Source organism: Anaerobacterium chartisolvens (genome assembly GCF_003337415.1).
GTDB lineage: Bacteria > Bacillota > Clostridia > Acetivibrionales > DSM-27016 > Anaerobacterium > Anaerobacterium chartisolvens.
Window position 1 is genome coordinate 1 of sequence record NZ_QPJT01000007.1, and the last position, 57,671, is coordinate 57,671.

Here is a 57,671-nt window from a genome sequence, read left to right on the forward strand (position 1 = left end):
ACCCGTGCTTTGGCAGTCCTGCATCAGCAGGCTTACAAGTTCCATTTCCTTTTCTGTGAGAATGTTTTTTGACTGTCTCATTTTCATAACCTCCGTTTGTTTTATATGGAGATTATTGTCATTTACACGGATTGATATTCAGCCTCCGATGCTCAAAAAAACCTCAACACCAAATATCCTTCTCAATTGAAATCCGGAGAAGAAAGAGTAATTGTTGATTTACTTGAATAATACACTTAACATCGTTAAAAGACGCCTGATTTTTCGTTCATCAGACGTCTTTTAAATCTATATATTCGTATTACCCTCTGCCGGTTGACATGTTTACTTCTACCATATCCTTACCGCAATACATACTTCAACCTCATTTATTTGCTCTTTATTCCTGAAATCATCACCATCTGCATTAAAACTACAAAACCTCGCAGACTGCTTAAATACTAGGATTTCAACTAATTTATCCTTTGTATTCTTACCACGCACTCCACATGCCCCGTCCACGGGAACATATCCACCGGTTGCACCTCTTCAGCCCTATACCCATTATCCGCCAAATACCTCACATCCCTCGCCAGTGTGGCCGGATTACATGACACATACACAATCCTTTTAGGCTCCATATCCACCAAGGTCTTCAGCAGCACCTCATCACAGCCCTTTCTGGGCGGATCTATCACCACAACATCAGCTCTGATGCCTTCACGGTACATGTGAGGGATCACCTTCTCCGCCTCTCCTGCTATAAACTCCACATTGTCCACTTCATTTATTTTGGCGTTTAATCTGGCATCCACTATGGCCGCTTCCACCACTTCTACACCATAGACCCTTTTAGCCCTCTGTGACAAAAACAGCGATATCGTTCCTATTCCGCAGTATAAGTCAAATACCGTCTCACTTCCCGTAAGTCCCGAATACTCCAGCGCCTTACTGTATAACACCTCTGTCTGCACAGGATTTACCTGAAAGAACGATAGTGGGGATATCTCAAACCTGAACTTGCCTATATAATCTGTTATGGTATCCTTGCCGTAAATCTTCATACTCCTGTTTCCAAAGATGATATTTGTATTCGCAGTATTTATATTTAAATATATGCTCTTCACCTGCGGCATTTCCGAGATCAGCATCTGTATCAGCTTATCACGGGCAGGCAGGCGCTCGCCGTTAATAACTATAACTGCCATCACCTCATCTGTCCTGTATCCTATCCGAGTCACTATATGCCTTATCAGCCCATTGCCGGTACCCTCATCGTATCCGCGAACACCGCTGTCAACCATAAATTTTCTTACACACTCTCTTACTCTGTCACTGTAGGGATGCTGAATACCACATAAATTACCGTCAATGATATCATGGGACCTGGAGGCATAAAAACCCATGGAAACGCCGTCTCCTGCCATTCCCACAGGATATTGGGCTTTATTCCTGTACCCCGTACCATTGTCTTGCATACCTATTGTGTCACGTACCATTATATCCTCAAGCCTACCCAGCCTTTTAAGACTCTCTTTTACAACATTTGTTTTAAATTTAAGCTGGGCTTCATAACTCATATGCTGCAAGCTGCAGCCGCCACACCTTGCAGAGTGGACGCAAAACGGCTCTATGCGTTCCGGTGATGCCGTCTGTATATTAATTAGCTTGCCTATCCCATAACTTTTATTAACCTTAATTATTTTTACCTCTGCAACCTCTCCCTGAAGGGCCCTGTCCACAAATACAGTAAAATTATCTATCCTGCCCACTCCCTGCCCCTCATGAGACATTCCCGTAATCTCCATAACATAATTTTCATTCTTTTTAATCTGCGACACCTGTTCAAAACCGCCCTTTCCCGGTACTATACAGCAATATAAATTTTATTTAAGCATTCTTATTATACCAAAAAAAATAGTCCCCCTAAAGGGACTTAAATATTTGAATCAGTATGCCATTATCAACCATTATTCCATATTTTAGTATATGTTATTCCTAAAGTCCAGTTATTTCCCGCATTTACTTTATGGATTCGGCAATTTTAATCAGCTCGCCTTTGTCATCTTCTGTCCAGGTCATCATATAAAGCACATCTCCTGACTCCCATTCAATAGTCCTGTCATTAGATATTACAGCAGCCACACCATTAATTTCCACCTGTTCAAATTCCCCACCCGTGCCATTTTCATAGGCCGTCTCTTCATCAGCAAAACGCTGCTGCATAAAAATCCTCTTTCCCGTTGCCTCATTCGTAAAATACAAGCTGACATATTTTCCGCTCACAGCACCATTCTCATCTTTATAAAGCTCTGCCTTATAGAACTTATAGCCTTCCGGCAAATAACCGGGGAGTATTACCTTAAAGCAGGTATATTCATTTAGTTCGTCAGCATTTTTTATTTCCAAAATAGATTCCTTCCGCATTTTTTCCGTTTGACCGGCTGAAACATCAGTCCCATCTTCACTAACTATCATATACATTGAATCCTCATACTCTTGTAGCAGCTTTCCGTTGTCATCCTTAAGCTCCTCCGGAATAGCGTCAGGACCTATTTTATCAGCATCAAACTGTATAACGGTTATATGCCCTAGAGAAATAGATTTTTTTATTCCTTCAAGTACATTTTGTGCAAACGTCGTCTGCATTAAAGAAATACTAACGGCAAATACCAGCGTAAATGATACCGCCACAGTGGCAACACGCCTGATTCTATTTGAATTTTTCATAACACGCTCTCCTCTGCTTCCATTTATATTTTCCTGAACCTTTCTGTATATGCCTTGCTTATTGCTGCACTTACTGAAATCCTTTCCAGCTAAAATGCCGCTCAGCTCTAAAAGCTCTCTGTCTCTTCCATATTCCGATACAGCACCTGTATCGACTTCCGTTCCATATAAAACACTTTCTTCAGTACGGAATTTTCCCATAGCTATATCTCACCTTTCATTTCATTTTTGAGCTTCCTCATAGTTCTATACAGGGTCACTCCCACATTGCTTTCGGTCATATGCAAAATATCCGCAATCTCCCTGTTCTTAAGATTTCCTCCGAATCTAAGGGCTATGATATTTCTTTCCCTTGCGCTGAGGGTATTTAAAGCCCTTGAAAGCATGTCATTGGTTTCTCCTTTTATCACCATACCCTCAGGGTCCTTCTTGCTTGAAACCAGCTCCCGAATAGACTCAAGAGAAAAAAGCCTTTGCTTTTTCTGTCCCCTGAAATGATCATTGACCACATTCCTGGCTATTGCAAATAGCCATACCTCAAAGGGCGATTTGCTTTTTTCATAAGTTGCTATTTTAAGCATAGCTTTTTCAAAGGCCTGACTCGTAAGATCCTCCGCCGTATACTGGCAATAGACACGATAATATATGTAATTGTAGACCCTCTTGTAGCAGGCTTCAAAAATACAGGAAAATTGCTCCTCCTCACTTACCTTTTGCTCAATTTCTTTTCCAAACAAAGGATTACTCAACACATGCTGCTGCATGATTTTATAACCCCTCCTTCCTTGAACCTGATTTCACTTAGCTAAGTAATTTCATATGTTAATACGGTAAGTTTTATTATTTCATTACAAAAGCAGTATAAATTAAATATAATTTTCATACAAAAACAGGGCCTCTGGAGTTATCCATAGCCCTGCCGACTCTGTGCCTGTATAGAATTAATGCCAAACTTACGGCATCGTCACCCATGATACACTTCACCCCATCACATCTTAAACTGCCCGAGGGTGCCGTTCAGTTTTTTCGATACCTCGTCGAGCTGACCCGATAACGCCTCCATTTCTGACATCAGCCTTGTGTGATGCTCAAGGCTTTCACTTATATTCCTGCCTGTAGCAGCAGTCTCTCCCGCAGACCTTGCCACACCATCAACAATTTCTGCAAGCTGCTGCGCCGACTGCCTCTGCCTTTCCGATTGCTCGGCAGTGTTTTTTACAGACTCGACTACTACCCTTATGGAGTCAATTATCTCCGAAATGCTTCCCTTTACTTTATCAATCCTTGCAGCACCCTCTCCAACACCCTGTGCTCCCTGATTGACACCCTTGACTGCACTCAGTATCCTGTTCTGTATTTCTCCTATCTGGGCCTTAATCTCTCCCGCCGCCCTGTTGCTCCCGTCCGAAAGCTTTCTTATTTCCTCGGCAAGTACCGTAAAGCCCTTTCCCTGCTGTCCCGCCCTGGCCGCTTCAATGGCGGCATTAAGAGCCAAAAGATTTGTTCTGGCCGCAATCTCTGTTATAGTATTTGTAATACTGCCTATCTTCTCTGAAGATTCCTCAAGCGCACCTATTGTAACCGCCGCTTCACTTACGGTATCAGTAGCTCCCTTTATTACAGCCTGAGCCTCCAACACCTCCTTCTCTCCCGTGAAAGCCGCCTCAATAGCCTTCCTTCCGTCATCCATTATCCTTGTAACCGCCTGTGATACACCCTCACTCCGCAGCGCCTCGGCACGGTGTCCGGTTAGGCCTTCCGAGGAAGCAGCACTGCGAGCCTCAGAGCCTGTTAAAACATTTTTCAATCCCTCTGAAATTTTAGCCGCATTGTCCCTGCCGGTGTCAAAGATCTCCCTCATCCTGTCCTTAAGAGTTCCTATCTCCCTGTTTGTAGTAATCACCTGGCCTATTATTTTCTGTTGTCCGTCCAGCACACTATTTACCTTTTGCCCAAGCTGCCCTATTTCATCGCTGCCTGTTACCTGCGCCCTTACTGTCAAATCTCCTTTTTCCGCTCTGTCCAAAAGACTCGTCATGCTCCTTATGGGGTTTATTATGCTTTTTGACAGCATAAAAGCAAATGCCATTCCGGCACAAAGCGAAAGAAAGGTAACAGCCGCAAGAGCCGCAATAATTTTAGTTTTTATATCTCTTGACTTTTCAACATCGTCCGCAAGGTATTCCGCAAATGATTTCTCCAGCCTCGCTATGCCCTCCTTGTAGCGCGCAAGTATGTCCTCCGACTGGTTGTATTGCTCCGTTATCCGCTCATAATCCAGCCTTTTTATCTCCTTCTCAATGGAACCCATGCTCTTATCCATGCTCTCAGATGCAGCGATAACGCTTTCTAAAATGCTTTTTTCCTTCCCCCCAGGCACAGTTGACAATATGCCGGCATACTGATCCGCCTTGGCGGCTGCCTCCTTATAGCCGTCAAACCCCTTTTCTGGCAATGCCACTCCCTCGCACATGCAGTAGTACTTCCTTTGAGTCCAATAAATAAGCCTGTTTATATCGGAGTAAATGTCCATTTCATTCCTTATAGATGAAATATCAATACCCTCCATAGAAAGCCTGGCTTCCTCTGATCCCTTTTTTAAGGAAGAAACCTTCTGCTCTATCAAATCAAGGCCGGACTTAATATCCTCATCCGTGCCGGTATTTCCGGCGGTCATATCCTCGGAACCGGCTTGTGCCGGATGCTGTGCAATGATAACGGCCTTCTCCTTTAGACTTGCCGCAAGGCTCATAACCTCTCCCGCCTCGGCACTGCCCGGCGTCAATGCCTTAATCGACTTTTCAACGTCAGATACGGCATTTTCTATCCGCTTGTTCAATTTGTAATTTACAGAGTCTTTAAGTTGCTGCTGGAGGTTCAACGTATTTCTGGCATTTTCGGAGGCCTCTCCAAGAATGGAGCTTAGCCGGGGGCTTGACTGCTGCTTCACAGAATCGGAAATGCCTTTGTATAGGGAATAATATTCAGCACTCAGCTTAAAGATAAGCCCTATATCCCTGTTATCCTTCTCCTTAAGCTGAGGTGCCTGACGTTTGAGCTCGTCCAGCTTATCTGCAACAGAAGCGTTCAACCGCTCCATCTCGTCTGCAGAAGAAATATCATAATTGATAATGCTTTGTGAAATAAGCTGCTGCTCTCTTAAAATTGAATCCTTTACAGAACGGATAATATCCTCCCGTGCCTTATTTTGATCGATGCTGTTTACCGCTCCTGAAATAACAGTATATCCCAACATGGAAGTTACCATGGAAATAACCGAAATAGCTATTACGGCGGTAAACGCCATAAAAATCCTTTTCTTTACCTTTATCATTCTTTTACCTCGCTTATAGGCTTCAATATTTGCTGGTATAAATAGGCTGTACCTGTTTCTGCCTGTATTGCAACACCTGAAACTGCATTAATATTCCACTTTTAATTCACAGTTAAATAATTCTATATTTTATTGCAAAATCCTTCTTTAAATAAGCCCTGCCGGCAAAAATACGCCAAATGTCCTATCTGCCAAAAACAACAGAATAAATTATTTGGTAAGCTTATTCTATATTGTAAATAATTTAAATATAATTTATTAAATATGCTTAAAAAGGATTTTTTTATGTTTTGTAGAATATCTATTTACTATAGGGTATAATACTGGAAGGGATGGATATCGGTTAATAATCCTCTCCCTTAACGAATACCCTATAAAAGCCTTAATTGCTCTTATAGGTCACGTAAAGCTATAGGCGGGTAATAATGGAAAAAGGCAAAAGCAAGAGTGAGAAAAAATACATATCGGTTGTGGTTATTCCTCATTGCTCAGACAGTATAAAAACATTAAAAATCAGCGGCCCCTATTCTAAGGCTTTAATAATGGGTTTGTTTGTTTTATTGTTTTTATCCCTTGCGTCGGCATCCTCCATAAAAGCGCTGAATGAGAATGCTCAGTTAAAAAAAGACATGCGGAAATTGCACAGCATGAACGCGGATCAGCAAAAGCTTTTGAAGCGGCAATCGGAGCAAATACAATCCTTAACCGATAAGGAAGACTATATAAACTCCAAAATAGAGGATTTTACAAACAAATATAAGGAAATGGCCGACGATTATATACAAAACCGCCCGGGTGAAATAAAAACAAACAGATCCGGCAATGCAAGCCTTCGCTCGGTATCGGGAGGCTTGGGCGAATTAAAGTCCCTGATAGAGGACCTAAACAACATAAATGCCGGAAATTCACGCCTTTTTAGGGAAATAACCGAAACTGAAAACAAGCTTAACGAATACATATACACCATCCCCACGCTGTGGCCTGCAGAAGGCAAAATCACCTCGGGCTTTGGAAATCGGTCAGACCCTTTTACACGGAGGCAGAGCTTCCATGACGGAATTGATATCGCTGCTCCATACGGAAATGCGATACTTGCCTCAGCGGCAGGAGAGGTGATACTGGCAGAAAAAATAAATATATATGGATATACGGCCATAATTGATCACGGCAATGGCATAGAAACCTTTTACGGTCACACATCCAAGCTGTTGGTAAAGAAGGGCCAGAGGGTAAAAAAGGGAGATGTAATAGCAAGAATGGGGAACAGCGGAAGGAGCACAGGCACTCACCTGCACTTTAAAGTCACTCTTGGCGGCACGCCCGTAAATCCCATTGATTATTTAGATGAAAGATAAATTATTTAAGGAGGAATTTTAATGTTCGGACACAAAAGCAGCTCTTCACACGGCAATATTGATACCTTAATAGGTGTAAGTTCCATATTTGAAGGCAATATTCAATCTCAGGGAACAGTTAGAATTGACGGAAAGGTCATAGGAGATGTAAGGGTGGACGGTGACGTATTTTTAGGCTGCAGCGGAATGATAACAGGAAATATTTATGCAACCAATGTTTATCTCTCAGGTGCTCTGGAAGGAAACATAACTGCATCCGGTTCATTAAAACTCCTTTCAACCGCAAAGCTGTACGGAGATATTCAGGTACATAGCTTCATAGCGGATGAAGGGGGAGTTTTTGAGGGTAAGTGCAGCATGGTTGATACTACGGAGGAGAATCAGGTTTTCCTGCCGGAAAATCCGTCTAAAAAATCCCTGACGGCAAAGGATTATAAAAAGAGCTCGGTGCTTGAGCAGGTATATGAGGACAGAAAAAATGAATTAACTACCGATTGAGCGGTTGGACTATTGTCCAATCCTCTTTTAGGGCTGTGGCTCCTTTTGTTGCAACACCCCATTGTGTAATAGGTATGACTGTTACAAACTCCTCGGTTTTTTCTCTGAAAAGAATTTTAAAGGTTACTTTATGTTTTACATAAATACTCATTGTATGCCTTACGGTACTGAGCCGCTGTGTTTTCAACCCCGGCTCGATTGAAGCATGAGTGTCTGTATAAATCGCTACCTTAATTATAAGCCCTTTTTGGCTATCCTTATAAAACCCCGTTCCTAAAAGACCGGCAGCAGGTATTTTTATATAGCCATTATTTTCTGAACCCATCCCGGCATTGATACCTTTTTCTACTTTATGACAAAGCTCCTGAAGCATTTTTGTATTATTTACGTCGGTAATGCCTTCTACTGCCGTCCTTGCTTGCTGTACGGCTATTTTTTCAACCTTCGGCGCATAGAAGTCTTTAAGGTATAAACCTATTCTATTTTCTGCATAAATTAATGCTGAAAGAAATATAATAGCTATGCATAATATTCTTAAATATGTATGAAAGCTTTTGCAGTTCCTTTTCTTAAAATATAGCATTCTGCGGTAAGACATACTATTATTAAGCATAATAAAACCCCTTCACCTTCATATTATGGAATAAAGAGCTTTTGTGTGCTTAACAAATTCTCAAGGTGTCATTTCCTCTCATGATAGAAATTCCGTAAAACAGGGAAAAATATGTTACAAGCATTGTAATACTTTATTAATTATGCGTCAATTATGCATTAAAAGGTTTTTATGATATAATATAACCGAAATTATGGTTTTATTAATTTTGAAATAGTGTGTCTGCCGGATAAACTCCGTTACATGACACAAAGGGATACATTGAAGGAGGCATATATGGACCCTAAAGCTAAAGCCGGCCCTTCCGGCACGTCGAAGAAAAAGAAGCAGAAGCAGCGCAAGCCTGCCGTAAGGTTTTTATTAAGAGTAATAAAAATATTTTTAATCATTTTTATAGCTGTTTCATGTGCGGCTGTGGGAATAGCGGGAGGAGCACTTGTAGGCTTTATAAAGTCGACACCTCCTCTGGATGAATCAAAGCTTAAGATACAGATTCAGAATTCAAGTGTTTATGATAGTGAAGAGAAGAAAATAGCCGAGCTGAACGGTTCTGAAAATAAAAACAGGATTCTTGCGAGCTATGATAAAATCCCCAAAAATTTAAGGAACGCCTTTATAGCAATAGAGGATGAACGCTTTGAAAGCCACAACGGAATAGACATAAAAAGAACTCTGGGAGCTGTAATAAGCTACATAACCACAAGAGGAAACTCGGCATACGGAGGAAGTACAATAACACAGCAGGTGGTCAAAAATATAACAGGAGAAACCGACAGAAGCCCTCAAAGGAAAATACAGGAGCAATGGCGCGCCATACAGCTTGAGCAAAAGCTTGAAAAGTGGCAGATACTTGAGCTGTATATGAATCTTGCATATATGGGAGAAAACTATTACGGCGTAGAATCGGCATCCAGAGCATACTTTGGAAAGAGTATAGGCGAATTGTCCCTTGCTCAGTGTGCAAGCCTCGCTGGTATTACAAATCTTCCTGGAAAATATAATCCCTTTACTGAAAATGGAAAACTAAATAATAAGTCACGTCAAAAGCTGGTACTCCAAAAAATGCTGGAGAACGGCTTCATAAGCCAGGCAGAATACGATGAAGCAATAGACGCGCCCCTTGACTTTCAGAAGCGTCCTGAAGTTGCCGATCAGACTACCAGCAGACAGACATATTTTGTAGATCAGGTAGTGAAGGATGTGGCAAGCGATCTCATGGCCAAGTATGGCTATACCGAAGAAATAGCCTATACAATGGTTTATAATTACGGTCTTAAGATATACACAACTCAGGACACCTCTGTCCAGACGGCTATGGATGAGGTTTTCAATAATGAAGAAAAATATTTCCCGGGAGCTAAAAACAGCAAGGGTGAGCTTCCACAGGCAGGCATGGCAATAGTCGATCCAAAAACGGGTAAGCTGGTAGCTGTATACGGAGGACGTGGAGAAAAAACAGCCGACCGGGTATTAAACCGCGCTACTCAAATCAAGAGACAGGCGGGTTCCAGCTTTAAGCCCCTGGCAGACTACGGGCCTGCCATAGATCAGCACCTTATCACGGCTGCCACTGCAGTTGACGACGTGCCGGTATATATGATGGGTGTAGAAAAGGGAAGGTACCCCGAAAATTTCCCTGAGAGCTACAGCGGCAAGTCTGAAAGGGTGTATAGAGGACTGGTAAGCATAAGAACCGCCATTGCAAGATCCATAAACGTGGTGGCTGCTAAAACATGGATGAGCATGGGCCCCGATATCTCGTTCAAGTATCTGGAGAAATCAGGAATAAGCATGAAGGGCGAGGACAAATATCTGTCGGTGTCATTAGGAGGACTGAAGGGCGGTGTAAATCCCCTTGATATGGCAGCGGCATATTCTCCTTTTGTAAACAGCGGTATGTATTACCAGCCCATCACCTATACCAAGGTGTTTGACAGCAGTGGAAACGAGCTTTTAAACAAGCTGAAGGATAAAGAAATAAAGCAAAAGAGCAATGTTGTATATGATGAAGGAACCGCCTTCATCATGACCGACATGATGAAGGACGTATGCCTTCCCGGAGGTACCGCATCCTATGTAAAGATCTCCAATTCCAAAAAGGAGTCCTTCCCTGTTGCCGGAAAAACAGGTACAACAAATGATGACAAGGATAGATGGTTTGTGGGCTACACCCCCTATTATGTAGGTGCGGTTTGGTATGGCTATGATTATCCCACCACAGTAAAGGTTTCGGGCAATAACCCTTCTGCCGTCATATGGCAGGCAGTAATGCAAAAAGCCCATAGCAACCTCCAAAAGTCCGACTTTTCGCCGGCACCCCCAAACGTTATAAAAAAATCCGTATGCATATACTCCGGAAAGACACCGTCCGAGCTCTGCTCCCAAGACCCAAGGGGCAATGCGGTGAGGCAGGAATATTTCCTTAAGGGAACGGAGCCAAAGGGCAGCGACGTCTGTGACATCCATGTTTCAGCAGAGGTTTGCAGCGATCCCGAGAGCAAGGACATACACGGAAGGGCGCTGCTGGCGGATAGATATTGTCCTTCCTCAGTATCAAAAGTGTTTATAAAGAGAAAGGAGCCATATACTCCGGTGCAGTCTAGCGACCCTTATCCTAAGGACTGGATTTATGAAGTACCCGTTGAATACTGCACAATACACGGCGAGGTGTCCAATGACCCAACTACCGGAGATCAGCTTCCTGATGATGAAGGACTGCTTCCTCCCGGCGGCGCTGAAGCAGGGGACCCTGCCTCTCAGCATACAGGCACAGTACAGCCTCCGAATATTCCCGAAATTGATGATGTTATAATACCCCCAAACGACGCGGAGGATAATCTTGCACCTATTGACTAGAAAATAATTAACCAAAGCAAAAAGAGGCATATCATAGTAATTACACTGTGACATGCCTCTTTTTATTTATCTTGTAAATATTACTTTATCCAATATTGCAATATCATCTACATTATTGTCGTCATTGAGATTAAAATACTCAGCCATAATGTCTCTGGCAACATCTGCGGCATAATACCCGAACACACCTCTCTGTACTGCGACAGCCACGGCAATTTTAGGATTATCGGCAGGGGCATAGCATATAAACATTCCGTTATTGGACTTGCCCTGATAAATAGACTCATTTGTTTCAGCAGTACCTGTTTTTCCAGCAACCCTTATATTATAGCTCCTGTAAAAATCCTCAAACACATTGGCGGCAGTACCCTCCGTTGAATTTGCAACAGCCTCCATGCCGTCCTTGACTGCCTGTATTGTTTCAGCCTTAACAGGCAGTTGCGTATATTCCGGCTTATCCTCTTTAACAACCGTGCCATCACTTGCAATTATCTTTTTTATGACATGAGGGGTGTGTTTTTTCCCGCCGTTGGCGATTGTGGCGGTATAGTTTGCAAGCTGCAAAGGAGTATAGTTATTATAAAGCTGACCTATTGAGGAAAGAGCGGTAAGCACCTTCCCCCATTGATTCCTGGTCTGCTTATAGTGATATTCCTGATTTGAGCGGGTACCCTTGCTCTCTCCTCCCAATTCTATTCCCGTATATTCGCCAAGTCCAAAATTCTTGCTCCATTTGTCTATGTTGTCGGAACCTAAGCTTATTCCCAGCTTGTAAAAATAAATATTGCACGAGGTAGCCAAAGCCTCTTTTAAGTCAATGGGGCCATGCCCGTGCGGCTTTGTTCCATTTCTGTATTCAAGACAGGTCAATCTTTCGCCTTCCTCAATTATAAACCCCGGATCGTCTATTTTCTGACCCTTTGTTATTACCCCTTCCTCCAGGCCCGCTACTGCAACAATGGGCTTGAAGGTGGATCCGGGAGGATAGGCGGCAGCTATAGCCCTGTTTACAAGAGGAGTATTGACATTATCCTCGTTCCACTCGGTTATTTTATTTTGCGCCTCCCTGTTCCCTGCACCTTCAAGGAAAATTGCCGGATCAAAGGTAGGATAGCTTGACATTGCAAGCACCTCCCCATTATTCACATCCAGTGCAACCACGGCCCCGGAAAAGGCATCCCCTTTATTGTTTTTGCTTGTTTTACCACCCTGCTTATTTCTTATTGAGGTTATTGTACGTTCAAGAGATTCCTCCGCAATCTTTTGGAGCTTCATGTCAATTGTCAGAATAACATTATTTCCCGGGACAGCGGGTCTGGAGTTCAGCTCCTCCGTAAACCTTCCCTCGGTGTCGACCTCTACCCTCCTCTGCCCGTCCTTGCCCCTTAAGTACTCCTCGGCAGCCAGCTCCACTCCCGATTTCCCTATAAGCTCATTCATTGCGTAGCCCTTATCCTTAAGGCGCTTGTACTCTTCGTCATTAATCCCTCTTATATACCCTAAAATATGTGCGGCATACTGAGAGTCCCTGTACACTCTTATAGGCTCGGTATCCGTTGTAACACCCGGAAACAGTCGATGCATCTCCTCCAGCTTCGCCATTGTTTCCTGAGATACATCCCTTGCAAGTGTAATAGGATTAAGAGAATTTAAACCTCTTATTTCATACCTCATGGTCATTATTTTATACGCTTCTTCATCGGTATATTTTTTATCAATTTTATATTTATTCTCTCTTATATACCTGAAAGCCTCCTCCGGTGTGTCAAGCCTGTCCGTACTTTGAGGCTTAAGCCCGAATTCGCTCTTTATCCTCTCCACAGGCTCCTTGAGGTTTTTCAAGGATGAACCGAAGCCTATGGGATTGAAGGTTATAAACTTATTAAAGCTCCTGTTATATTCGTCGTTGCAGCTTTCAAACAAATTTGCAAGCCTTAAAAGCATATCATTCAATGAATTACTGTCAAGTCCCGCATAAACAATCTGTACAGTAAAGCCTATCCTGTTTGTTGCAATGGGAATACCGTTTCTGTCCAATATATCCCCTCTTGGAGCGGCAATTTTCCTCTCGTTTAAAAGCCTGCTCTGAGATTCACTGTCGTATTTCTGTCCGTTTATAATCTGCAGGTTTGCGAGCCTCAAAATAATTATAACTCCAAGTATAAAAAAGCACGCACCCAGTATATTATACCTGTCCTTAATTTTTTCCTTCATTCTTACATTCTCCTGTAAATATTTATAAACATTTAAAAGCTGCCGGACTCCCGGATGTTTATTTACAGTATATAAAACAAAATAAGCCCCGTCAAATGTATTTGGGGTCTGAAGGGGGCGGGTGTTTTTGACGTAACATAAACTTAATGCTTTACCAACCTGTATTTAATATTTATCCATTATTCTTATATATATATATGTAGTGATAAAGATTTTACATGGAGGATATAACTTGATGTAAGCAATTATATCCTCCATGTTTGTAAAATCTTTATCGCGTCCTATATAGAATCAGTTCGTATTTTATAAACGAAAGAATTTAATTATATGGCTTATAAAAACTCATTTTCAAAAAATTTAGATAGTCTGAAGAAATTCCTTTCGGGCAGAGCCCCGGGGCAGGTGGTAATACAATACACCGATGCCTGCAACGCGAAATGTCCTCAGTGCGGAATGAATATACATGCCGATTTTAAGAGATCGAGACTTAATAAGGACTGCATAAAAAGGTCAATAGACGCAGCGGTGCAAAATGGTGTCAAATCCGTTTCCTTCACCGGCGGAGAGCCCCTTATTTATTTTGATGATGTACTGGAGCTTATACGGTATGCGGCAGAGGCAGGAATAGATCTTATAAGAACGGGTACAAACGGCTTCCTTTTTATGAATCCCGAATCGGAAGAATTTGAGCCGAAAATAGCTAAAATAGCTGAGGCGTTTTCTAAAACAAAGCTCAGAAATTTCTGGATAAGTATTGATTCCTGTGTCCCCGAGGTACATGAGCAAATGAGAGGACTTCCGGGAGTAATACGGGGCATTGAAAAGGCACTTCCCATTTTTCACCGGCATGGCATATACCCTTCCGCAAACCTTGGAATAAACCGCAATATGGGAGGCAAGGATACCCGCTCCGTCAAGCTTCACCCCCAATATCCAGAGATTTTTTACGAGACCTACAAACAGACCTTTGAAAATTTTTTAAAGCTCATTACAGGGCTTGGCTTTACAATAGTCAATATGTGCTACCCCATGAGTCTTGCTGAGAATTCATCCGATTGCGGCATGGAGGCTGTGTATGGCGCTGCTTCAACAGACTCCGTAGTTAATTTTTTACCTAAGGAAAAGGAATATATATTCAAGGCGCTGTGGAACATGATCCCGGTATATAGACCGAGAATAAGAACCTTTATGCCCCGCTGCTCGGTGCGTTCGCTTATCAGGCATTACAGCGGGCAGAACGATTACAGCTATTCATGCCGCGGCGGGATTGACTTCTTTTTCATGGATGCCCGCAACGGTGATGTATACCCTTGCGGCTACAGGGGAAATGACAACCTTGGCAAGCTGTGGGACATTGACCTTAAAAGCATTAACCGCAAGGCCTATTGCAGGCTCTGTGACTGGGAGTGCTTCAGAGACCCCTCTGAGCTTCTGGGTCCGGCTATAGATTTAGCAGTCCGCCCCGTATCAATATTAAAAAGATTCTTAAGTGACAAGGAATATGCAGGCACCTGGCTCAGTGACATAAGGTATTATATGGACTGTGATTTTTTTGACGGAAGGTTTGCCCCCGACTATAACAAATTAAGCAGGTGGAACAAACAATCAGCCGGGTGTATTTAATTTAAGTGACGAAAATGTTACCAACGAATATATTTTGTGGTAATATGAATGAAAATGCAAATTTTAACTCCCCTTCTATCTTCCCCTCACATTGAGGGGAAGAAAAAGAAGGGCGCTGGAGAAGAAAATTAGAAGAACAACGCATGCGCATGTAAAGCAGCTAGCGAAAGAAATGAGGAGACATCCTACAAAACCTACATGGACCTTCTTTTCCTTCCCCTCGAAGTGAGGGGAAGATAGATAGGGAGCTTATTAAAAATCTGGATTTGGAATAAAACGCCATAATATATTGGCTCTTTTTAACCATTTTTTTTTGGATAATTATGCTGTTATGTTAAAAAGGTGCTTCAATTGTAATCCCTATGGCGATTTTCCGAAATGCTGTGTCAGATATAATTTATGCACCCAAGCAGCCTTGCCTTTTTGACAACACAGATTTTCTTATGCTATAATGAAAATCAACTAATCTAGTGGTTTGGGGTTATAAGATGAAGAAAAGGCTCCTTGTTGCAGTTGTGACTATAATTATTTTTGAGCTTACTGCCGTAGCAGGAGTTTTTTTATATATGCTGTTTTCCTCTCAAAACACCTCCTTTAATATTAGCAATGCCGATATAAAAGCATCGGAAGACATAGACAAATTTAAGAAATCAAAATTAAACGTGAATAACTCCCACGACATTGTGGCGGATATACAGTTTTCAAAAAATATTGTCTCAATAACTCAAACAATAAACTTTGACAAAGCCTCAAAAACACTCTATGCCTATGTGAATTCAGACAACACCGCAGAGACAAGTATAAAAAAGGTCTCCTCCTCTACGGGGGATCTAAGCTTTTCAAAAAAGGGCTCGGTTTTGGAAATAAGCGGCAGTAGAGTTGAGTCCAGCATAACTGTTGAATATGACATTACCTTGGGAAGCGGCAGATCTACCCTTACCCATATGAATAACCGCTATTACCTTACAAATTTCCTTATAACCCCGGGGGTATACAAAAAGGATGTGCTTATACGCCCGTATAAAAGCACACTGGGAGACCCTTATATTTATAACAGCATGAGCTACTATATAATCATAAAGGCGGATAAGTCTTTAGATGTGTTTGCTCCGGCACAGAAGGAGGAGCACATTTTCGGGGCAAATAAAATAACCATACTTGAGGCCGCAAACATGAGGGATTTCCCCATAGTTATAGCCGAATCCTCCTCCGTATCCAAAATATCTCACGAAGGTATTGATATCTTTTATATAAATTCCTCTGAAACAGCGGGATATGTCAAAAAAGCCATTGACTTTGCTCAAAAAAACATAGGAAAATATCCATACCCATCCTTCTTTGTGGTAAAGGCACCCATTACACAAAACGGAATGGAATTTTCAGGCATGATCTTCCTGTCGGACATGTGCTTTGGGAATAAGGATTACTTAAAAACATTAACTTATCATGAGGTTTTACATCAGTGGTTTTATGGTATAATAGGAACTGATCAGATAAACGAGCCTTTTCTGGATGAAGGACTGGTAACCTACCTGTCTGAGCTTCCCGACGGCGGCCATCCCTCAAAGCCTTTGTTCAGCGGCATAAGCAGCCGGAAGTTTTTGAGCAGGGCTCTGAGCGATTATTCCTCACGTGAGGAGTATTACCGTCTGGCTTATAATGACTCTGCATTATACTTTTATAATATTCATAAAAAACTTGGCAATAATTTTTATAAGCTGCTTAATAAAATCTATGAGGATAAAAAGTTTAAAATGCTTTATTTCGAAGATTTCTTAAGCTACGCCAGTAATTACTAGGGGGAAATATACCTTGAACACCTACATATGTGAAGATAACGAAAAATACAAAAAATTTCTGCTGTCCCATCCCCTGTGCAATTTTGCACAGTCGTCGGAGTGGGCCAAAGTCAAATCGGATTGGACCAGCAAGGTAATCATGGCGGAGGATGAAGCCGGAAACATCAGGGGAGCAATGAACATCCTTATCAGAAAAATACCCGTGCTGGGCTATACCGTCATGCTGTCGTCACGTGCGCCCGTTTGCGACCCTCACGATGAGGAAGCTCTGTCGGCTCTGATGGCTTGTGCAAAGCAGCTTGCAAAGAAGCACAAATCCTATGTGCTTATGCTTGAGCCCGACGTTGATATACGTGATAAGGAGTTTAACGGCATAGTGCGCAATATGGGCTTTCATATTAAGAACGCTTCAAAAAACTTCGAGGGCATAAACCCCAGATTTGTCTATAGAAAGGACATAAAGGGCAAAACCGAGGAGGAGCTTATACAATCCTTTCATCAGAAATGGAGATATAACATAAGGCTTTCGGAGAAAAAGGGCGTAGAGGTCAAAATCGGCACCCGGAGCGATATCCCTAAGTTCCACAAGATAATGCTTGAGACTGGGGTACGTGATAATTTTGTAACCCGGAGTGTGGAATATTTTGAAAAGATGTATGACCGGATGGCGCCGGAGCATTTGAGGCTTTATCTTGCATACTATGAGGGACAGCTTATTGCAGGTACCATAACAATATTGTACGGAAAAAAGTGCTGGTATCTTTATGGTGCAAGCAGCAACGAGCACAGAAAGGTTATGGCAAGCTATCTTCTTCAGTGGGAAGCAATGAAATGGGCGCTCGAAAGCGGGTGTGACGTTTACGATTTCAGAGGCGTTTCAGGAGACATGGACGAAAGCAATCCGCTGTACGGAATTTACAGGTTTAAAAAAGGCTTCAACGGCGAATTGGTAGAGCTGATCGGAGAAATTGATTATGTGTTCAAGCCTTTTGTATATTTTATGGTAGAAAAGGGCTTCAAGCTCTTAAGGAGTATGAGATCAAAAATTTATATGCTGAAGCATAAAAATGAGGTTCATAATGAAAACACTAATAATTGAAAGAGATAAGCTTGTTGAAAATATACAGTGTATAAAGGAAAGGACAAGCTCAACTGTAATAGCAGTTCTAAAGGGTAACGGCTATGGGCTTGGAATTGTTGATTTCGCAAGGCTGCTTACGGAGAACGGAATAGACTTTTTTGCGGTTTCCGAGCTTTCTGAGGCTATGGTTTTAAGGGAAAACGGTTTTACAAACAAAATACTGCTGCTCGCTTCTACAAGCCTCCCGCAGGAGGCGGAGCTTATCGTAAGCAATAATATTATAGCCACCGTAGGATCTGTCAATTCTTCTGTAACAATAAACGAAGCGGCAAAAAAGCTCGGTGTTACGGCGGAGGTGCATCTCAAAATAGACACCGGCTTCGGAAGGTTCGGTTTTCTTCCCGGACAGATAGACAACTACTATTCTCTCTTAAAATCCTTTGACAACATGAAGATAGCGGGTACATACTCTCATTTATCCTTCTCCTTTGCAAAAAAAACAAAGCTGGTACAAAACCAGTTCGATTTGTTTATAAAGTGTGCTGAGGGCCTGAAGCAAAACGGCATAGATACGGGAATTCTGCACATATGCAACTCGTGCGCATTTCTGAAGTACGAAAGTATGCACTTAGATGCCGTAAGGGTTGGCTCGGCTTTTTTGGGACGGATACCCATAGAAAACAAGTACGGACTGTCAAGGATAGGCGTGTTAAAATCTCAAATCATCGAGTTTAAGGATTTGCCCTCCAACTCTTACATAGGTTATGCAAATACCTGCAAAACCAAAAGGAATACAAGAATAGGAATAGTTCCCGTTGGCTACAAGGACGGCTTCGGAGTCGAGAAAATAAGGGATACCTTCAGGCTCCGTGATATTTTAAGGTACGTTTACAACGACCTTAAGCAATGGAAAAAGCGTATGTACGTAAGGGTTAACGGTAAGCGTGCCCGCATACTGGGCAGAATAAGCATGTATAACATAATAATCGATCTGACTGGTATTGACGCCGAAATAGGCGACGAAGTGCTTCTGGATATAAATCCTATATTCACGGAAAGCTCGGTAAAAAGGGAAATGCTATAATTAATATAAATGATATAATTAATATATAAGAGGAAGTGCAATTGCACTCCCTCTTATATATTGAACCTTTTATTAAGACTTCTGTGCTTAAAGGTTTTTTTCTTGCTTGAGTAGTCCTCCACTATATGCCCATTCCCTATGAGAAGGTATTTATAGCTCAAAAGCCCCTCAAGCCCTACAGGTCCCCTTGCATGGAGCTTGCCGGTGCTTATCCCTACCTCCGCCCCAAAGCCGTAGCGGAAGCCGTCGCTGAACCTTGTGGAGCAGTTCCACAAAACATTTCCCGAATCCACAAGAGCCATGAAGCATGCGGCCTTTTGCCTGTCTGCAGTAATTATGCTGTCTGTATGCCCTGAGCCATAGCTGTTTATATGATCTATTGCCTCATCAATACCTCCCACCAGCTTTATCGACAGCTTATAGTCGAGATATTCCGTTGCCCAATCCTTTTCGTCCGCGGGAGCAGCAGGTATTATCGCACAGGTGCGGGGACATCCCAGCAGTTCAACATTTTTCTTGTCGAGCTTACTTTTAAGCTCCGGCAAAAACACGGGCGCAACGCCCTCATGCACCAGCAGCGTTTCAAGCGCATTGCATACCGCCACGTATTGGGTCTTTGAGTCGTTTACAATGCTGACGGCTGACGCTATGTCGGCAGCTTCGTCCACATAGCAGTGGCAAATGCCGTCGGCATGCCCCATAACCGGGATTCTTGAATTGTCCATTATGTTTCTTACAAACTCGTTAGAGCCTCTGGGTATCAGAAGATCTATATATTCGTCCATTTTTAGCATTTCATTTACATCCGCCCTGGTCTCAAGCAGCTTTATCCAATCGCCCGGAATCCCAGCCTTCACGGTAGCCTCAATGATTATTTCGGCCAAGGCCCTGTTTGTTTCCCTTGCCTCCGAGCCTCCCTTTAAAAGTACACCGTTCCCGCTTTTTAAGCATAGTGTCGATATCTGCACCAGAGCATCCGGCCTCGACTCAAAAATTATTCCTATAACACCTATAGGGCATGTGACCTTGTACAGCTCCAAGCCGTCGTCCAGCTCAGTTGAAAGCAGCGTCTTGCCTACAGGCTCTTCAAGCTCTGCAAGGCTGTTTATTCCTTCGATAACATCGTCTATCTTGGCCTCGTTAAAGGTCAGCCTTTTCATCAGAGGAGCCGGGAGGCTTTCCTTCCGGGCATTTTCAAGGTCAATCTCGTTGGCCCGTATTACTTCCTCTTTCTTGTCGGCAAGCAATGCGGCAATGCTTAAAAGAGCCTTATTTTTAGTATCGCCGTCAATTGCAGAAAGCTTTATGGAAGCCTCCTTTACCTTTTGGGCCATTTCACTTATTTTCATGAGCTCTACACTCCTTCCTTGAGACAAAAAGAGTCCCTACGTCACTTCCATTAATTATATCCATTATTATATCAGGATTTTTGCCACTGGCAATCACCATATCTATACCTGCGAAGGTAGCAATTTTTGCCGCAAAAAGCTTGGTTATCATACCGCCCGTCCCTCTTCTCGTCCCTGCCCCCCCTGCGCTTTTCTCAACCTCCTCGGTTATTTCCTCTATGACCGAAATCATTTTTGCATGGGGATTTTTTCTGGGATCTCCGTCGTAAAACCCTTCTATGTCGGACAAAACAATAAGCAAATCGGCATTAATCAGCTTTGCCACTATGGCAGACAGTGTGTCGTTATCTCCAAACCGTATTTCTTCAACAGATACAGAATCATTCTCATTGACTATTGGAATTATGCCCTTTTTAAGCAGAGTTTCAAAAGTATTGACCACATTCCTTCTTCTATGCTCGTTCTCTACTACATCCCTTGTAAGGAGAATCTGTCCTACCACATGCCCGTAATCCATGAAAAACTTGCTGTACATGTGCATAAGCTCGCACTGCCCAACAGCGGCAACCGCCTGCTTTTCCGGTATGGTTGACGGCCTTTCGGGAAGTTTCAGCCTATCCACTCCCAAGCCTATAGCACCGGATGTCACCAGAATAACCTCTCTGCCCTGATTCGATAAATCTGAGATTATCCTTGCAAGCTTGTCAATGGTGCCGAAATTGACCTTTCCCGTACCATATGTTAAGGTCGATGTACCCACCTTTATAACTATTCTGGCGGCATTGCCGAGATAGTCCCTTAAATTCACACTGTCCATTTTAATTCCTCGCATATAGTCAAAGTATTTTTTGCTTGTTTTATTATACATCAATTAAGACTTATTTTCCAGTGTGTCAGAAAAACCGTCCCATTGACACTATTGCCATTATTACTAAAATGGCTTATAATTTATTTGTTAGAGCAGTTTGAAGTGAATTTTTTGCCAAAGGCCGTATGGATGATGTATCCTTTTAATGTATCAAGTCATTTGTATATTAAAATCCCGCTTTCCAGGCCCAATCTGGTTAAGTATATTTTTCGTATAAATTCAAATCTGCTTGTTAATAATTTTAACAATAATATAGTAAAGGAAGTAAGAATGGAAAATTTAATTTTTAAAGATCTGGAGCTGTCCAGAGAAGTTCAGAAAGCAATTGCCGAAATGGGTTTTGAGGAAGCTACGCCTATACAGTCCCAGTCTATCCCGCATATACTGGAAGGAAGCGACGTAATAGGCCAGGCCCAGACAGGCACAGGCAAAACCTGTGCTTTTGGAATACCCGCAATAGAAATGATAAACCCGCAGGAGGAATCGATCCAAGCATTAGTATTATGCCCTACCAGAGAGCTCGCAATGCAGATTTCCGATGAGCTTAAAAACGTGTCCAAATATAAAAGAGGTATAAGAATACTTCCGATATATGGAGGCCAGTCAATTGACAGGCAATTGGCGGCATTAAAAAAACGTCCCCAGATAATAATAGGTACTCCGGGAAGAATTATGGATCACATGAGGCGGCATACCTTGAAGCTGTCATCCCTTAAAATGATTATACTTGACGAGGCCGACGAAATGCTGAATATGGGCTTCAGAGAAGACATTGATACTATTTTGGACAAGGTGCCGGAGGAGAGACAGACCATACTTTTCTCTGCTACCATGCCGAGGGAGATACTTGATCTTGCGTCAAAATATCAAAACAAGGCGGTACTTATAAAGGCTGTCCACAAGCAGCTCACAGTTGCAAACATAGAGCAGTTTTACCTTGAGGTCAGGGAATCGGCAAAGCTGGATGTTCTATCTAGGATAATAGACGCAAAGAACATAAAGCTCTCGCTCGTTTTCTGCAACACTAAAAAGCGCGTTGACGAGCTTGCATCAAGCCTTCAGTCAATAGGATATTCTGCCGAGGCTCTGCATGGTGACATGAGGCAGGCACAGCGCGACAAGGTAATGTCAAAGTTCCGAAAGGGTACTATAGACATTCTTATTGCCACCGACGTTGCGGCAAGGGGCATAGATGTTGACGATATAGAGGCTGTGTTTAACTACGACATTCCCAATGATGAGGAATACTATGTTCACAGGATAGGAAGAACCGGCAGAGCGGGACGGACCGGTAAAGCCTTTACCTTCGTATCGGGAAGAGAATTATATAAGCTTAAGGAAATACAGAGGTATACCAAATCCACTATTACCTTTATGAAGCCGCCCTCTCTCACCGATGTGGAGGAAAACAGAATCCATATAATACTGGATAATTTAAAGACGGTTTTGACCGAAGGCAATTTAACCAAGTATGTCGGCTATATTGAAAAAATGCTTGAGGACAACGGATTTGACCATACTCAGGACAGGTATATAACAACACTTGATGTTGCCGCCGCCTTCCTGAAAATGACCCTTAGGCAAAACGGTTCAAAGGAAAAGGAGCTTGACGCAGACGATGATGAATTTGGGGATACCGGCGCAGAAAGCGGAATGGTGCGCTTCTTCATAAATATAGGGAGCAGCAGCAAGATCCAGCCCCGCCATATTGTCGAAAGCATCGCCTCAAGCACAACCCTCCCGGGCAAGCTTATAGGAGCCATCAATATATTTGACAAATTCACCTTTGTAGAGGTGCCAAGAGAATATGCTTCGGAGGTTTTTTCCTCTATGAAGAACTATAAGATTAAAGGCAAGAAGATAAATATTGAAAAGGCAAACAGGAAATAAGCCTTTAAAATATATAAATTTTAAAACATCTATAAAGAGACGGAATTTTTATTCCGTCTCTTTTTGATCATAATTTAAGGTGTATTTTGAAATAAGTCTTTCAGCCCTATATCTCGATATGTTGAAGGACTGCCAGTCCCTGCTCTCCAAAAGCTCCTTTTCCCGGTATGACAGGTATTTTTTCATCTCCTCCGAAATGTCCTCCTTGCTGTCGTAAACCAGTCCCATAAGATAAGGCATGGCATCATATGACAGTCCTGTCAGGTACATTGTGTCTATTACACTGCTTTTTTTATATCTTTCGATATTATTCCGAGCAACAATACTGTCAACATTAATATAATTTATAATTACATATGCGGCTATTGCAGTAATAATATATGCTTTCAAAAGAGGAACACGCTCATGCCATATTTTGAATAAAGCTATTATAAGCAATACGAATATAAACACCATGAATGCATGTGTAAATATCCTGAGATATGTGTAGCCATAAGCATCTTCATAGAGCGACATCCTAAGATGCGCAGAAAGAAGCATAACAGCAGTGCACAGTATCAGCAGCGAGCTTAATATTCTGTTGGCATTGCCCATTCTTACGCCCGATTTTTTTGTGAAATTTATATTGCATAGCACAATGCTCAAATTTATCACAGTAACCAAAAGCAATTCAAAGAATCCCCTTCGGGCATATTCAGAATATGTAAAGCCCTCCGGCAGTGACGAATGTGAAAACAGATAAGAAAATTGTATGGCGGTAAAAACAAGGTATATTATATTCATTACGCACAGCACCGTTATAACCATTATAGCGTCAAGCGGCCTTGCAGGGCTGCTCGCGCCAAGCTCGCCGGAAGGCTTAAGCCCACATTCCTCAGGCTTTATGAGGCTTAGTATATAACTGAAAAGTAAAATGCAGGCTACAAGCACAACCAGCACCTGTGCGATAAAATCTCCTGCGTTTATGCCTGTGAAAAAATCAGGTATGTTTTCAACAAAGCTGTTAAAAACCTGATCCGCAGAGGCTAAAAGAGGAACCACTATCAACGCCAGAGACACCGACACCAGAAGACCCATGAGTACCTTCCCCGCATTGCGGTATTTGGTTGAATGCAATTTCGATGAAGCGGCCTTTGACAATATGGCAAATGGCTTTGCAATATTTACTAAAGGCCTTGCAAAAGCACCCAGTATTATATCCAGAATAAACCCTGAGGAGTACCATTTGTACCTGCTGTTGCTTGTAAGCAGCGTTGTCTGAATAATAACAAGCAGAGGCACTGCAAAAAAGTTAAGCACTTGAAATATCTCGTTGGAGAATATAAAATATGTAAGCGCCAACGCAAGCACCGGAAGTGTAAGCAGCCATTCAAAGCTCATTTGCGGCTTAACCAGCTTACTTTTTGCATTAAATAGGAATACCGTATAAAACGCAATAATAAACAGTGGGTATGAAACTCCCAGAGCCTTACCATAGAAAAGTATGTCAAAAGCAATCCCCAGTATAACAGATGAAGATAAAAGGATCAGATTTTCCCTGCTTAAGATATTTCCTTTTTCACTATCTTCCTTTAACTCCTTACAATCCTCATTCACAAGCATCATCCCCTATCTTAATAAAATTACCTTCTTTGGCTCTCTTCGCCGTGAGAGCTATCCCCCGCCCGGTCCATTTTCCGAATACTCCAGAATATCCCCCGGCTGGCAATCCAGCTCCTTGCATATGGCCTCTAAGGTTGAAAACCGTATTGCCCTGGCCTTTCCGTTTTTAAGTATTGAAAGATTGGCAAGGGTAATATCTATCCTTGATGCCAGCTCCGACAGGCTCATCTTTCTTTTTGCCATCATAACATCCAGATTAACTATTATAGACATATTCCCCTCCGCTACACCGTTAAATCGTTTTCTTCCTTTACCTTGACAGCCTGATGGAACACCTCGGCCAAAACCACCAGAAAAAGTCCTCCTATTACTGCCAGCATGGCAACAATAACAGTAAGAAAGGAGGGGTAGTATATAATTTTCACAACATACGCGACAGCTATAATAAAGCAGGTAACCGAAAGGTGATTTAAGCTTTTAACGTTGTCCGCCATGAACGGATTCATCCTGTTTAAGGTTTTAAATATCTTCCTTACCTCATATACGGCCCACAAACAAGGCACTCCCGTAACGTAAAGAAATACCATTAAAAATGGGTAGCTCTCGCTGCTCCTGCTGTAAATGAACTCCATGTACCATTTTAATACTATGGGAATACCGGCATATATGCCTATCCCTCCTATAAAAACAAGATCCAGCAAGCGCTTTACAATCCCCGACAGGCCTTTCTCTCCCAAAATAGCCATCAATAGCTCCTCCCGTTCAAAAAATATATCATAGCCCTTTCCAAAAGCAATTATATCCTAATTTTTTTTATTTATCAATATATTTTTATCGTTTTTCAATAAATTTTTATTTATAAAAAATATATTGCCAATTGTTTGGCAAGCTGGTATATTATAAGGGCAGTCAGAATATATTTGAGGTTAGATATGGTATATTTATATATATTTTTTTCAGTGATAATATTGCTTGCGGCATATATGCGTTTTGAGGCGGGTATGCTTTTAGTAAGGCATGTCTGGCTCACGAAGAGCACAGGCTGTCTCAAGGTAATACAGCTTTCAGATATACATACAGATATGCTTAAGGTTTCGGTAAAGGCCGTAAAGGCTGCAATAGACAAGGAAAACCCCGATGCTGTGATAATGACCGGCGACTACATAAGCAAGCCGGAACAAATACCCGCCTTTTTGCGCTTTATAAAAGCTCTTGACTTAAAATGCAGTGCATATATGTGTTTGGGAAATCACGACTACAAGGCCTTTGGATATGGAGCTGACGGCAAGTCCCCCGATATGGCCGGACTTATGAAATTTATCTCCTCGGTTGAGGACGCAGGAATTGCCGTGCTGGACAATAAGGCGGTGTGTCTGGAAAAGAGCTCAAAAAGCTATAACCTTATAGGCATAGGGGATTTGAGATACAATAACCATAATGTTGCCAAGGCTATGGGAAAATTGGACAGCAGAGCATTTGCCAATCTCTGTATTTCCCACAACCCCGACATTGTATTTGAAATACCCCGCGGTAAGATAGATTACCTGTTTTGCGGACATTTTCACGGGGGACAGATATGGGCGCCCTTTAATATAGAATTCAGCCTGATGCGCAAGGAGAAGCTGTGCAGGATGGGCATAAACAGGGGGCTTCACAGTATAAACGGAATAAACCTTTATATAAACAGGGGGCTGGGAAATGTGTGCGTGCCTTTAAGATTTCTGTCTCCCCCTGAGCTTACTGTGTTTTACCTGCCTTAGTCCAAGCAATACCATGCATAAAGCTTATACCTCACTCTCACTCATTTTTGACGCATGAACCTGTTCCAGCATCATATCCTTTATCTTCATCAGTCTTGTAAGGTTGCTGCGCTCACTTTCATCAAGCTTCATGGTAATGTATTTTATAGTGTCGGTAAGCTGAGGTATTAATACATATTCCAGAGCATTTACTCTTCTTCTGGTCTTCTCAATTTCCAGAGAAAGAAGCTGTGCAGACTTTTCAATCCGCGCAAGCTCCAGCAAATGCGGAAAAACCTCCCACAGCATGTCTATGGATATGTCAAGCTCACCTGAGGTTGATGCAAGCCCGTAAGGATATATACCGCCTTCGGCGGTATCTCCCGTATTAAAGTTAAGTACAGGCACATCCACACTCATTATATTGCTGAAGGTCACATCAAGCGATAACGTTTGCTTAGGAAACATAAGTGCTTCCTCCAAAGCCTCCGACGGCATAACAGACCTTGTGTTAAGGAGTCCCGCATAAGACTCCATAAGCATCATCTCAACCTTCTCACGCAGCTCCTTATTTTTTCTTACCAGCTCGAGAAACTTTTTCATCAGCTCGTCTCTTTTATCTTTTAGGAGCTTATGCCCCCTTCGTGCCACATTCAGCCTCTTTCTGAGGCGCGTAAGCTCCATTCGTGTGGGATTTACATTCATAATCGACATATGCATACACTCCCATTTGTATTATTTATTTCCCGTCTCCCGCTGTGGCATATAACGGTCGAGGTACTCATCCCTGATGCGCTTCAGCTCCGATCTGGGGAATATGGATAAAAGCTTCCAGCCCTTGTCTAAGGTACTCTCTATTTTTCTCTCCTCAGAAAACCCTTGAGAAACATATTCCTTTTCAAAAGCATCGGCAAATTTTGCATAGAGCTTATCTATATCTGTCAATGCCGCCTCTCCCAAAATTACCGCCAGCTCTTTTGCTTCCTTGCCTCTGGCATAGCACGCAAACAACTGATTCATTGTATCGGCATGATCCTCACGCGTCTTTCGCTTTCCTATCCCCTTATCCTTAAGCCTTGACAAAGAAGGCAGTACGTCAATAGGAGGCATTATTGCCTTTCGGTACAGCTCCCTGCTTAAAATAATCTGCCCTTCCGTTATATAGCCCGTGAGATCGGGAATAGGATGAGTCTTGTCATCCTCAGGCATTGTAAGAATGGGTATGAGGGTAATGCTTCCCTCGGCATCCTTTTTCCTGCCCGCTCTTTCGTACAATGTCGCAAGATCTGTGTATAGGTATCCGGGGTATCCTCTTCTGCCGGGGACTTCCTTTCTTGCCGCTGAAACCTCGCGAAGCGCTTCGGCGTAATTTGTTATATCGGTAATAATAACCAGCACATGCATATCCTTTTCAAAGGCCAGATACTCCGCCGCCGTCAAAGCCATTCGCGGTGTTGCGATACGCTCTATGGCAGGATCGTTTGCGAGATTTATAAACAATACCGTCCTGTCAATGGCCCCTGTTTTCTTGAAATCACTTATAAAATAATCCGATTCCTCAAAAGTAATACCTATGGCTGCAAAAACAACGGCAAACTTGCTGTCGCCGCCTATAACCCTTGCCTGACGCGCAATCTGTGCGGCAAGCTGTGAGTGAGGCAATCCCGAGCCTGAAAATATGGGAAGCTTTTGTCCCCTTACAAGAGTATTCAGGCCGTCTATTGCAGACACCCCTGTTTGAATGAACTCCGAAGGATAATTTCTGGCGGCAGGGTTCATTGGAACACCGTTGATGTCTATTCTTGTGTCCGATATTATTCCGGGTCCCCCGTCAATAGGGCTTCCCAGGCCGTCAAACACCCTTCCCAGCATATCAAGAGACACAGGAAGCTCAATTCCCCTCCCCAGAAATCTCACCTTGCTCTGTGCAACATTAATCCCGGCCGAGCTTTCAAACAACTGAACCATAGCGTTATTGCCATTGACCTCAAGGACTCTGCACCTTCTTGTCTCTCCCCCCGGCAGCTCTATCTCTCCAAGCTCTCCGTATTTTACGCCGCTCACATGCTTAACAAGCATTAACGGCCCCGCAACTTCCTCTATTGTTTTGTATTCCCTAAGCATTTATACCACCCCCTTTAGATAACAGCATCTCCAATTGAGCATTAAGTTCCGATTCAATACTGCTAAAAGCAGCGTTTACATCATCCTCAGGTATATATTTAAACCTTCCTATTCTCTCGCGTACAGGGAGCGCAAAAATCTCCGCACTGCTTATGCCTTTGTCCATAGCCTTCATCCCCTTATAATAAAAGCTCATTATAAGCTTAAGCATTTTATACTGCTTTCCAAGAGATGTATACGTGTCTATGTCATGGAACGCATTCTGGTGCAGATAATCCTCACGTATGGATCTGGAAGCTTCAAGCACCATTTTGTCTCCCGGTGAAAGCGAATCGACTCCCACAAGCCTGACTATCTCCTCCAATTCCGCCTCCTCCTGCAGCAGTCTCATTGCATCGGCCCTCAGAGTATTCCATTCGCCCGCCACATTTTCGCTAATCCACTTATCAAGCCTTTCTGAGTATAAGGAATAGCTGAGCAGCCAGTTTATCGCAGGAAAGTGCCGTCTGTATGCAAGGCTTGCATCCAGTCCCCAAAAAACCTTAACTATTCTTAAGGTCGCCTGTGTAACAGGCTCTGAAAGATCTCCTCCGGGAGGCGATACCGCTCCTATTGCGGTAAGCGCGCCTTCACGGCCGTTTGTCCCCAGACTTATAACCTTTCCCGCCCTTTCATAAAACTGTGCCAGTCTTGAACTCAAATATGCAGGGTAGCCCTCCTCTCCGGGCATTTCCTCCAGCCTTCCCGACATCTCTCTTAAAGCCTCGGCCCATCTTGATGTAGAATCAGCCATTAATGCAACACTATACCCCATATCCCTGAAATACTCCGCTATAGTAATGCCGGTATATATGGATGCTTCTCTGGCCGCAACCGGCATGTCGGAGGTGTTTGCAATTAAAACAGTCCTTTTCATAAGGGACTCACCCGTCCTCGGGTCCTTCAGCTCAGGAAACTCTATAAGCACATCGGTCATTTCGTTTCCGCGTTCTCCGCAGCCAATATATACCACAATTTCTGCATCCGCCCACTTGGCAAGCTGGTGCTGCACTACTGTTTTTCCGCTTCCGAACGGCCCCGGAACAGCGGCGACACCTCCCTTGGCAAGAGGAAACAACGTGTCTATAACCCTCTGCCCCGTTATCATAGGAGTATCGGGAGGAAGCTTTTCCCTATACGGCCTCCCCTTTCGTACAGGCCACTTTTGCATCATTGTAACATCTACCGTCTCACCGTTGTCCTTCCTCACCCTTGCAACCGTCTCGGTAACATTGAATTTCCCACCATACACTTCCTCAAGAGTGCCGTTTATTCCATACGGTATCATTATCCTATGCTCTATAATAACAGTTTCCTGTACTCTTCCGATTATATCTCCTTCTTTTACCCTCATTCCCTTTTCAACAGTGGGCTCGAACTTCCATTTTTTATCCCTGTCCAGAGAAGCCACATCAATTCCTCTGGTAATGTTGCTCCCCACCATCTCCCGCATCTTTTCGAGAGGCCTTTGAATTCCGTCAAACATTTTTTCCAGCAGTCCAGGCCCCAGCTCAACACTCAAGGGTGCTCCCGTCGATACGACAGGCTCACCGGGCCCCAATCCCGCAGTTTCCTCATAAACCTGTATAGAGGCTCTGTCTCCGTGCATTTCAATTATTTCTCCAATTAAGCGATGCTCGCTGACACGGACAACATCAAACATATTCGCATCCCTCATCCCCTCGGCAATTACCAAAGGTCCGGTAACCTTTACAATTGTTCCCTGGCTCAAAGCTCATACCCTCCCTCTTTAGATTAATTCACCTGCTCGCCCTTAAAAAGAATATCCGCCCCTACTGCCCTCTCCACTGTCCTTTTAACTCCCTGCATTCCCAATCCCAATGTCCCCTGATTTCCGGGTATAGGTATTATGACAGGCACTGTCCGGCTGTTATATCTGTCTATTACGGGTGTAATATCTTTTGCCGTCTGCTCTGTTATGTAGATAACCGCAAAATTGTTTACAACCATATTTTCCAGCGTCTTTTCAGCCTCCTCCGCGTCCTCCACGGAAAACACCTCTATCCCCAGAGCCTTGAAGCCAAGTATGCTGTCCTTATCTCCTATTACTCCAATTCTATGCATAAACGCTCCTTAGTCTTTCCCTTATAATATCATTGGGAATATTATTTATTTTTCCCACCATTATAATCCTTACATTTTTCATTTCACTTTCCTTTGCAAAAAGGTAGCCAATCAACGGCTCAGGACCAAAAGCAGTATACTTGGCCCTTTTTATATAGGACATAACAAAATTATCCGAAAGCATTTCAAGCCTTATAAGGCTTCCCGACGAGTTAAAATACTCCATCCCGTCCTCAACCAGCCTGCCGTATGCAGAAAATCTGACGGCCTCCGCAAAAAAGTCCATAGGCGCTTCTATCCCCTGTATGAACACCTTGCTGTCAATAGAGCCCCCATCAATCAATACCCTCTGCAAAAAATTCCACGATTTTTTCATTTTCCTTACGCGCATAAATATTTTAATATTAGCCAGATCTATCAATATCACTATAAGCTTTGACAGGAAGCTGTTTTGAATTTGGCCCGCCATTTCCCTCATCTGCATAAATCCGGCCTTATCTAAAATAATATCTATCATCTGAGGATCGGAGGTTCTGTTAAATACGTCAATGCACTCCTCAACTGCTTTTCTCATTATCGCAGGCATATCCCCAAGCCTTCTGTCTCCTATCATAGCCTCAAGCTTACCTACCAAAATAGCAGATGGCTCAAGCAGAAGCATACGGTAATTCTCCTGCCCTGAAAACTCCGCCTTCAATATCACTTTTATATTATGGAAATCATTCATGTATAAAAACGGCATTACCACATCCGACTTCGGCGCTATTTCCTTTAGAAGCTCATACAGCTTTTTATGCTCCTCGGCAAGCAGCCTCTCATAGTCACGGGCTGACGGGTTTTCCAAAGGTGAATAGCCGTAGTCGGCTTCCTCCAGAAGCTTCAAGACATCCTCAGGGGTTTTGGCATCTATCATTCTTCCCAGTCTTGACTCATTCAAAAGCTTTTTCTCTATTGCGCGTATTCTGGAAACCGCATAGGTATACTCCGTACCGCCGGTATTTTTCATATTGCGCCCTCCTCTCTGTTAAAAGTATACACAGAGCTTTTAAAAAAGCAGCCTGAATACCTCCGGCTCCAGCTCTCCCCTATTCATTCTCAGCAGAGTTTCAAAGGAGCTGTTAATCTCTATATTCCCGGATCTCAAGATGACTCCTCCCTTTATAGGAGCAGAATACCGGGATAACGAAAGCTGTCCCTTCATACCCCTCCTTTTCACCTCTTCATTTAATTCATTTATAAAGTCGTCACCCAGCCTTGCCTTGTCCCTCTCGGACAGGACAATCTCTTCCTCTCCGCTTTCAGTAAGATTAACAATCATATTCATAAGCACCTTGCCATATTGGCTGTCAGGCATGGAGCATAGCCCTTCCAGAGCCTTTTCAAAGGCCTGGTTAACTATTGCCTGCCTTGCCTTAAGCTTTTGTTTTCTTGCCTCAAGCTCGGCAATTGCAACAATCCTTTTTCTTGACTCCACAGCCTCTGCTCTGGCCTTTTCAATTATATTCTCCTTACTGACCCTTGCCCGACCTTCAGAGGCTTTTAAAAGCTCCTCCGCTTCACGCTCGGCACGCTCAATATTTTCCCTTGCCTGCTCACGGGCCTCCTCTAATATCCTGTCTTTTATTTTTTCAAATCCGGACATCCGAAGTCACTCCCCCTAAACAATCATTATCATACCTTTCCTATCATAAGAATAGAAACTATAAAGGCTATAATGGCAAACATTTCAACCATTAGGGCAAGAATAATAGCTCTTCCCATGCTGTCGGACCTCTTGGCTATCATATTTATTCCGGCCGCCGCAACTCTTCCCTGATAAATTCCCGACATCAGACCCACCAAGCCTACCGGAATGCCCGCAGCAAACAGGAATAAGCCCTCCTGCAGAGTGATACCCGCTCCTACATTTCCTATTATTAAGAATGCAATAACAAACCCATAAATAGCCTGAGTACTTGGAAGCGCTTCCATTACCATAACGGGCCCAAATTTTCCCGGGTCCTCCGTAAGGACTCCCGCACCGGCTTCTCCCGCTATTCCCACTCCCTTTGCAGAGCCCATTCCGGCTACAAAAAATGCCACTGCGGCCCCCAGCATTGCCCAGATACTCCCATCCAAATTCCCAAACAGGTATTCCATAATCATGCCCTCCTAATCTTTTAACTCAACATATTTTGTATCAACCCTCAAGGGCTCAAAGGATGTGCCTCCGCCCTTGTAAAACTTACCGAAAAATTCAATATACTGAAGCCTGCTCGCATGGACATACGCACCCAAAGCATTTATGGCAAAATTAAAGGTGTGCCCCACAAGCAATATCACTACAAACCCAGCCACCTTGAAAACGCTGTCAAGTCCGCCCATTGCTCCCATTTCATTAACAATTGAAGCAATAACGGAGGTTGCAAGCCCCAAAGCCAAAAGTCTGGAATAGGAAAGCACATCGCTCATAAATCCTATTAAATCATAAAGGCTTGAAAATCCGCTTACAATCTTCATGAATATGTTCTTTTGCTTTCTTCCTTGAGTCAATATGAGCAAAACCCCACCCGCGGCCAGCAGGTATTTGCCTGCTTCCACAAGTCCCGCAACCTCTTGTGCATTAACCTTTGGGGTATAGGGAAGAACAAACAATATAAAGCCTGTGAAAAATATATACCATATAACGACATCAAATATTATGTCGGCATACTTTTTGCTCCTGATAAGGTTTACGGCCCTAACCCCTATGCCCGTGTATATATGTATTACCCCAAACAGAAGCGACCACCTGAGAAGCTCCTCAGGGTCCTCGACGGGGCTGAACCAGATTGGGTGTCTGGAAAAAGCTTCAATTCCGAACCATCCTCCGAATAACGCACCCCAAAGCATTGTGGATGCTCCGCAGTACAACATTAATTTAAAAAATTTTTTTTTGCCGTCCCCCTCTTTAAGCTTCCATATCATAAACGCGGCGGCAAGCATCATTACAATCCCATACCCTGCGTCACTAAGCATCAAGCCGAAGAACAACACAAAGAAAGGCCCCATTATGGAGTTGGGATCTATCTCCTTATAATGAGGAAGCCCATACATTCCGGTAACAGACTCTACCGCACTCCCTACTCCCTTATTGCTAAGCAGTATGGGAAATTCCTCTCCCTCCTCAGGCTTTGCAATATTTATAAGGCAGTCCCATCTTTTCTCAAGGCCTGCTTTTATTTGCTCACCCATCTCCTCAGGGATCCACCCCTCCAGCATAAAGGTCTTTTCAGTTTTGACAAGCTTGCCAAGCGCCTTCTTTTTGTCTCTCTGAAGCACAAGATAATCATAAAGCACCTCAAGCTGAGGCCGTTCACTTTCAAGCGCACATATCGCCGCCTCTACCTCGCCGTATTCTTTATCTATGCTCTGGATTACTGCAGCAGCTTCTTTTATATTATCCTGGGCCGTACCCTTCAAATCCTTAAAAACCACCTTTGAAAACCCATAATTTTTCCATACCTTCATAACAGCTTCCTGAGCCTTATTATGGTATATCACTAAAAAATAGCTCTGCTCCCTGTCGGAATTCAAAAGCTCGACATGCGCCGCTTCAGCCTGACCTTCAAGATCACCTGCAAAGGCATCGCTGCTGTGTGAAAATGGGATAACCCCTATGGAGATTTTGCATGTCCGGGTGGAAGTAATCTCCAGCGGAATTTGAAGGGATTGCCAGGGTTCTAAAGAAGCTATTAAGCTTACCTTCCTGTTTTTCTCTGCTTTTAATGCCGACAGCCTCTCATTGTATATCATTACAGAATCCACAAGCTCTTCAAGCTTGCCACGCCTGTTCAATACCTCGTCAAGCTCAGTCCTTGCAACACATCTCTTAAACTCGAACATTCCTCTTTTACGGACATGATATTTTTCTATGCTGTCAAGCACCAAGCCAATCCTTTCAATATCAGCATCAAGCGAGCCGACACCTTCCATATCCCCATCTGCCGCTACCAAGCCCTCCCATTTTTCGGACGACAGCTTGTCATGTGCTCCAATGACTTCACAAACACCCATTTTCATGAGGCTGTGTATTATATTATCTTTATCCTTATTTAATCCGATTAGGGAAATTTTATTCATTTCAACTACTGCCATGAATTTTCACTATCCTCTCCATAATCATACCCACCGCACTGTGCAATTTTTCTCCTGCGTGCAGCAAAACAGCCTCGTCTTCCTCATCAATTTGCTTCATCCGGCTGTCAACCTCACGGGCAGCCCTGCTTTCGGCCTCCTTAATCACACGCGACGCTTCCTCCTCTCCCTCTTCCACAAGTCTTGTACAAAGGTGTTCTGCCTGAGCCGCTGCTTCCGAGGCAATCCTGCGGCTTTCCTCCACAGAATCCTTTATTATCTGCTCCGCCTCCGCCTCCGCCTGCTTTATGGATAAAATCACGTCAATACTCATCCCTCCACCTCCCCTCATATTATGCCTATGTAACAAGCTGTAAAACCGGACGCTTTCATTTCCCAAAATTCAACCGCGGCATACTCTATAATGACTTTATAAAGTATTAACTTTTAACGGATCTTTATGCCAAGCCTCAAAACTAACACGCCATAATAATTTCCATATGCCTTTGTCAGAGCATATGTCCCTATAACAAAAGGGCAGAAAATATTAAAACTTTCCACCCTTAAAAGTCACGTATGCCTTGAAAGCAGCTTATTGCCGCCCAACCGTTTTTATCACAATATCCAATTTATATGTCTATATTATAGTTTTAAAAATCAGTGCTGTCAACGATAACCCACCAAGGATAAGTATATTTATTCCTTAGTACTTGGAATAAATATGTAATTCACGGCATCTTACAGCCTGCTCTCCAGCTTCTTTCTTTCCTCCTCATATCCCGGCTTGCCCAGAAGCGCGAACATGTTCTTTTTATATGCTTCAACCCCCGGCTGATCAAACGGATTTACAGCCAGAAGATATCCGCTTATTCCACATGCCTTCTCAAAGAAATACACCAATTGTCCAAAGTAATAGTCATTAAGCTGCGGGATATTCAATATGAGATTGGGAACACCTCCGTCGGTATGAGCCAAAAGGGTACCCTCAAAGGCCTTTTTATTTACAAAATCCATTTCCTTGCCCGCCAGAAAGTTAAGCCCGTCCACATTATCCCTGTCCTCTTTTACCGTTATGGATTTTTTGGGCTTTTCAACACTTAAAACAGTTTCAAATATGTTTCTTAAGCCGTCCTGAATATACTGGCCCATAGAATGCAGATCGGTAGAGAAATCCACTCCTGCCGGGAAAATGCCCTTCTGATCCTTGCCCTCGCTCTCACCGAAAAGCTGCTTCCACCATTCCGTAAAGAAATGAAGAGAAGGCTCATAGTTAACCATTATCTCGGTGGTTTTGTTTTTTCTGTACAGGGCATTTCTTGCGGCAGCATACTTATAGCAATCGTTCTCGTCCAAATTGGGGTTTTTGTACAGCTCATAGGCATCGGCAGCACCCTTCATAATGTCGTCAATGCTGGCTCCGCACACCGCAATAGGAAGAAGCCCTACCGCCGTCAGAACTGAAAACCTACCTCCTACATCATCAGGTATGACAAAGCTCTCATAGCCCTCCTCGTCAGAAAGCTTCTTAAGGGCGCCTCTTGCCTTGTCGGTAGTTGCATATATCCTTTTGCGCGCCTCCTCCCTGCCGTACTTATTCTCCATATACTCCTTAAATATTCTGAAGGCAATAGCCGGCTCGGTGGTAGTTCCCGACTTGGATATAACGTTTACAGACACCTCCTTGCCCTCCAAAAGCTCAAGCAGATCTGTAAGGTATGTAGAGCTGATATTATTCCCCACAAAATAAATTTCCGGGGTATTCCTTTTATCCTTTGGAAGATTATTGTAGAATGAGTGTGAAAGCATTTCTATGGCGGCTCTCGCTCCCAGATAAGACCCTCCTATACCCACAACCACAAGGACATCCGAATCTGATTTTATTTTTTCGGCAGACGCCTTTATTCTCGCAAACTCCTCTTTGTCATAATCTACAGGCAAATTCACCCAGCCCAAAAAGTCACTTCCTGCCCCGGTCTTATTATGAAGCATTTCATGCGTCTGCAGGGCAAAGCTTTTAAAATACTTTACCTCATGCTCTTTTAAAAAATCTGATGCTTTTGAGTAATCGAACGACAACCTCTGCATTAATTCAACCTCCTGTATAATTTATGATAAATTTTTTTAAAAAATCAAGGAGTCAGAAAATCATCCCAACTCCTTGATAGTATATCATTTTAAACCTTTATTTGAAAGTTTTTTATTATAATAAACATTATAAATATTGCTTATGATTCTAATTATTTACTATAAGCTTATAATACTGGTATAAAAGTCTGTCAAGCTCACACTGTATTTTGAGTGCTTCTCCCTCTCCGGCATTCTCATCTCTCCCGATTGAACTCAGCAGTAAATTTTTTTGTTTTATTTTAATTTTTAATTCGTGAACATTGCAAGTCATAAAAACCACCTTTCTAAAAACCTCCCGGCTTGAACACTTTCTCCGGGACTTTCCAATCAAACAACCTTAAAAATACATATCGCATTTGACATTATATTGATATATACAATATTTGTCAATAAGCTGGGCTTAACTGTAACTTAATTGTAATTTATTTGTAATATTTGAATATGATCCTATTTATTCATATAAGCTCTCTCTATTTTTAATAAAATATAGATATGCTTATTATTTTTTTCTATTTGATGAATTATTTTATACACAATTAATTTTATTTTTTGTTTAAACTATAACCACGGAATTAAAATTTCTGTGATATAAAAATATTAAAATTAAAGGAAGGTGAGACGAATGTCCAGACCAAAAACCCCATTAGTACCCCAGTCAAGAGACGCGCTGACAAGATTTAAGATAGAATGCGCGCAGGAAATAGGCCACTTAAGCTATATAAAGGAAAATAACGACCATTACAAGGGCGATGTAAGCTGCAGGCAGAATGGATTAGAGGGCGGCCCCATAGGCGGTCAGATGGTTAAAAAAATGATTCAGATGGCAGAACAAAATTTGAAATAACAATATAAAGGTGATAGGGGACTAAAAAAGGTCATATCAAGCCTTAAGTCCCCTAAAACCGGCTCCAGCTTCCCAAAATGGTATCATACTCCAACGCCGTTTGAAGCAGGCGCAAAAACTCTCTCCTTGGAACATTTACCGCTCCCATTGACTCCAAATGCTTTGTATAGACCTGACTGTCTATCATTACAAAATCTCTCTCCATCAGCTTTTGAGCCAGCATAATGAGTGCCGTTTTAGAGGCGTTATCCATCAGTGAAAACATAGACTCTCCAAAAAAGCATTTCCCAAGCGAAACACCGTATAAGCCTCCTACAAGCCTTCCATCGCACCAGGTTTCCACAGAATGAGCCAGTCCCATGCTATGAAGACGACAATAGCTCTCCGTCATTTCGTCCGTTATCCATGTTTCGCCCTCTCTAAGGCTCCTGCAGTATGATATGACATCGCGGAAGCATCTATCAAAGGTAACTGTATATGCCGCCTTTTTTAATACCTTTTTCATAGACCCCGAAACCCTTATGTCATTGGGAAACAACACAAATCTGGGGTTTGGAGACCACCATAATATCGGCTGCCCTTCGGAGTACCACGGAAATATTCCGTTGCTGTATGCGAGAATAAGCCTGTCGGATTTTAAATCTCCTCCCACCGCAAGGATCCCCTCCCTGTCTGCCAATTCCGGATGCGGAAACACAAGCTCCCTGCCCAGTCTGTAAACAGGCATCCGCTCACCTCCGGCTAATAGCGATATCCCCATCCTTCACATCGATAAGGGCGGTGCCTCCGTTTGCAAGCTCACCAAAAAGCACCTCATCAACAAAGTAGGTTTTTATCCTGTCCTGCACAAGCCTTACAATTTCTCTCGCTCCATAGACCGATGAAAACCCTTTTTGGGCAAGCCATTCATAGCAGTCGTCGGTGACCTCCAGCCCTATGCTTTTGGCAGCAAGCTTTTCTTCGAATTTTCTCACAGCTTTTTTTGCTATAAGCAGCGCCATATCCTTGTTAATGTGCTCAAAAACCACCACATCATCCAGCCGATTTCTAAACTCAGGAGAAAATATCCTCTCAACCTCCTTGACGAGTGTTCCACGATCCACCGGCCTGCTTTCAAAACCGATTATAGCCCTTCCAAGCTCTCTTGCCCCCGCGTTGGAGGTCATTATCAGTATAACATTTCTGAAATCGGCCTTTTTTCCGTTATTATCGGTAAGGGTCGCATAATCCATAACCTGAAGAAGAACATTGAATATATCATGATGCGCCTTTTCAATTTCATCAAGCAAAAGCACACAATATGGAGTTTTCCTTATAGCGTCTGTCAGCAGCCCGCCCTCTTCATATCCCACATATCCCGGAGGCGCGCCTATAAGCCTGGCAACGGTATGCTTCTCCTGATATTCACTCATATCAAATCTTATGAGCGATATTCCCATAATAGATGCAAGCTGTCTGGACAGCTCGGTCTTGCCCACACCGGTAGGGCCTACAAAAAGCATTGAGGCAACAGGCTTGTCGGTTTCATTGAAGCCGGCACGCGACCTTTTTATAGCTTTGACCACAGACGCTACAGCCGCGTCCTGCCCGAATATTTCCTTCTTTATCATTCCCCCCAGTTCCTTCAGCTTTAAGGTTTCATTTGTTGAAACACTGTCCTCTGGAACCTTGGCTATGGCCGATACAATTCTCTCAATATCCTCACCGCCTATCCTTACAACACCGTCATCAGGCCGGTTTAAAGAGGCATAAGCCCCCGCCTCGTCAATAACATCTATTGCTTTGTCGGGAAGCTGCCTGTCGTTTATATACTTTGCCGACAGCTCCGCAGCCAGGCGCAATGCCTCGGAGGTATATTCAACATTATGGAACTGCTCGTATCTGTCCTTCAATCCCTCAAGTATTTTACAGGTATCCTCTATCGAAGGCTCTGAAACCTCGATTTTCTGAAACCTCCTCGACAGTGCCCTGTCCTTGTCAAAGTATTTCTTGTACTCCTCATAGGTGGTTGAACCTATAAACCTCAGCTTGCCGGACATAAGAAAGGGCTTCAATATATTGGATGCGTCCATTGAGCCTCCCGAAACAGCACCCGCACCCACAATATTATGGATCTCATCTATATAAACTATTGCATTGCCTTCCTTCTCCATTTCATTCAATACCTTTTTTATTCTCTCTTCAAAATCTCCCCTGTACTTTGTTCCCGCAAGCAAAGCTCCCATATCCAGATAGTAAATTCTGCTTCCTTTGAGGGTTCCCGGAGCCCTTCCCTCTGAAATCATAGCGGCAAGCCCCTCCGTAATTGCAGTCTTTCCCACTCCAGGGTCTCCCACATGCACAGGATTATTTTTAATTCTTCTGGATAGAACCTGTATCGTCCTGTCCAATATATCCCGTCTTCCTATAAGAGGGTCCACTTCTCCCTTCAATGCCTTCTCTGTAAGATCCACTGTAAATTCAGTTAAAAATTTCTTTCTTGCCTTTTTCTCCTCTTCCCTGCCTCTTCTGCCTCCCGACTCATGTATTTGCAGGCTGTGTCTGGGCTCATACACTGTTAAGCCATGAGATATGAACCTCAGCACATCTACCCTGGTTACCCCGTTCTTCTGGAGGTAATAGCAGGCAAACGACTGATTCTCCTCAAAAATCGCCGCAATGACATCCCCTATTCTAATTGTCTCCCTGCCTGAAGAGGCCACATGGCCTGCCGAAATCTGCATTATATTATTTACCCCGGCAGAAGCCATAGGCTCTATGTCCTCTACAACAGGTATATTATCCTTAAAAAATTCCGTAAGATCCTTTCTGATATCTTCTATATTCCCTCCGCAGCCCTCTATAATTTCTTTAGACTCATTAAAATGAAGAGATGAATATAAAATATGCTCAGGCGTAAAATATTCATGCTTTCTAACCTTTGCCTCATTAAAGGCGGCAGTTATTATTTTGTCTGTAACACTATCCAATCTCATACTTACTCCTCTTCCATTACTGCCTTCAAAGGAAATTCCCTTTGTCTGGCCAGTCCTTCTACCTGTAGTATTTTAGTAGAGGCAATGTCGTAGGTGTATACTCCCACAATTCCCTTACCCTTCTCATGTACATCAAGCATTATTCTGGTAGCCTCATCCGCCGCCTTATGAAATATTCCCACAAGAACCTCCACCACAAAATCCATAGTCGTATAGTCATCGTTAAGAAGTATTACCTTATACATCCTCGGCTTTTTAAGCTCGTTTTTTACATCTTCTTTTAAGATAGTACCTTCACTCATTCCAAACTCTCCTGCCGTGCATAATTATATAAATAAATTATAACAATGTATATAATAATGTACAAGCCTCTTATCCTTTGACTTCAAGGATCAACCACCGTTGCGGTCTGCCCTATGCCTACCGCCATTGTTGTAAGCGCTTCCCATGTGTTGCACCCTGCTATCCCGTCGGCCGACAACCCCTGCGCCGCCTGAAATCTCATAACCGCGGTTCTTGTCCCCGCACCGAAATAGCCATCCAGTCCCGAGCCGGTGTAGCCCAGAGCATTAAGCCCATCCTGAAGCACCAGAACATATACCCCAACACTTCCCGACGCAACCAGAGGGTATCCCCCTGCGGCACAGGCAGGAATTCCTGTGCGTTTATCCACATGCACCCATGTGGGAGTTAAATACGCCGGCTCAACATATGACCATACTCCTGTGTTTATGGCTACATCACGAAGCCTGTTTCTGGTAGCCGGGTCAAGATTCTGCGCCATATCAAGGGCCGTACCAGCGTAATGCTGGGATTGGGCGGTATGCCCCCCCTCCCATATTCTCTTGAACGCATACCCCACGTATATAGAACGTCCCCACGCACTTCTAAGCACATTCCACGCCTCCATCGTCCTCCTGTCGGTCCATATTACATTGGCACGGGAATTGGCGCGGAATTCTCCTACACTGAGAGTATTTTCCGTACTATAAGGCATAGCCTCGGTCAATCCCCTTACATAGGTTTCCATTGCATTACTGGCATAATTGTAAACATAAACAGTAGGCATGTATCTCCCTCCCTCTCTACTTAAAACATACAGCACTGTTATATTCATTATATGCCATAAAATAGATTTAGTTTCTTTATGTAATCCACTGCGCCGCTTCAAGCCTCATCAATATTTATTCCCGCCAGCCTCATAAGGTATACAGCATTTCTTGTAACCGAAACACCTTTGTACAGCCTGTAATCAAAGAAAATTTTATTATTGTCGTAATACTCCCGGAAGTGGAAATTGCGCACCCTTCCCGTGTCCTCCTCCAATCTTCCAAGCTCAAGGTCATGGGTTGAAACCATGCCCATAGCTTTGTGCCCCGCCAGCTCTGTGATAAGGGCCTTTGCCCCTGTGTGCCTGTCTGTCGAATTTGTTCCCTTAAATATTTCATCCAGGAGGAAAAATATATGTTTGCCTTTTTTGGCCTCTTCCACTATTATTTTAATTCTCATAAGCTCGGCATAAAAAGAGGATATGCTTTTATCAAGATTGTCACTGACCCTCATACAGGTATATATCTCCATAATAGAACAGCAGAAATCCCTTGCGCATACCGGAGCTCCTATATACGCCAGTACAAGGTTTATCCCGGCTGTTCTGAGCAGGGTGCTTTTGCCCGACATATTGGAGCCGGTAATAAGCAGTATATTTGAATTTGCATCAATATTCACATCATTTAAGACACGGCGGGCTCCAAGCAGAGGATGCCCCATTTGCCCCGCTTTAAAAACAAAAGGGTGCGAAGCAATTTCAGGCATGGCCCAGTCGGGGTTGTCATATTTAAGTACCGCCAGACTGGCTAATGCCTCTGTCTCTCCTATAACCTTCAGCCATGATTTCAAGCAGCTCCCCGATTTCCTCTTCCATCTGACAAGCCTGAGCTGGCAATGATAATCCCACAGCGTAAGTATATTAAAAACAAAATAAAATGCGTTATAGCGGTTGGCAATAGAATCCACAATTTTTGAAAGCCTCTCTATCTGCGCCGATGCAGTCTCTCTCTTTTCACCTTCAAGCACTTTTTTCAGGCTGTCCATATGCGGCGAGCGAAAACCTCTTTTTTCGAGCATAACAAGCATTTTGTCATAGCTTCTTAAGCTGTCCTTGTATTCACGCACAGAGGTCAGCATATCTGCTCTTTCACGCGACCTTATCTTCAAAAAGATAAAATGAAGGATAAGGATAGCCACAGGTATATAAAAAGGCATAAGCTTGAACCCAAAGCTCATAACCAACGATATAACGGCTATAAAAGGCATTATGTACAAAGCAGGTATTATCCAGGGACTCTTAAAGGGCTCTTCCCAGCTCTCAGCCCAATTAATAAGGGCATCTGGGTCGCGCAGCTCCTCCCGTGCCATTCTTCCTTCGGCAAAAAGCCTCTGTCTCCATGCAAGGCTTTGAGAAAGCTCACTAACCGCTTCCTGCCTCCGAATTATCTCCTCTTTGTTTATGCGGGGCATCATAAGCATATTTTTTAAAATCTGCCTGCCTATTGGAGTATTTGTACAATTTATTTTCTGAAAAAGAGACCCCTCCCCAAATATATCCAAATCTATGGAGTAGCCATGGTTTTCATCCTTGAACTCAGCCCCCGTATCTTTAAATGCCTTCCATTCATCCCTTATACGCTTTACGTCCTCATAATTAATTTGGCTCATGGCAGAAGAGTACCGCCTGTTGTCAGTAATTTTCGTATGCTCTCTAACTAAGTATATAAATACAATTAACGAGGCTAAAACGGCTGCAATCCCCAGTATATACCATTTAGTAAAATACATCGCCACTGCGGAGGCAAAGCCCGCTATGAATACAAGCAATCTCACATTGCTTATAATATTTACCCGCCTGTCCTGCTTTTTAAAAAGCCCGTCATATATATTTTTTCTGCGCGTATACCTGTTCTCAAGGCTATTAATCATTTCCGGCCCTCTTTTAATTTCATCCTCATCCCATAAGGCATAATATTTTATTATTCATTCTACCATCTATGCCTTTTTACTGCAATAAACAGTAGTTTTAGCCTTATGCATCGCATATTATGCGTCCATATATGCAATTCTCCTTTTCAATCCTCTTGTTTCCTATGATCCATTCTGTAATTTTTGAAATAATGGTACCTGCAATAGCCCTTTGCATAATGCTTTTGTGTGCAGCCCTCTACAATACACTTATCCGGCTTTGTGTGGTTGTTTTTAGAAACAGACTTGCTGTAATTGTACTGCTCAACAAAATGCTTGCGGCAAAGGCCCTTTGCATGGACATCCTCGGTACACCCGGGAAAGCTGCATTTTTCACTTTTATCCTTTTGTTCCCTGTCCATTATTTTTCCATAGGTGTGCATCTGATGATAATGCCTTCTGCAATAGCCCTTTGCATAGTGGTTCTCATTGCAGCCTTCTACCGAGCATGTCATGTGCTTTTTGTACTCATTATCCAGAACCAGCTTTCCCGTCCTTAGTATCTGTGCATAGTGCTTGGCACAATAGCCTTTGGCATAGTGCTTGTTTTTGCATCCCGGAACGGTACACCCCATGGCTTTTTTATGCTCTCTTTCAGGTGTAATTCTTCCATGCCGTATTACTTGAAAATAGTGTTTTTCACAATACCCCTTTGAAAAGCATTTATTATTGCAGCCTTCAACAATACATTTATTATTGTTATTATTCATTTATCCTCTTACCTCACTTGTAAAAATTTCTTTTTTAAATAGCATACGCCAGATGTATATTCCTTCGTCAAAAATCCAGACGGTCAGAACAGGTACAGCAAAAAGGAAAATGCACTTTATTTGCACGCCAAAAGATCTGTTCCGCATCACATTTAAACGTATAATCATTCTATAAAAAGCGACACTTTGCTATAAGGTAATTTAACTCATCATTCAAAAATCAATATACAATATTATAATTTAAAAGTCAAATGTATGTTTCGAAATTCATATTTTTGTAATTATACTATTTTGTTATATATATGTAGTTCTGTAGTTCATAGGGGACGCTTCTGTTCTTATCTTATCATAGGGGACGCTTCTGTTTTAGAACATTTGTTCTTGACATATTATGCCTAATCTTATATAATAGACCCAAGAGGTGGGTATAATGCCAAGAGCAGCAAGGAAAAAATCTGAAGAATGCATGTATCATATCATGTCCAGAAGCATAAGCGAGATAGACCTTTTCCAGTGCGATGAGGATAAGGACTACTATCTTGCTTTACTAAAGCGGTATAAAGATAAATACTGCTGCAAAATATACGCTTATGCTCTTATGGATAATCATGTACATATTTATATAAATCCTTGCGGATATGACATATCGTTATTCATGCGCTGCCTTAACAATGCATATGTCGCGTACTTCAACAGAAGGTATAGCCGCCACGGACACCTGTATCAGGGGAGATTCGCAAGCTCAATAGTCGACAGCGATACATACAGCCTGACGCTGTCTGCATATATCCACAACAACGCTAAGGATTTGCCTGAATATGCAGGAAAAGAGGAGTTCTACAGATATTCATCCTACGGGATATACACAGGCCGGAGGAAAGACATTGAGGAAATAGTGGACGTAAGCTTTATACTTGCTCACTTTGGCGTGGACAAAAAAGCAGCCCGGGAAAAGTACAGGGCTTTCACTGAATCAATGAGAGAGACAGGCATAATGAATGAAGTGGACGACAGCATTATAAAGGCGTACACCGAAAATGTGTATAACAGTGAGAAAAGCTATATTGTGAGAAATAGAGCTCCGGAGGAGATAATACAAAAGGCAGGCCAATTTCTTGGAGAAAGGCTTGAAGAAAGCTTAAGAAGGAAGCACAGCCGAGAAACCAGCAGAAACAGGGCCTTCATAACTTATATAATGAGGACACTGTGCGGGTATACATATAAAAGCATATGCAAATATATAGGCAATATATCGGCGGGCGGAGTATCCAGACTGTCAAATGAGGGGTTCAAGCTGCTTAAGGAAAATATGCGGTATTGCAACGCTTTCAATTCATTAATTCAAATGGGATAAGCTTCAAGATAAAGTGTGAGATATGATTTATAAATAGGTCATGCACAGAGTGCAGGGGCCTTTTTCTGCTATGCATGAAGCAGATTGTCGGAAAACCAAGGTATACAAGCATTGCCTTAACTATATAAATTTTACCCGCACAGCTGTTTAATAAATTAGCTTTTAATAAATTAGCTTTATTATATGCTGTATGCAAACTAAAGCAGAAGCGTCCCCAATCACCCAATCACCTTTGTTTTTTTCTGTAAACCCAGTATCCGCAAATAACATAATAAATTAAGATTACAACTCCTATCGGTGTTTCCTTGATAATTTGTCCTGTTTCCCGCGTTCCCATATAAATTAAATGGATTGCCGGCAATGCCCCCGGCAAGCTGCCCCAGAAGTAACCTTTATTAAGAATAAACCCGCTAATAAACCATAATACTAACCATACTACAACAACGGGTGAAATAGGGCCAACACCGCTAAGTGCTAATACTCCATAAAAAAATGTAAACAAAATAGCGGGGATATAGAATAATGGGTTTTTCATTACTGCCTCCTAAATATGCTATAAATTAAATTTAGTTTATTACAAAAAAAATTTGAGACAAAACAAAGGCTATCTCACATCTGTTTTGTCTCAATTTTCCTGGCGCGCCTGGCACGACTCGAACGTGCGGCCAACCGCTTAGAAGGCGGTTGCTCTATCCACTGAGCTACAGGCGCATATTAAATTTATGGAGCGGGTGATGGGAATCGAACCCACGCAATCAGCTTGGAAGGCTGATGTTCTACCATTGAACTACACCCGCAAAAATCAGCCTGCATATCAAGGCCACACCCTGATTTAGTATTCCCAATCGCTGACTTTTAATATTATACAAGGTCATTTTAGTTTTGTCAACATCATTTTAATGCTTAAAAACCATACTTCAAATCACCTATACGCACACAATTTCCGTCTCTATTTTACCGCAGCATATGCTTACAAGTGCATATGATCTGCCTGAGTCCTCACGCGGATCGCTTATGCTTCCCGGATTCAACAGAATATATCCGTTTTTTTCCACCTTATCCCCTACATGAGTATGCCCAAACAGCAGCAAATCGGCATTTATTTCCTCCGCCTTTTTGTGCAGCTTGTCATAATCCCATTTCACAGAATACCTGTGCCCATGTGTTATAAATATTATTTTGCCCTCATATCGGAGAGTTTTTTCAGCAACAACATCCCCTATCATGAAATCACTGTTGCCATATATATATTCCATAGGTATTTGAGGAAACAACGCAGCCAGCTTTTGTGCATCTCTGAAGTAGTCACCTAAATGTATTATCAAATCTATATCCCTATACGATCTTATCACTTCTTCGGCCTTATCCGTATCTCCATGCGTATCGCTAATTACTAATATTTTCATGCTAACCTCCATACAGCTTAAGCTCCACAAAATTCAGACTTGAAAGTGTCTTTCTTACGAAAGCGTCTTTCTTGCGAAAGCACCTTTCTCTTTAAATATTACCTCCCAAAAGCAATTAACAATAAAAGCTGAGGTTTCCTTCCTATCCCTTCTTCAATACCGAATTTACATACTCGCTGTTTCTCAATTTATCCGCCATAGCCCTCAAGGCTTTCCCCCTGTGGCTAATGCTGTTTTTTTCTTCAGGCTTAAGCTGAGCCGTAGTCATGTTGTATTCCGGTATAAAAAACAAAGGATCATAACCAAAGCCGCCCTGCCCCTGAGGATCAAGAGCTATATAGCCTTCGCATGTTCCTTTGGTGGTAAAGCTTTCTCCATTTGGCAAAACCACTGCTATAACACAAACAAATCTGGCAGACCTTTTTTCAAAAGGTACCCCCTCCAAAAGCTCTAAAAGTTTGCTGTTTTTATCTTTATCCGTTGCTCCCTCTCCTGCAAATCTGGCAGAATATATCCCCGGAGCACCATTTAAGAAGTCCACCTCAAGCCCCGAATCATCCGATATGACCATTTTCCCCGTAAGCCTGTGAATCTCGGAGGCCTTAATCAAAGCATTTTCCTCAAAGGTCTTTCCATACTCCTCAATATCCTTGTCAATCCCGGCCTGCTCCATTGATATTAACACAAGCGGAAGTCCATTTAATATCTGTGCAATCTCGTTTATTTTACCTTTATTTTTAGTTGCCGCTATCAATTCCATTATTTTCTCCAACTCCAGAATTATTTTTACAAAGCGCCGAGTACATTTTTTTGTATATTAATTAAATTCGCTATTCCCTCTTCGGCCAAGCCAATAAGCAAGTCCATCTGTCTTTTTGAAAACGCAGCCTTTTCGCCTGTCGCCTGAATTTCTATAAATTCACCCCTGCCTGTCATAACCACGTTCATATCAACATCGGCGTTTGAATCCTCCAAATAGCACAAGTCCAGCATCTCCTGCCCATCCACTATGCCTACGCTGACAGCGGCAACAAAATCAGTTATAGGGATTCTTTCAATAAGACCCTTTTCCATAAGATACCTGCAGGCATCAACCAGAGCCACAAAGGCTCCTGTAATTGCCGCAGTTCTTGTCCCTCCGTCGGCTTGAATAACATCACAATCAATAACTATTTCCCTCTCTCCGAGGAGCTTAAAGTCCACAACTGTTCTTAGCGTTCTTCCTATGAGCCTTTGTATTTCCTGGCTTCTTCCATTAATTTTAAGCTTGCTTATATCCCTATGATTTCTTAATTTTGTAGCTCTGGGCAGCATTGAATACTCAGCCGTTACCCATCCCTCTCCCATGCCCTTCTTAAACGCCGGGACCCTTTCTTCAACCGTAGCGGTACATATTACTCTGGTATCGCCCATCTCAATAAGCACTGCTCCCTCTGCGTGCTTAATATAATTCCTTGTTATCCTTGCTTCTCTCAAGTCACAGCTACTTCTCCCATCAATTCTCAAAACAAACTCTCCAATCCATATAAATACAACATACCTACTAAGTCCTCGTCATTCACAGCCTACTTATTTACAGTAATTATGGACAAAAACAGGCTTACCTATAACCTTTAAAACACAACTAAATGTTATCATAACAAAAAGGCAAAAAAAATCAGTAGAATACATAAATTCCACTAACTTTTTTATATATAAATAACGAAAATCCTTCACTCCTTCTCGTTCAGGGTACTTCCTCAAGAGCCTTAACGACAGCCTCGCACAGTGCCTCGGCAGCCTTCTGAATAAATTCGTCGCTCTTGAGCTTTTGCGCATCGTCAGGATTTGTAATAAAAGCAATCTCAGCCAGTGCAGAAGGCATTGAGGTAGCCTTTAAGACTACAATTTCCGGCCTGGCCTTTATTTTTCTGTCAAAGGTTCCCAAATTGCTTGTAAGAGAATCCTGTATTATCTGTGCAAACCTTTTGCCAAAGCCTGTCTTGCTGGGAAAATAAAGTGTCTCGGTGCCTTTTGCACTGACTTTGTATGCATTGTTGTGTATTGATAAAAACAATGTCGCATTGAGCTTATTGGCTATATACGATCTTTCATAAAGCCCTATATAAGTATCGTCGTCCCTCGTCATGTAAGTGTTTATACCCTTGCTTTTCAGCATGGTGTTAAGCCTTTTGGCAATGTCTATATTGAGGCTCTTCTCCATGAGATCTCCATGCACCGCTCCCGGGTCTGATCCTCCATGGCCGGGGTCAATAACTATAAGCCTGTCCTCCAAAGAAAAAGGCTTTAGTACTGTAATTGTCGTATCATCCACCGCTGAAGTCTTCCTTGTAATTATATTATAAACAACCTGTTCCTTTGCGGTAAAGGTAATGCCGGTAGTCCCGTCATCATCATTTTTTACTATATCCACATACTCAATAAGGCTTCCGTTAACCTTAAACGTTCCGCTGCCAATGTCGCCTAAGCTGCTTGGAAATGTTACGGTGTACTTCATTCCTGTTTCATCATAGCTTTCGGAATAGAATTTTTTCAAATCCTGCCCGCCCTCGGTAAGATGAATACCGGGCAATATGAAGCATACCCTGTCTCCCGCGGCACTGTAAGCAATATTTTTATATTCAGGCGCTTGGACGGACACGATAAGCCGTCCTTCCTTCTCTTCCACCTGGTACTGCGGCTGTCCCACAGTATCAAGTACTACTCTTCCGACACTGCTCTCAAACTGGGCATATCTCACCGCTTTAACGAGATCGCTTTCAACCTCTATGCTCTGCTGGCTCTCGGGAGCAGCGGCATATGGTATATCAATTACAATTCTGTCAGGGCTTGAGAGTCTCATTATATTGTAGCCCGAATAATTATCAGTCAGTATGCTCACCGCGTCGGCACCGTCATTTCTGGCATATTCAACAGAAAGACTGCTAAGCTCCCTGTTTTCCCTATCAGCCTTATCCTTTCCGCCGCCTTCCGGACCATTTGCATCCTTAAACTTTGATATATTAATTTCCGTTCCCTTTGTATCTCCCTTTAAGGATACTTTAAACGAAAGCCTCTGCTTTGCAGTAAAAACTATGCTTATCTGCTTTGTATATATATTGTTTACAAACTGCATACTGTCCATCAAGCTGTCATTGATTTTTACCGTTTTATCCGGAATCTTTACAGCACCGCTGTAAAATGTAAGAATATGCCTTCCGCTCTCAGGCTCATACTTTTCGGTGTACGGCTCCTCCCCCCCTCTGCCGCTCTGTATAATCGCGGCACCGGAAATATCAAGATTGGCCTCATCACCTGTATTTAAATATGTAATATTATCGGCTATACTATCTATAACGTATACTGAAAGCCTCCCGTCCTTCTCACAAATCCTGTACTTCTGAACATCCGCAGTGTCTATGACTATTCTGGCGGAGTTATTTCCGAAGGAAGCAAATCTTACAGCCTTTACCCTGACGCTTTTTGCTGCTGCAAGCTGCTTTGCCGCAGAAACAGATACATTTGGAATATCAATAACAATCCTGTCGGGAGACGCAAGGCGCGTAACAGCATACCCATTATAGTTTTTAACCATAATTTGTATTTCGTCCTGAATCTCCCCGGAAATAAATTTTACTTCATTTAAGCTCTGCACCGGCATATTGCCTGATGCAGGCAATTGATCTGTAAGTGCGAAGGAATTGACTTCAAAGCATGTTAGAGCAAATAAAATTACAATTATTGATAGGAATTTTTTCATTATGGCACCTCATATCTTCTACTCTGTCTCATTTTGACAATATATTTTCCATATATTTCGACAGTGCCCATTAAAATTCCTGTACCTTCATATAACTTTAATACTAATGTAATAATAATGTAATCGGCCACGAATAAGGTAATGGGACACTCCTCTCCTTTGTCGAGGAATGTCCCATTGGCCCAATTGTTCATTTAACGCTTTTTTTGTTGGGCAGACTCTCTTTCGTTGAAAGACACTATGCAGCCGCAGAACTTCTGGCGATATAGCCCCATTTCCTTTGCCCTCTGCTGCCCCTGCCTGAAGCCCGGCCTGAAATCCTTGTAATAAAACTCCACCCCATGCCTTAGCGCAGACTCTTCACCGAATTGCCTTATAATATCATGCTTCTGATATGGGCTGACCAAAAGAGAGGTGGTAAAAGCGTCAAATCCATTCGCTTTAGCAAACTCTGCCGCCCTGTCCATGCGTATACCATAGCACATCGCACACCTCTGCTCGCCGGTACCCTTATACCCCTCCCATTTGTCCTGCATAAAGCCATCTATATAATGCACAGCCATACCCGTAAGCTCCGAGAACTCCTCCACAGTTTCTCTGCGCCGCGCATACTCGTCTATGGGATGTATATTGGGATTATAAAAAAAACCCTGAAGGTCTATTCCTTCACCCCTTAGCACATCGGCCGGATAGGCCGAGCAGGGCGCACAGCACATATGCATAAGCAGCCTCATTTCAAGTCATCCCTTTCTGAATTCAACACAAATTTAGCAATAATATTATAGCATAAAAAGAGACGAAATATTTCGTCCCTTTTTATGTTACTTAAATATATAAAGTAATAAAACAATGGAGCGTTTTATATAATATATCAGCCCATTTCCACCTCTACACTATGCACCCTTCCTTTGCCAAGCACAGGAATAATGTTGGAGGCAAGCTTTTCACCGTCCACAGTTACGCTTTTGACTCCTTTAGAGACATGCGCGGGGTTGGATATTTTGATATCGTATTCCACACCCCTAAAGCTTCTTCTGATTGTATACCCGTCCCACGCCTTAGGAATGCACGGATCTACCATTAACCCGTCATAGTGCGGCTTTATCCCCAATATCCATTGAGTAATTGTCACGAAATTCCAAGCAGCCGTGCCCGTCAGCCATGAGTTTTTCGCCTCTCCGTGCCTTACGGCATCCCTTCCCGCGATCATCTGCGCATATACATACGGCTCAGTCCTGTGTATCTCACTTATGTCCTCAACATATGCAGGCGCAATTTTAGAGTATATCTCAAATGCCCTGTCACCTCTTCCCAAAACAGTTTCGGCCGCGGCAATCCACGGATTATTGTGACAGAAAATTCCCGCATTCTCCTTATATCCCGGGGGATACGAGGATATTTCCCCAAGATTCAAATGATATTTGGAATACGGAGGGTGCTGAAGCATAATTCCATACTTTGTATCCAGCATTTCCTTTACTGAATCCAGAGCCTTTTGGGCAAGCCCCTCCGAGACTCCTATTCCTCCCATGACGCATAATCCCTGCGGCTCTATAAATATTTTACCCTCATCGCACTCCTTGCTTCCCACCTTGTTTCCTAAAGCATCGTATGCCCTGAGGAACCATTCTCCGTCGAAGCCATGCTCTATTGTGATTTCCCTCATTTTATCAATATGCCTTTGAGCCTCACACGCTTCGTCGGTAAGACCTCTTCTGTTGCACAGCTCTACAAACTCAGGCCCTATAAACACAAACATTCCTGCAATAAATACAGACTCGGCAACTCTTCCATCGGGGTCTCCGTATGTCTGGTACGACTCATCCGGTATTTTGGAAAAGCAGTTCAAATTAAGGCAGTCGTTCCAGTCGGCTCTGCCTATAAGAGGCAATCCATGGGGGCCAAGGTTGTTTATTACATGATAAAAGGATCTTTTAAGGTGCTCAAACAGGCTGGCCTTATTGTTTTCGTTGCAGTCAAAGGGCACCGGCTCATCAAGTATGCCGAAATCTCCCGTTTCCTTTATATATGCGGCAGTGCCTAGAATCAGCCAAAGAGGATCATCGTTAAACCCTCCGCCTATATCATTATTTCCCTTCTTGGTGAGCGGCTGGTACTGGTGGTATGCCCCGCCGTTCTCAAACTGTGTGGATGCAATATCAATTATACGCTCTCTTGCTCTTTGAGGTATCTGGTGTACAAAGCCCAGCAGATCCTGATTGGAATCCCTAAAGCCCATCCCTCTTCCTATTCCCGACTCAAAGTACGATGCGCTTCTGGACATGTTGAAGGTCACCATGCACTGATATGGGTTCCATGTATTAACCATGCGGCTGAGCTTTTCATCGGTGCTGTCTATTATATACTTGGACAACAGTTCGGCCCAGTATTCTTCAAGGTCTTTAAGTGCGTTATCTACATTCTGAGATGTCTGGAATTTTGCAATCATTTCCTTGCTTTTAGTCTTGTTAATTATTCCCAAGCTCTCCCATTTCTCTTCCTCTCTGTTCTCTACATACCCCAGTATGAATATAAGCTGCTTCTCCTCGCCGGGCTTTAATGAAACCTTTATGCTGTGTGAGGCTATGGGAGACCATCCGCTTGCCACAGAATTTGATGACTGCCCCTTTGCCACTGCATCAGGAGTATCAGGCCCGTTGTACAAGCCCATAAATGTTTCTCTGTCGGTATCGAATCCGTCTATAGGGGTATTCACAGAATAGAATGAATAGTGATCCCTTCTCTCTCTGTATTCCGTTTTGTGGTAAATTACAGACCCGTCTATTTCCACCTCTCCCGTGTTGAAATTCCTCTGGAAGTTTGTCATGTCATCCCATGCGTTCCAAAGGCAGAACTCTACAAAGGAAAACAGTGTTATGCTTTTGTCACAATCCGATGTGTTTTTTAATGTCACCTTATGGACTTCCCCATTATATCCTAATGGGACAAAAACAAGCTGGTTCGCGCTTATTCCGTTTCTCTCTCCCGTTATAGACGTATACCCCATACCGTGCCTGCACTCATAAAACGACAGTTCCTTTTTCACAGGCATCCAGCCCGGAGTCCAATAATCCCCTCCGTCATATATATAGAAGTACCTTCCTCCCGAATCATTGGGAGTGTTGTTATACCTGTACCTTGTCAATCTCCTGAGCCGCGCATCCCTGTAGAAGCAATATCCCCCCGCGGTATTTGAAATAAGTGAAAAAAAGTTTTCCGTGCCAAGATAATTTATCCACGGATAAGGTGTTGTGGGAGTGTTGATTACATACTCCCTTCTTGCATCATCAAAAAACCCGAATTTCATAATGATTCCCCTTTCATTTTACAATACATTTGTGAACGCGCGTTCACAAACACCAAAAAAAATATTTTATATTAAAAGTTTCTATTGTTTGCTTATCCTTCTTGCACATGTCTCTCTGATAATAAGCTCTGTGGGAAAGTTAAAATACGAAATACCGGTATCCTTCTTTTCAACATTGCTTATAAGAAGCTCCACAGCCTTTTTTGCCATGTCGTATACAGGAACCCTCACAGTGGTGAGCGCGGGCATTATCTGCGAGGCCACAGGCACATCGTCAAACGAAACAATGGACATATCGGAAGGAACCTTTATACCGCACTCCTTAAAAGCCTCCATTGCACCTATTGCCATATCGTCACTTGAAGAAAAAATAGCGGTAGGAAGCCTGCCGGATTTTATAAGCCTTCCGACCTCCCTGTAAGCAGTATTTTTCAAAAACTCACCCTTTACAACAAATTCCTTTTCCCACTTAAGCCCGTGCTCCCTAAGCACACTCCGATAAGCCTCAAACCTCTGCCTGCCGGAATAGGTGTTCATTCTTCCCCTTATTATACCGATATCCCTATGCCCCAAATCAATAAGATATTCAATTGCGCTAACCGTACCCTCAAAATCCCGAGAATTTATAACCGCCATATTCATGCCTGATGCTGTGCTTTTTGACTCCTGAGCAATGTGATAGTCAATTAAAGCAATGGGAAAGCCCGCATCAATTACCTCCGTTACCATTCCCGTATCCTTCTCGGTACCTACAATAATGCCGCAATCAATTCTCTTTTGGAAAAAAGCCGATTTTACCTTTAAATAGTCCTTTTCGGAGTATACGGTATGAATGAGGACATAGTAGCCCAAAGCGTTTGCGGTGTCAACTACGGCATCCACAAAGGGTGCGAAATAATTATTCTGGTATATCCTGTTTGGGTTATGCTTATCGGCTATACTTACGACAAACAGCCCGATGGTATTTATTCCCTTTCCGGCAAGCACCCTCGCGGAATTATTAGGCTGGTAATTATACTTTTCTATGACGCTCATTACCCTCTGCCTAGTTTCGTCGGGCACATTGGAATAATTATTTATTACCCGTGACACAGTGCTTCTTGACACACCGGCCAGCTTTGCCACATCTTCACTTTTCATAACGTTCCTCCGTAAACACGCGTTTACACTATTATTATAAAGCATTTCTGCCTCTACATCAATAGTCTGCCGCAAATAATTTTAATAAAATCGTTTTCCTACTCATACCTCAGTCCAAAATGCTCATATGCCAGCTTTGTGGCAATTCTCCCCCTCGGAGTTTTATTAATAAATCCAAGCTGCAGCAGGTAGGGCTCATAAACATCTTCTATTGTTTCCGTTTCCTCTCCTATAGACGCGGCAAGCGTTTCTAAGCCCACAGGGCCTCCCGCAAACTTGTCTATTATGCTCATAAGCATGTTCCTGTCCACTCCGTCAAGGCCTATAGGGTCTATCTCAAGCGCATTAAGCGACATCCTTGCCACCTCTTTTGTAATATAGCCTTCTGCCCGTACCTGCGCAAAATCCCTCACCCTTTTAAGCAGTCTGTTGGATATTCTGGGGGTTCCCCTTGACCTGCCGGATATTTCATCCGCTCCCTCTTCATCGATCTCTATTCCCAGAATACCGGCTGATCTTTTCACAATGAGCTTAAGCTCCTGGGGAGAATACATTTCAAGCCTGTTTATGACTCCGAACCTGTCCCTTAGAGGCGCAGTCAAAAGCCCTGCCCTTGTCGTTGCCCCTATAAGCGTGAATTTGGGCAGATCCAGCCTTATAGAGCGTGCGCTGGGGCCCTTTCCGATTATTATATCCAGAGCATAGTCCTCCATAGCGGGGTATAGTATCTCCTCAACACTTCTGTTCAGCCTGTGTATCTCATCTATAAAAAGAACGTCATAATTGCCCAGATTAGTTAAAATAGCCGCCAGATCCCCCGGCTTCTCAATGGCAGGGCCTGACGTTATTCTGATATTGACCCCCAGCTCGGACGCAATTATGCTTGCAAGGGTTGTCTTGCCAAGTCCTGGAGGCCCATACAGTAAAACGTGATCCAATGCCTCATTTCTCCTTCTCGCAGCCTCTATAAAAACAGTCAGGTTTTCCTTGACCTTTGCCTGTCCCACATAATCGCTTAATTTCCTTGGCCTTAAGCTGAACTCATCACGATCCTCCTGCTTCACTTCACAACCAACGAGTCTTTCCTCCTCCATCTCTGCCCAAAACCCTCCCCATTATCTAATCAATCCCTTTAGCGCGTTCTTTACTATCAATTCAAGCTCCATACCCTCAGAGTATACGGCAGAAACCGCCCTGCTTGCCTCTAAGGGGGTATACCCCAGCACTATAAGCGCACTGATAGCCTCAGCAGCGCCTGTTCTCTGCCTGTCTGCCTCCGCGCTCTGTTCCCCTGCATTATTGACAGCGTCAAGCTGCTGCTTTTTCATTTTGTCCTTGAGCTCCAGTATTATTCTTTGAGCCATCTTGTTTCCGATTCCCGGAGCCCTTGTAAGTGTTTTTGCATCATCTGTAATTACGGCAAGCCCGAATTTGGAGGGCGGAACCGAGGATATAACAGAAATAGCCGCCTTAGGCCCCACCCCCGACACTGATATCAGCAGCTCGAACATTCCCATTTCCTCCTGCGTGGCAAAGCCGTAAATATTCATTATGTCCTCTCTCACATAAAGGTGGGTATGCAGCTTTACCGAAGTTCCTATTCCCCCCGCAGACTCAATAGTCGATATTGCGGTAAATATCTTGTATCCCACCCCGCTGGCCTCAACCACTATGTAATCATTTCCCTTATATTCAAGCGTACCCTTTATGTATGCAAACATTCTAAAAGCTCCCCTTTATATCTTCTTAAAGCCCGTAGGCACCCATTCTGTGTGAATGTGCATGGCACACCGCCACTGCCAGCGCGTCGGCAACATCGTCGGGCTTGGGTATCGAAGGAAGGTTTAATATAATCTTAACCATTTGCTGCATCTGTGACTTTTCAGCCCTTCCATATCCCGCAACCGCCTGCTTTACCTGAAGGGGTGTATACTCAAAAACCTCAACCCCCGACCTTGCCGCTGCAAGCACCGCCACTCCCCTTCCATGTCCCACGGTGAGCGCAGTCTTTATATTTTTGTTAAAAAACAGCTCCTCTATTGAAACAGCTCCCGGCTTGTATCTCTCTATCAGCTCCCCTAGCCTGTCACTCAG

General features: G+C 43.0%; 50 protein-coding genes, 2 tRNA genes and 1 other annotated feature (1 of these 53 running past the window's edge). Of the genes, 11 read left to right on the top strand and 41 right to left on the bottom strand.

Annotation, left to right across the window (positions count from 1 at the left end; genetic code table 11):
- Positions 1 to 452: 452 nt before the first annotated feature.
- The 4 genes from rlmD to DFR58_RS07405 all read right to left on the bottom strand — a co-directional run bounded on the left by rlmD (position 453) and on the right by DFR58_RS07405 (position 6,043).
- A complete protein-coding gene (gene rlmD / locus DFR58_RS07390) occupies positions 453 to 1,787 on the bottom strand; it encodes a 23S rRNA (uracil(1939)-C(5))-methyltransferase RlmD (protein WP_114297332.1) in 1,335 nt (444 codons plus the stop codon).
- A gap of 214 nt (positions 1,788 to 2,001) precedes the next feature.
- Positions 2,002 to 2,910 (bottom strand): DUF4367 domain-containing protein, encoded by a 909-nt coding sequence (locus DFR58_RS07395; protein WP_114297185.1) that lies wholly within the window; start codon positions 2,908 to 2,910, stop codon positions 2,002 to 2,004.
- Between the two features lie 2 nt (positions 2,911 to 2,912).
- A complete protein-coding gene (locus tag DFR58_RS07400) occupies positions 2,913 to 3,473 on the bottom strand; it encodes a sigma-70 family RNA polymerase sigma factor (protein WP_114297186.1) in 561 nt (186 codons plus the stop codon).
- 224 nt (positions 3,474 to 3,697) lie between these two features.
- On the bottom strand, positions 3,698 to 6,043 hold the full coding sequence (locus DFR58_RS07405; RefSeq protein ID WP_114297187.1) for a methyl-accepting chemotaxis protein: 2,346 nt from the start codon (positions 6,041 to 6,043) through the stop codon (positions 3,698 to 3,700).
- Between the two features lie 425 nt (positions 6,044 to 6,468).
- Between DFR58_RS07405 and DFR58_RS07410 the strand changes: the two genes are divergently transcribed.
- Together DFR58_RS07410 and DFR58_RS07415 are read left to right on the top strand one after the other, a co-directional pair.
- Positions 6,469 to 7,398: a M23 family metallopeptidase gene (locus DFR58_RS07410; RefSeq protein ID WP_114297188.1), complete on the top strand. Its 930-nt coding sequence runs from the start codon at positions 6,469 to 6,471 to the stop codon at positions 7,396 to 7,398.
- A 21-nt stretch (positions 7,399 to 7,419) separates the two neighbouring features.
- Positions 7,420 to 7,896 (top strand): bactofilin family protein, encoded by a 477-nt coding sequence (locus DFR58_RS07415; protein WP_114297189.1) that lies wholly within the window; start codon positions 7,420 to 7,422, stop codon positions 7,894 to 7,896.
- Here the strand turns inward: DFR58_RS07415 and DFR58_RS07420 are convergent.
- A complete protein-coding gene (locus tag DFR58_RS07420) occupies positions 7,886 to 8,509 on the bottom strand; it encodes a hypothetical protein (RefSeq protein ID WP_114297190.1) in 624 nt (207 codons plus the stop codon). The genes DFR58_RS07415 and DFR58_RS07420 overlap by 11 nt on opposite strands.
- 276 nt (positions 8,510 to 8,785) lie before the next feature.
- Between DFR58_RS07420 and DFR58_RS07425 the strand changes: the two genes are divergently transcribed.
- Positions 8,786 to 11,365 (top strand): transglycosylase domain-containing protein, encoded by a 2,580-nt coding sequence (locus DFR58_RS07425; protein WP_170138067.1) that lies wholly within the window; start codon positions 8,786 to 8,788, stop codon positions 11,363 to 11,365.
- Positions 11,366 to 11,431: 66 nt separating this feature from the next.
- Here the strand turns inward: DFR58_RS07425 and mrdA are convergent, their stop codons facing one another.
- Positions 11,432 to 13,579 (bottom strand): penicillin-binding protein 2, encoded by a 2,148-nt coding sequence (mrdA, locus tag DFR58_RS07430; RefSeq protein WP_114297192.1) that lies wholly within the window; start codon positions 13,577 to 13,579, stop codon positions 11,432 to 11,434.
- A gap of 327 nt (positions 13,580 to 13,906) precedes the next feature.
- Between mrdA and DFR58_RS07435 the strand changes: the two genes are divergently transcribed.
- From DFR58_RS07435 to alr, 4 genes are all read left to right on the top strand, one after another.
- On the top strand, positions 13,907 to 15,202 hold the full coding sequence (locus tag DFR58_RS07435) for a radical SAM protein (RefSeq protein WP_114297193.1): 1,296 nt from the start codon (positions 13,907 to 13,909) through the stop codon (positions 15,200 to 15,202).
- Positions 15,203 to 15,690: 488 nt separating this feature from the next.
- Positions 15,691 to 17,001 (top strand): gluzincin family metallopeptidase, encoded by a 1,311-nt coding sequence (locus DFR58_RS07440; protein ID WP_114297194.1) that lies wholly within the window; start codon positions 15,691 to 15,693, stop codon positions 16,999 to 17,001.
- Between the two features lie 13 nt (positions 17,002 to 17,014).
- Positions 17,015 to 18,100, top strand: a complete 1,086-nt coding sequence (locus tag DFR58_RS07445; protein ID WP_170138068.1) for a lipid II:glycine glycyltransferase FemX — start codon at positions 17,015 to 17,017, stop codon at positions 18,098 to 18,100.
- Positions 18,081 to 19,166 carry an alanine racemase gene (gene alr, locus DFR58_RS07450; RefSeq protein ID WP_170138069.1) on the top strand — a complete coding sequence of 362 codons (1,086 nt, stop codon included), beginning with the start codon at positions 18,081 to 18,083 and terminating at the stop codon, positions 19,164 to 19,166. Before DFR58_RS07445 ends, alr begins: the two co-directional genes overlap by 20 nt.
- A 53-nt stretch (positions 19,167 to 19,219) precedes the next feature.
- Here the strand turns inward: alr and DFR58_RS07455 are convergent, their stop codons facing one another.
- Together DFR58_RS07455 and proB are read right to left on the bottom strand one after the other, a co-directional pair.
- Positions 19,220 to 20,515, bottom strand: coding sequence for a glutamate-5-semialdehyde dehydrogenase (locus DFR58_RS07455; RefSeq protein WP_114297197.1), 1,296 nt, complete (start codon positions 20,513 to 20,515; stop codon positions 19,220 to 19,222).
- On the bottom strand, positions 20,502 to 21,323 hold the full coding sequence (gene proB, locus DFR58_RS07460) for a glutamate 5-kinase (protein WP_479722731.1): 822 nt from the start codon (positions 21,321 to 21,323) through the stop codon (positions 20,502 to 20,504). The genes DFR58_RS07455 and proB overlap by 14 nt, the downstream gene beginning before the upstream one ends.
- 330 nt (positions 21,324 to 21,653) lie before the next feature.
- On the opposite strand from proB, the gene DFR58_RS07465 reads away from it, so the two are divergent.
- Entirely contained in the window at positions 21,654 to 23,273 is a 1,620-nt protein-coding gene (locus DFR58_RS07465; protein ID WP_114297334.1) for a DEAD/DEAH box helicase, read from the top strand.
- Positions 23,274 to 23,321: 48 nt separating this feature from the next.
- Here the strand turns inward: DFR58_RS07465 and DFR58_RS07470 are convergent, their stop codons facing one another.
- Genes DFR58_RS07470 through DFR58_RS07480 form a run of 3 tightly spaced genes read right to left on the bottom strand, consistent with a single transcriptional unit; the run spans position 23,322 to position 25,621 of the window.
- A complete protein-coding gene (locus tag DFR58_RS07470) occupies positions 23,322 to 24,869 on the bottom strand; it encodes a DUF4153 domain-containing protein (protein ID WP_170138070.1) in 1,548 nt (515 codons plus the stop codon).
- Between the two features lie 57 nt (positions 24,870 to 24,926).
- Complete coding sequence (locus tag DFR58_RS07475) at positions 24,927 to 25,148, bottom strand: helix-turn-helix domain-containing protein (protein ID WP_114297199.1); 222 nt, start codon at positions 25,146 to 25,148, stop codon at positions 24,927 to 24,929.
- An 11-nt stretch (positions 25,149 to 25,159) separates the two neighbouring features.
- A complete protein-coding gene (locus tag DFR58_RS07480; protein WP_114297200.1) occupies positions 25,160 to 25,621 on the bottom strand; it encodes a DUF2975 domain-containing protein in 462 nt (153 codons plus the stop codon).
- Between the two features lie 186 nt (positions 25,622 to 25,807).
- Here DFR58_RS07480 and DFR58_RS07485 point away from each other — a divergent pair, with 186 nt between their 5' ends.
- The gene (locus DFR58_RS07485; protein WP_114297201.1) at positions 25,808 to 26,635 is read left to right on the top strand and encodes a metallophosphoesterase; all 828 of its coding nucleotides are present in this window, start codon (positions 25,808 to 25,810) and stop codon (positions 26,633 to 26,635) included.
- A gap of 24 nt (positions 26,636 to 26,659) precedes the next feature.
- Here DFR58_RS07485 and DFR58_RS07490 read toward each other — a convergent pair whose 3' ends face one another.
- From DFR58_RS07490 to DFR58_RS21790, 11 genes are all read right to left on the bottom strand, one after another.
- Positions 26,660 to 27,328 carry a V-type ATP synthase subunit D gene (locus tag DFR58_RS07490; RefSeq protein WP_114297202.1) on the bottom strand — a complete coding sequence of 223 codons (669 nt, stop codon included), beginning with the start codon at positions 27,326 to 27,328 and terminating at the stop codon, positions 26,660 to 26,662.
- A 21-nt stretch (positions 27,329 to 27,349) separates the two neighbouring features.
- The gene (locus tag DFR58_RS07495; RefSeq protein ID WP_114297203.1) at positions 27,350 to 28,738 is read right to left on the bottom strand and encodes a V-type ATP synthase subunit B; all 1,389 of its coding nucleotides are present in this window, start codon (positions 28,736 to 28,738) and stop codon (positions 27,350 to 27,352) included.
- Positions 28,731 to 30,455: a V-type ATP synthase subunit A gene (locus DFR58_RS07500; protein ID WP_479722732.1), complete on the bottom strand. Its 1,725-nt coding sequence runs from the start codon at positions 30,453 to 30,455 to the stop codon at positions 28,731 to 28,733. Before DFR58_RS07500 ends, DFR58_RS07495 begins: the two co-directional genes overlap by 8 nt.
- 77 nt (positions 30,456 to 30,532) lie before the next feature.
- Positions 30,533 to 30,862, bottom strand: a complete 330-nt coding sequence (locus tag DFR58_RS07505) for a V-type ATP synthase subunit F (protein ID WP_114297205.1) — start codon at positions 30,860 to 30,862, stop codon at positions 30,533 to 30,535.
- On the bottom strand, positions 30,855 to 31,868 hold the full coding sequence (locus tag DFR58_RS07510; protein WP_114297206.1) for a V-type ATP synthase subunit C: 1,014 nt from the start codon (positions 31,866 to 31,868) through the stop codon (positions 30,855 to 30,857). Before DFR58_RS07510 ends, DFR58_RS07505 begins: the two co-directional genes overlap by 8 nt.
- 39 nt (positions 31,869 to 31,907) lie before the next feature.
- Entirely contained in the window at positions 31,908 to 32,504 is a 597-nt protein-coding gene (locus DFR58_RS07515; protein ID WP_114297207.1) for a V-type ATP synthase subunit E, read from the bottom strand.
- A gap of 29 nt (positions 32,505 to 32,533) precedes the next feature.
- The gene (locus DFR58_RS07520) at positions 32,534 to 33,001 is read right to left on the bottom strand and encodes a V-type ATP synthase subunit K (protein WP_114297208.1); all 468 of its coding nucleotides are present in this window, start codon (positions 32,999 to 33,001) and stop codon (positions 32,534 to 32,536) included.
- Positions 33,002 to 33,013: 12 nt separating this feature from the next.
- The gene (locus DFR58_RS07525; protein WP_114297209.1) at positions 33,014 to 34,978 is read right to left on the bottom strand and encodes a V-type ATP synthase subunit I; all 1,965 of its coding nucleotides are present in this window, start codon (positions 34,976 to 34,978) and stop codon (positions 33,014 to 33,016) included.
- Complete coding sequence (locus DFR58_RS07530; RefSeq protein WP_114297210.1) at positions 34,965 to 35,291, bottom strand: hypothetical protein; 327 nt, start codon at positions 35,289 to 35,291, stop codon at positions 34,965 to 34,967. The genes DFR58_RS07525 and DFR58_RS07530 overlap by 14 nt, the downstream gene beginning before the upstream one ends.
- A gap of 217 nt (positions 35,292 to 35,508) precedes the next feature.
- Positions 35,509 to 35,565, bottom strand: a sequence feature (sodium ion sensor (DUF1646 type); this cis-regulatory element may regulate processes involved in with the transportation of sodium ions).
- Between the two features lie 130 nt (positions 35,566 to 35,695).
- A complete protein-coding gene (locus DFR58_RS07535; RefSeq protein ID WP_114297211.1) occupies positions 35,696 to 37,042 on the bottom strand; it encodes a glucose-6-phosphate isomerase in 1,347 nt (448 codons plus the stop codon).
- 148 nt (positions 37,043 to 37,190) lie between these two features.
- A complete protein-coding gene (locus tag DFR58_RS21790; protein ID WP_170138071.1) occupies positions 37,191 to 37,355 on the bottom strand; it encodes a hypothetical protein in 165 nt (54 codons plus the stop codon).
- 351 nt (positions 37,356 to 37,706) lie between these two features.
- On the opposite strand from DFR58_RS21790, the gene DFR58_RS07540 reads away from it, so the two are divergent.
- On the top strand, positions 37,707 to 37,928 hold the full coding sequence (locus tag DFR58_RS07540; protein WP_114297212.1) for an alpha/beta-type small acid-soluble spore protein: 222 nt from the start codon (positions 37,707 to 37,709) through the stop codon (positions 37,926 to 37,928).
- A gap of 52 nt (positions 37,929 to 37,980) precedes the next feature.
- Here the strand turns inward: DFR58_RS07540 and aat are convergent, their stop codons facing one another.
- From aat to DFR58_RS07570, 6 genes are all read right to left on the bottom strand, one after another.
- Positions 37,981 to 38,655: a leucyl/phenylalanyl-tRNA--protein transferase gene (gene aat / locus DFR58_RS07545; protein ID WP_114297213.1), complete on the bottom strand. Its 675-nt coding sequence runs from the start codon at positions 38,653 to 38,655 to the stop codon at positions 37,981 to 37,983.
- A 4-nt stretch (positions 38,656 to 38,659) separates the two neighbouring features.
- The gene (gene clpA / locus DFR58_RS07550; RefSeq protein ID WP_114297214.1) at positions 38,660 to 40,903 is read right to left on the bottom strand and encodes an ATP-dependent Clp protease ATP-binding subunit ClpA; all 2,244 of its coding nucleotides are present in this window, start codon (positions 40,901 to 40,903) and stop codon (positions 38,660 to 38,662) included.
- 2 nt (positions 40,904 to 40,905) lie between these two features.
- Positions 40,906 to 41,205, bottom strand: a complete 300-nt coding sequence (clpS, locus tag DFR58_RS07555; RefSeq protein ID WP_114297215.1) for an ATP-dependent Clp protease adapter ClpS — start codon at positions 41,203 to 41,205, stop codon at positions 40,906 to 40,908.
- A gap of 83 nt (positions 41,206 to 41,288) precedes the next feature.
- Positions 41,289 to 41,972, bottom strand: a complete 684-nt coding sequence (locus DFR58_RS07560) for a peptidoglycan-binding domain-containing protein (protein ID WP_114297216.1) — start codon at positions 41,970 to 41,972, stop codon at positions 41,289 to 41,291.
- Positions 41,973 to 42,070: 98 nt separating this feature from the next.
- Entirely contained in the window at positions 42,071 to 43,882 is a 1,812-nt protein-coding gene (locus DFR58_RS07565; protein ID WP_114297217.1) for a MutS family DNA mismatch repair protein, read from the bottom strand.
- A gap of 146 nt (positions 43,883 to 44,028) precedes the next feature.
- Positions 44,029 to 44,631 carry a hypothetical protein gene (locus DFR58_RS07570; RefSeq protein ID WP_114297218.1) on the bottom strand — a complete coding sequence of 201 codons (603 nt, stop codon included), beginning with the start codon at positions 44,629 to 44,631 and terminating at the stop codon, positions 44,029 to 44,031.
- Between the two features lie 430 nt (positions 44,632 to 45,061).
- On the opposite strand from DFR58_RS07570, the gene DFR58_RS07575 reads away from it, so the two are divergent.
- Positions 45,062 to 45,985 (top strand): transposase, encoded by a 924-nt coding sequence (locus DFR58_RS07575; protein ID WP_114297219.1) that lies wholly within the window; start codon positions 45,062 to 45,064, stop codon positions 45,983 to 45,985.
- Positions 45,986 to 46,211: 226 nt separating this feature from the next.
- Here DFR58_RS07575 and DFR58_RS07580 read toward each other — a convergent pair whose 3' ends face one another.
- The 13 genes from DFR58_RS07580 to ruvC form a co-directional block, all read right to left on the bottom strand.
- Positions 46,212 to 46,520 (bottom strand): hypothetical protein, encoded by a 309-nt coding sequence (locus tag DFR58_RS07580; protein ID WP_114297220.1) that lies wholly within the window; start codon positions 46,518 to 46,520, stop codon positions 46,212 to 46,214.
- A gap of 100 nt (positions 46,521 to 46,620) precedes the next feature.
- Positions 46,621 to 46,696 (bottom strand) — tRNA-Arg (locus tag DFR58_RS07585).
- 12 nt (positions 46,697 to 46,708) lie between these two features.
- A tRNA-Gly gene (locus tag DFR58_RS07590) sits at positions 46,709 to 46,782 on the bottom strand.
- Between the two features lie 129 nt (positions 46,783 to 46,911).
- A complete protein-coding gene (locus tag DFR58_RS07595; protein ID WP_114297221.1) occupies positions 46,912 to 47,391 on the bottom strand; it encodes a metallophosphoesterase family protein in 480 nt (159 codons plus the stop codon).
- A gap of 142 nt (positions 47,392 to 47,533) precedes the next feature.
- Entirely contained in the window at positions 47,534 to 48,154 is a 621-nt protein-coding gene (locus DFR58_RS07600) for an XTP/dITP diphosphatase (RefSeq protein ID WP_114297335.1), read from the bottom strand.
- A gap of 23 nt (positions 48,155 to 48,177) precedes the next feature.
- Positions 48,178 to 48,912, bottom strand: a complete 735-nt coding sequence (gene rph / locus DFR58_RS07605; RefSeq protein ID WP_278278802.1) for a ribonuclease PH — start codon at positions 48,910 to 48,912, stop codon at positions 48,178 to 48,180.
- Between the two features lie 205 nt (positions 48,913 to 49,117).
- A complete protein-coding gene (locus DFR58_RS07610; protein ID WP_114297223.1) occupies positions 49,118 to 51,130 on the bottom strand; it encodes an N-acetylmuramoyl-L-alanine amidase in 2,013 nt (670 codons plus the stop codon).
- 194 nt (positions 51,131 to 51,324) lie between these two features.
- Positions 51,325 to 51,864: an epoxyqueuosine reductase QueH gene (locus tag DFR58_RS07620; RefSeq protein WP_114297225.1), complete on the bottom strand. Its 540-nt coding sequence runs from the start codon at positions 51,862 to 51,864 to the stop codon at positions 51,325 to 51,327.
- 137 nt (positions 51,865 to 52,001) lie between these two features.
- A complete protein-coding gene (locus DFR58_RS07625) occupies positions 52,002 to 54,437 on the bottom strand; it encodes a glycoside hydrolase family 94 protein (RefSeq protein ID WP_114297226.1) in 2,436 nt (811 codons plus the stop codon).
- A gap of 81 nt (positions 54,438 to 54,518) precedes the next feature.
- Entirely contained in the window at positions 54,519 to 55,577 is a 1,059-nt protein-coding gene (locus tag DFR58_RS07630) for a LacI family DNA-binding transcriptional regulator (RefSeq protein ID WP_114297227.1), read from the bottom strand.
- A 98-nt stretch (positions 55,578 to 55,675) separates the two neighbouring features.
- Positions 55,676 to 56,671, bottom strand: a complete 996-nt coding sequence (ruvB, locus tag DFR58_RS07635) for a Holliday junction branch migration DNA helicase RuvB (RefSeq protein ID WP_114297228.1) — start codon at positions 56,669 to 56,671, stop codon at positions 55,676 to 55,678.
- Between the two features lie 21 nt (positions 56,672 to 56,692).
- Complete coding sequence (ruvA, locus tag DFR58_RS07640) at positions 56,693 to 57,298, bottom strand: Holliday junction branch migration protein RuvA (protein WP_114297229.1); 606 nt, start codon at positions 57,296 to 57,298, stop codon at positions 56,693 to 56,695.
- 25 nt (positions 57,299 to 57,323) lie between these two features.
- Positions 57,324 to 57,671, bottom strand: partial view of a crossover junction endodeoxyribonuclease RuvC gene (ruvC, locus tag DFR58_RS07645; protein WP_114297230.1) — the 3' portion only. 141 nt of this gene lie beyond the right edge of the window; 348 of the gene's 489 nt are visible here — the last part of the coding sequence; the start codon falls outside the window, past its right edge; it ends in the stop codon at positions 57,324 to 57,326.

Excerpts from the sequence above, each read along its gene's own strand:
- rlmD (WP_114297332.1), bottom strand. The coding sequence starts at position 1,787 with ATGGAGATTACGGGAATGTCTCATGAGGGGCAGGGAGTGGGCAGGATA.
- DFR58_RS07395 (WP_114297185.1), bottom strand. The coding sequence starts at position 2,910 with ATGGGAAAATTCCGTACTGAAGAAAGTGTTTTATATGGAACGGAAGTC.
- DFR58_RS07400 (WP_114297186.1), bottom strand. The coding sequence starts at position 3,473 with ATGCAGCAGCATGTGTTGAGTAATCCTTTGTTTGGAAAAGAAATTGAG.
- DFR58_RS07405 (WP_114297187.1), bottom strand. The coding sequence starts at position 6,043 with ATGATAAAGGTAAAGAAAAGGATTTTTATGGCGTTTACCGCCGTAATA.
- DFR58_RS07410 (WP_114297188.1), top strand. The coding sequence starts at position 6,469 with ATGGAAAAAGGCAAAAGCAAGAGTGAGAAAAAATACATATCGGTTGTG.
- DFR58_RS07415 (WP_114297189.1), top strand. The coding sequence starts at position 7,420 with ATGTTCGGACACAAAAGCAGCTCTTCACACGGCAATATTGATACCTTA.
- DFR58_RS07420 (WP_114297190.1), bottom strand. The coding sequence starts at position 8,509 with ATGCTTAATAATAGTATGTCTTACCGCAGAATGCTATATTTTAAGAAA.
- DFR58_RS07425 (WP_170138067.1), top strand. The coding sequence starts at position 8,786 with ATGGACCCTAAAGCTAAAGCCGGCCCTTCCGGCACGTCGAAGAAAAAG.
- mrdA (WP_114297192.1), bottom strand. The coding sequence starts at position 13,579 with ATGAAGGAAAAAATTAAGGACAGGTATAATATACTGGGTGCGTGCTTT.
- DFR58_RS07435 (WP_114297193.1), top strand. The coding sequence starts at position 13,907 with ATGGCTTATAAAAACTCATTTTCAAAAAATTTAGATAGTCTGAAGAAA.
- DFR58_RS07440 (WP_114297194.1), top strand. The coding sequence starts at position 15,691 with ATGAAGAAAAGGCTCCTTGTTGCAGTTGTGACTATAATTATTTTTGAG.
- alr (WP_170138069.1), top strand. The coding sequence starts at position 18,081 with ATGAAAACACTAATAATTGAAAGAGATAAGCTTGTTGAAAATATACAG.
- DFR58_RS07455 (WP_114297197.1), bottom strand. The coding sequence starts at position 20,515 with ATGAAAATAAGTGAAATGGCCCAAAAGGTAAAGGAGGCTTCCATAAAG.
- DFR58_RS07465 (WP_114297334.1), top strand. The coding sequence starts at position 21,654 with ATGGAAAATTTAATTTTTAAAGATCTGGAGCTGTCCAGAGAAGTTCAG.
- DFR58_RS07475 (WP_114297199.1), bottom strand. The coding sequence starts at position 25,148 with ATGTCTATAATAGTTAATCTGGATGTTATGATGGCAAAAAGAAAGATG.
- DFR58_RS07480 (WP_114297200.1), bottom strand. The coding sequence starts at position 25,621 with ATGGCTATTTTGGGAGAGAAAGGCCTGTCGGGGATTGTAAAGCGCTTG.
- DFR58_RS07485 (WP_114297201.1), top strand. The coding sequence starts at position 25,808 with ATGGTATATTTATATATATTTTTTTCAGTGATAATATTGCTTGCGGCA.
- DFR58_RS07490 (WP_114297202.1), bottom strand. The coding sequence starts at position 27,328 with ATGTCGATTATGAATGTAAATCCCACACGAATGGAGCTTACGCGCCTC.
- DFR58_RS07495 (WP_114297203.1), bottom strand. The coding sequence starts at position 28,738 with ATGCTTAGGGAATACAAAACAATAGAGGAAGTTGCGGGGCCGTTAATG.
- DFR58_RS07500 (WP_479722732.1), bottom strand. The coding sequence starts at position 30,455 with ATGAGGGATGCGAATATGTTTGATGTTGTCCGTGTCAGCGAGCATCGC.
- DFR58_RS07505 (WP_114297205.1), bottom strand. The coding sequence starts at position 30,862 with ATGCATAGAATTGGAGTAATAGGAGATAAGGACAGCATACTTGGCTTC.
- DFR58_RS07510 (WP_114297206.1), bottom strand. The coding sequence starts at position 31,868 with ATGAAAAATACCGGCGGTACGGAGTATACCTATGCGGTTTCCAGAATA.
- DFR58_RS07515 (WP_114297207.1), bottom strand. The coding sequence starts at position 32,504 with ATGTCCGGATTTGAAAAAATAAAAGACAGGATATTAGAGGAGGCCCGT.
- DFR58_RS07520 (WP_114297208.1), bottom strand. The coding sequence starts at position 33,001 with ATGGAATACCTGTTTGGGAATTTGGATGGGAGTATCTGGGCAATGCTG.
- DFR58_RS07525 (WP_114297209.1), bottom strand. The coding sequence starts at position 34,978 with ATGGCAGTAGTTGAAATGAATAAAATTTCCCTAATCGGATTAAATAAG.
- DFR58_RS07530 (WP_114297210.1), bottom strand. The coding sequence starts at position 35,291 with ATGAGTATTGACGTGATTTTATCCATAAAGCAGGCGGAGGCGGAGGCG.
- DFR58_RS07535 (WP_114297211.1), bottom strand. The coding sequence starts at position 37,042 with ATGCAGAGGTTGTCGTTCGATTACTCAAAAGCATCAGATTTTTTAAAA.
- DFR58_RS21790 (WP_170138071.1), bottom strand. The coding sequence starts at position 37,355 with ATGACTTGCAATGTTCACGAATTAAAAATTAAAATAAAACAAAAAAAT.
- DFR58_RS07540 (WP_114297212.1), top strand. The coding sequence starts at position 37,707 with ATGTCCAGACCAAAAACCCCATTAGTACCCCAGTCAAGAGACGCGCTG.
- aat (WP_114297213.1), bottom strand. The coding sequence starts at position 38,655 with ATGCCTGTTTACAGACTGGGCAGGGAGCTTGTGTTTCCGCATCCGGAA.
- clpA (WP_114297214.1), bottom strand. The coding sequence starts at position 40,903 with ATGAGATTGGATAGTGTTACAGACAAAATAATAACTGCCGCCTTTAAT.
- clpS (WP_114297215.1), bottom strand. The coding sequence starts at position 41,205 with ATGAGTGAAGGTACTATCTTAAAAGAAGATGTAAAAAACGAGCTTAAA.
- DFR58_RS07560 (WP_114297216.1), bottom strand. The coding sequence starts at position 41,972 with ATGCCTACTGTTTATGTTTACAATTATGCCAGTAATGCAATGGAAACC.
- DFR58_RS07565 (WP_114297217.1), bottom strand. The coding sequence starts at position 43,882 with ATGATTAATAGCCTTGAGAACAGGTATACGCGCAGAAAAAATATATAT.
- DFR58_RS07570 (WP_114297218.1), bottom strand. The coding sequence starts at position 44,631 with ATGAATAATAACAATAATAAATGTATTGTTGAAGGCTGCAATAATAAA.
- DFR58_RS07575 (WP_114297219.1), top strand. The coding sequence starts at position 45,062 with ATGCCAAGAGCAGCAAGGAAAAAATCTGAAGAATGCATGTATCATATC.
- DFR58_RS07580 (WP_114297220.1), bottom strand. The coding sequence starts at position 46,520 with ATGAAAAACCCATTATTCTATATCCCCGCTATTTTGTTTACATTTTTT.
- DFR58_RS07595 (WP_114297221.1), bottom strand. The coding sequence starts at position 47,391 with ATGAAAATATTAGTAATTAGCGATACGCATGGAGATACGGATAAGGCC.
- DFR58_RS07610 (WP_114297223.1), bottom strand. The coding sequence starts at position 51,130 with ATGAAAAAATTCCTATCAATAATTGTAATTTTATTTGCTCTAACATGC.
- DFR58_RS07620 (WP_114297225.1), bottom strand. The coding sequence starts at position 51,864 with ATGAGGCTGCTTATGCATATGTGCTGTGCGCCCTGCTCGGCCTATCCG.
- DFR58_RS07625 (WP_114297226.1), bottom strand. The coding sequence starts at position 54,437 with ATGAAATTCGGGTTTTTTGATGATGCAAGAAGGGAGTATGTAATCAAC.
- DFR58_RS07630 (WP_114297227.1), bottom strand. The coding sequence starts at position 55,577 with ATGAAAAGTGAAGATGTGGCAAAGCTGGCCGGTGTGTCAAGAAGCACT.
- ruvB (WP_114297228.1), bottom strand. The coding sequence starts at position 56,671 with ATGGAGGAGGAAAGACTCGTTGGTTGTGAAGTGAAGCAGGAGGATCGT.
- ruvA (WP_114297229.1), bottom strand. The coding sequence starts at position 57,298 with ATGTTTGCATACATAAAGGGTACGCTTGAATATAAGGGAAATGATTAC.